Annotated in this window: 30 protein-coding genes (1 of these 30 running past the window's edge); 21 read left to right on the top strand and 9 right to left on the bottom strand. The window is 61.4% G+C overall.

Features of this window, described 5'->3' with window-relative positions; genetic code table 11:
- The 3 genes from ACYP2A_RS08490 to ACYP2A_RS08480 form a co-directional block, all read right to left on the bottom strand.
- On the bottom strand, window positions 1–2,373 hold the 5' portion of the coding sequence (locus ACYP2A_RS08490; RefSeq protein WP_459744375.1) for a TonB-dependent siderophore receptor. It extends 42 nt beyond the left edge of the window; the window shows 2,373 of its 2,415 coding nt (coding positions 1–2,373); the start codon lies at window positions 2,371–2,373; its stop codon lies beyond the left edge, outside the window.
- Window positions 2,374–2,469: 96 nt separating this feature from the next.
- Window positions 2,470–3,447, bottom strand: coding sequence for a FecR domain-containing protein (locus ACYP2A_RS08485; RefSeq protein ID WP_459744374.1), 978 nt, complete (start codon window positions 3,445–3,447; stop codon window positions 2,470–2,472).
- A complete protein-coding gene (locus tag ACYP2A_RS08480; RefSeq protein WP_459744372.1) occupies window positions 3,448–3,963 on the bottom strand; it encodes a sigma-70 family RNA polymerase sigma factor in 516 nt (171 codons plus the stop codon).
- 173 nt (window positions 3,964–4,136) lie between these two features.
- Between ACYP2A_RS08480 and ACYP2A_RS08475 the strand changes: the two genes are divergently transcribed.
- The 8 genes from ACYP2A_RS08475 to ACYP2A_RS08440 all read left to right on the top strand — a co-directional run bounded on the left by ACYP2A_RS08475 (window position 4,137) and on the right by ACYP2A_RS08440 (window position 12,899).
- Window positions 4,137–6,293, top strand: coding sequence for a TonB-dependent receptor (locus tag ACYP2A_RS08475; protein ID WP_459744371.1), 2,157 nt, complete (start codon window positions 4,137–4,139; stop codon window positions 6,291–6,293).
- A 61-nt stretch (window positions 6,294–6,354) separates the two neighbouring features.
- Window positions 6,355–6,957, top strand: a complete 603-nt coding sequence (locus ACYP2A_RS08470; RefSeq protein ID WP_459744369.1) for a TetR/AcrR family transcriptional regulator — start codon at window positions 6,355–6,357, stop codon at window positions 6,955–6,957.
- Window positions 6,958–7,134: 177 nt separating this feature from the next.
- Window positions 7,135–7,818 carry a type 1 glutamine amidotransferase domain-containing protein gene (locus tag ACYP2A_RS08465; RefSeq protein WP_459744368.1) on the top strand — a complete coding sequence of 228 codons (684 nt, stop codon included), beginning with the start codon at window positions 7,135–7,137 and terminating at the stop codon, window positions 7,816–7,818.
- A 44-nt stretch (window positions 7,819–7,862) separates the two neighbouring features.
- Window positions 7,863–9,020 (top strand): alkene reductase, encoded by a 1,158-nt coding sequence (locus ACYP2A_RS08460; protein WP_459744367.1) that lies wholly within the window; start codon window positions 7,863–7,865, stop codon window positions 9,018–9,020.
- Complete coding sequence (locus ACYP2A_RS08455) at window positions 9,017–9,757, top strand: SDR family oxidoreductase (protein WP_459744365.1); 741 nt, start codon at window positions 9,017–9,019, stop codon at window positions 9,755–9,757. The genes ACYP2A_RS08460 and ACYP2A_RS08455 overlap by 4 nt, the downstream gene beginning before the upstream one ends.
- Window positions 9,758–9,887: 130 nt before the next feature.
- Entirely contained in the window at window positions 9,888–10,601 is a 714-nt protein-coding gene (locus ACYP2A_RS08450) for a DUF1330 domain-containing protein (RefSeq protein WP_459744364.1), read from the top strand.
- A gap of 15 nt (window positions 10,602–10,616) precedes the next feature.
- Entirely contained in the window at window positions 10,617–11,534 is a 918-nt protein-coding gene (locus ACYP2A_RS08445; protein WP_459744362.1) for a LysR family transcriptional regulator, read from the top strand.
- Between the two features lie 150 nt (window positions 11,535–11,684).
- Window positions 11,685–12,899, top strand: coding sequence for an aldose 1-epimerase family protein (locus tag ACYP2A_RS08440; protein WP_459744361.1), 1,215 nt, complete (start codon window positions 11,685–11,687; stop codon window positions 12,897–12,899).
- On the opposite strand, the gene ACYP2A_RS08435 is transcribed toward ACYP2A_RS08440, so the two are convergent.
- From ACYP2A_RS08435 to ACYP2A_RS08420, 4 genes are read right to left on the bottom strand one after another with little or no spacing between them, the layout of a single operon-like run.
- Window positions 12,900–14,330 carry a DUF4132 domain-containing protein gene (locus ACYP2A_RS08435; protein WP_459744360.1) on the bottom strand — a complete coding sequence of 477 codons (1,431 nt, stop codon included), beginning with the start codon at window positions 14,328–14,330 and terminating at the stop codon, window positions 12,900–12,902.
- A 30-nt stretch (window positions 14,331–14,360) separates the two neighbouring features.
- A complete protein-coding gene (locus tag ACYP2A_RS08430) occupies window positions 14,361–15,674 on the bottom strand; it encodes a hypothetical protein (protein WP_459744358.1) in 1,314 nt (437 codons plus the stop codon).
- Window positions 15,675–15,704: 30 nt separating this feature from the next.
- Entirely contained in the window at window positions 15,705–16,145 is a 441-nt protein-coding gene (locus ACYP2A_RS08425) for a hypothetical protein (RefSeq protein ID WP_459744356.1), read from the bottom strand.
- 20 nt (window positions 16,146–16,165) lie between these two features.
- Window positions 16,166–18,019, bottom strand: a complete 1,854-nt coding sequence (locus ACYP2A_RS08420) for an ABC transporter ATP-binding protein (RefSeq protein ID WP_459744355.1) — start codon at window positions 18,017–18,019, stop codon at window positions 16,166–16,168.
- A gap of 260 nt (window positions 18,020–18,279) precedes the next feature.
- On the opposite strand from ACYP2A_RS08420, the gene ACYP2A_RS08415 reads away from it, so the two are divergent.
- The 12 genes from ACYP2A_RS08415 to ACYP2A_RS08360 all read left to right on the top strand — a co-directional run bounded on the left by ACYP2A_RS08415 (window position 18,280) and on the right by ACYP2A_RS08360 (window position 50,868).
- Complete coding sequence (locus ACYP2A_RS08415; protein WP_459744354.1) at window positions 18,280–19,041, top strand: efflux RND transporter periplasmic adaptor subunit; 762 nt, start codon at window positions 18,280–18,282, stop codon at window positions 19,039–19,041.
- Complete coding sequence (locus ACYP2A_RS08410; RefSeq protein WP_459744352.1) at window positions 19,042–20,361, top strand: efflux RND transporter periplasmic adaptor subunit; 1,320 nt, start codon at window positions 19,042–19,044, stop codon at window positions 20,359–20,361.
- Window positions 20,358–22,457, top strand: coding sequence for an efflux RND transporter periplasmic adaptor subunit (locus ACYP2A_RS08405; protein WP_459744351.1), 2,100 nt, complete (start codon window positions 20,358–20,360; stop codon window positions 22,455–22,457). The genes ACYP2A_RS08410 and ACYP2A_RS08405 overlap by 4 nt, the downstream gene beginning before the upstream one ends.
- A gap of 119 nt (window positions 22,458–22,576) precedes the next feature.
- The gene (locus tag ACYP2A_RS08400; protein WP_459744349.1) at window positions 22,577–23,077 is read left to right on the top strand and encodes a GNAT family N-acetyltransferase; all 501 of its coding nucleotides are present in this window, start codon (window positions 22,577–22,579) and stop codon (window positions 23,075–23,077) included.
- Entirely contained in the window at window positions 23,074–23,415 is a 342-nt protein-coding gene (locus tag ACYP2A_RS08395) for a DUF6916 family protein (protein WP_459744348.1), read from the top strand. Before ACYP2A_RS08400 ends, ACYP2A_RS08395 begins: the two co-directional genes overlap by 4 nt.
- A 43-nt stretch (window positions 23,416–23,458) precedes the next feature.
- Complete coding sequence (locus ACYP2A_RS08390) at window positions 23,459–24,064, top strand: phage tail protein (protein ID WP_459744346.1); 606 nt, start codon at window positions 23,459–23,461, stop codon at window positions 24,062–24,064.
- A gap of 90 nt (window positions 24,065–24,154) precedes the next feature.
- Entirely contained in the window at window positions 24,155–40,834 is a 16,680-nt protein-coding gene (locus ACYP2A_RS08385) for a DUF4347 domain-containing protein (protein WP_459744345.1), read from the top strand.
- 50 nt (window positions 40,835–40,884) lie between these two features.
- Window positions 40,885–42,360 (top strand): TolC family protein, encoded by a 1,476-nt coding sequence (locus ACYP2A_RS08380; protein ID WP_459744343.1) that lies wholly within the window; start codon window positions 40,885–40,887, stop codon window positions 42,358–42,360.
- A gap of 37 nt (window positions 42,361–42,397) precedes the next feature.
- Window positions 42,398–43,984, top strand: coding sequence for a hypothetical protein (locus ACYP2A_RS08375; RefSeq protein WP_459744342.1), 1,587 nt, complete (start codon window positions 42,398–42,400; stop codon window positions 43,982–43,984).
- 155 nt (window positions 43,985–44,139) lie between these two features.
- On the top strand, window positions 44,140–45,600 hold the full coding sequence (locus ACYP2A_RS08370) for a hypothetical protein (RefSeq protein ID WP_459744341.1): 1,461 nt from the start codon (window positions 44,140–44,142) through the stop codon (window positions 45,598–45,600).
- A 127-nt stretch (window positions 45,601–45,727) separates the two neighbouring features.
- Window positions 45,728–47,368 (top strand): PAS domain-containing sensor histidine kinase, encoded by a 1,641-nt coding sequence (locus tag ACYP2A_RS08365; RefSeq protein WP_459744339.1) that lies wholly within the window; start codon window positions 45,728–45,730, stop codon window positions 47,366–47,368.
- Window positions 47,369–47,571: 203 nt separating this feature from the next.
- Window positions 47,572–50,868 carry a PAS domain S-box protein gene (locus ACYP2A_RS08360; protein ID WP_459744612.1) on the top strand — a complete coding sequence of 1,099 codons (3,297 nt, stop codon included), beginning with the start codon at window positions 47,572–47,574 and terminating at the stop codon, window positions 50,866–50,868.
- Window positions 50,869–50,941: 73 nt separating this feature from the next.
- On the opposite strand, the gene ACYP2A_RS08355 is transcribed toward ACYP2A_RS08360, so the two are convergent.
- Both ACYP2A_RS08355 and ACYP2A_RS08350 read right to left on the bottom strand, forming a co-directional pair.
- On the bottom strand, window positions 50,942–51,307 hold the full coding sequence (locus tag ACYP2A_RS08355; protein ID WP_459744338.1) for a hypothetical protein: 366 nt from the start codon (window positions 51,305–51,307) through the stop codon (window positions 50,942–50,944).
- 261 nt (window positions 51,308–51,568) lie between these two features.
- On the bottom strand, window positions 51,569–51,892 hold the full coding sequence (locus ACYP2A_RS08350; protein ID WP_459744610.1) for a type II toxin-antitoxin system PrlF family antitoxin: 324 nt from the start codon (window positions 51,890–51,892) through the stop codon (window positions 51,569–51,571).
- A gap of 353 nt (window positions 51,893–52,245) precedes the next feature.
- Between ACYP2A_RS08350 and ACYP2A_RS08345 the strand changes: the two genes are divergently transcribed.
- A complete protein-coding gene (locus ACYP2A_RS08345) occupies window positions 52,246–57,387 on the top strand; it encodes a RecQ family ATP-dependent DNA helicase (RefSeq protein ID WP_459744337.1) in 5,142 nt (1,713 codons plus the stop codon).
- Window positions 57,388–57,671: the final 284 nt, after the last annotated feature.

Below are 57,671 nucleotides of genomic sequence, written 5' to 3'. Positions count from 1 at the left end.
GCCTTGCGAGAAGGCGCCATAGGAGGCGACACCCGACCAGTACGCGTGATCAAACACGTTCTGCACGCTGGCGCGAAAGGTAGTGGGTCGTTCATTGATGCGGGTGCTGTAGCGTGCGCCGAGGTCAAAGCGGGTCCAGTCATCGAGTTTCTGGGTGTTGGCCTGGTTGACGTACTGGCTACCGGTATGGATTGCGCCTGCGGTCAGCGTCAGGCCCTCGACGTGCGCGATGTCCCGTTCGGTCCACAGATTGGCTTGCACCTCCGGCACGCCGACCGGTTTATTGCCGCGATTGCCGGCCACGGCGGTTTTTGTCAGCTGCGCATCGAGCACGGTCACGCCACCGAGCAGCCGGGTTCCTGCGGCAATTTCACCGAACAGATTCAGTTCCATCCCGCGATTGCGTTGCTCGCCCTGTACTGAAAAAGCGCCGGAGGTCAGTTCTCCGCTGGGCTTGGTGATTTGAAACAGGGCGAGCGTTGCGGTGAATGTGCTGTAGTCGGCCTTGATCCCGAGTTCGTGCTGGCGAGAAATGTAAGGCGCGAAGATCTCGCCGGCGTTCGATGCGCTAGACGGTGCGATGTCGCCCTTGCTCAGGCCTTCGAGGTAGTTGTAGTAAACCGAGACGTGGTCCCAGGGTTTTATCACCGCGCCCAGCAAGGGGGTGATCCGGCTGTCGTCGTAGGAGGCGGTCACCACGCCAGCTGCATTGTAGTTATCGGAGGTGATGTTCTGTTTGCGAATGCCGAGGGTTAACTGCGCGCGTTCATCCAGTACCGACAGCGTATCGGCCAGCGCCATCCCGGTCAGTTCGCTCTCGGACACTTTGGGCGTGTAGGGCTTGGCAATGGCGGGTCTGGTGCTATTCACCGGATGATAAATATTCGACAGCACCGGTGCGCCGGAAGTGATTCCCCGGGATAACTGATCGCGATAACGACTGACTTGCACGGTTGTGCGGTGACTGATCGGGCCGGTGTCGAAGCGCAGGCGCGCACCGGCGTCGAGGGTGTAGCGCTCGACTTCAAATTTGTAATAGCCGGGAATCGAAGCCGTGTCGCCAGCGGCGTTGAGAAGGGTCGGGGTCTGGTCGGACATCCGCGCCACATCCGACACGCCGCCGCCGGCGTGCGCAAACACGGTCAGCGTCTCGCCCAGGTCATATTCGCCGCTCAGCAGGGCGGACTGGTCACGGGTTTTCGACCAGCCCCACGCCTGGCTCACATTGGTACGGCCGCTGGCCGCCGAGGGAATCGCCACGCCCGAGGCAATCAACACCGGCCGTGAGGCGGCATCGAAGTGTTCTTCCTGGTTGAGCCAGTCGAAGCTGGCGCGCAGGCGTTCGCCCTGATAGTCGAGGGACAGGGCGCCGATGTCGACGTGGCGCGATTGATCGTCGATTGCCGTGTCGCCCAGTTGAGTGCTGCCGTTGAGGCGCACGCCAAACCGGCGTTCCTCACCGAAACGGCGACTGAGGTCGAGGTGACCACCCAACTGCGAGTCCATGGCATAACGGGCGGTGAAGCGGGTCAGGTCTTCATCGAGGGATCGCTTGGGCACCACGTTAATGACACCGCCCACTGCGTTGTTGGGCGACATGCCGTAGAGCAGGGCGCCGGGGCCCTTGACCAGCTCGATGCGCTCGGCGTACTCGGTGAACACGCGATAATTGGGCGCCACGCCGTACACCCCGTCGAACGCCAGTTCACCGAGGTTACCTTCAGCGACCGGAAAACCGCGGACGAAAAACGAGTCGACAATGCCGCCGGCCTGGCCGGTGGAGCGCACCGAGGAGTCGCGCTCCAGCACATCGCCGACGGTGATGGCCTGTTGATCCTTGATCAGCGTCGAGGTGTAGGTGCTGACGCTGAAGGGCGCATCCATCAGATCGGTATTGCCCAGCAGACCAAGGCGCCCGCCATTGGCGACCTGTCCACCGGCATACACCGCAGGCAGGCTGTCGCTGTGCTTGTCAGTGCTGTTGATTGCCGTCTCGTCCAGCAGCACCCGGCGTTGAACCAGGGTGTAGCTGCCGTCGCTGCGCAAAACCATGTCCAGGCCACTGCCCTCCAGCAAGCGGTTGACTGCCGTACGGGTAGAAAAATGCCCGACCAGCGCCGGGCTGGTCAGGCCTTCGGTCAACGAGGGCAGGAACGACAGGGCAATCCCGGCGTCCACGGCAACGCTGGACAGGGTTGCACCGAGCGGTCCTGAAGCAATGTTATAGGCATGGATCGCGACAGCATCCAGTTGCGCCGGCTCTGTGGCCCCGGCAAACGGGCACACGCCACCGATCAGCACAATGCTTAGCGACGCACTGCGAATAACCGCTTTGAACTGACGATCCGGGCACAAATGGCGTGCAGCAGGCATGAATGAAGTGACCTATGTGCGGGACGGTAAAGTTCTTCTCCCTCCAAGCCAGCCGAGACCCGAAAAAGTATCACCGCTGTGGCGATTTTTTTCGGCTCAGGCGGGCGAGAGCATGACCCAGAAGCCATTCAAATGGCCGCTGACGAGAATCGGGTAGGTCTGCGCGAGCATGTTCAAGGTGCGTTGGGTATCGCTGATGGGGTAGGCGCCTGAAATGCGCAGGTCGGCCAGTGCCGGATCGAGGCGCACGAAGCCCCGGTGATAGCGCGTCAGTTCGTCGACGAAGTCGGCCAGGCGCATCTTGTCGGCCATCAACATGCCTTGAGTCCAGGCGCTGGTGTAGCGGTCGGCGGGGGTGACCTGAGCGAAGGAGCCCGAAGAAAAGTCGGTGCGTTGCCCGGCATTGACGATCAGCGGTGATACCTGGCGATTGTCGGCCAGTTCGACCTTCACGGCACCTTCGAGTACCGCGAGGTGGGTACGCTGTTGCCGTTCACGCACGGTAAAGCGTGTGCCCAGCGCCTGCAGGCGGCCCTGGCGGGTGCTGATCAGAAATGGCCGGGGCAGTGGCAAGCTATCCGTCGCGGTCTGCACCAGTATTTCGCCTTCACGCAAGTGAACAAGCCGCTGGCTGGCGTCGAACACTATATCGATGGCGGTATCGGTATTGAGGATGATTGTCGAGCCATCGGCGAGGGCCAGCTCGCGCCGCTGCCCGACAGCGGTGCGCGCATCGGCCGACCATTGTTCGGTTTCTGCCAGTTTCCAGCTGCCCCAACCGGCCGGCAGAATCGCCAGAAGCATCGCCAGCTTGCCCAGCGCCGCACGGCGTTTGGGGCTGCCTGGGCGATCGAGGGCCGACATCGCCAGTGACGGCGGCAGGCCGCCGAGCTTGTTCTGTAGCACCTGCGCCCTGGCCCAGGCACGACTGCGCTCCGGGCTGCTGGTTTTCCAGCGTTCCCACTCGGCACTTTCCTGGTCGTTGAGTTCGCCTTCGCTCAAGCGCATCAGCCAGTCGGCCGCTTCTTCAAGGGCCGTGTGATCGGGTGGCGGCTCACTGTTACGTGTGAGCATTCACTCCACCAGCAACAGGCATTGCACGAAGGCTTGCTTCATGTAGCGTTTGACGGTGATCAGCGATACGCCCAATTGTGTGGCGATATCGTCGTACTTCAGGCCGCTGATCTGCGACAGCAAAAAGGCGCGTCTCACCCGTGGCGGCAGGGCGTCGAGCATTGCATCGATTTCGTGCAGGGTCTCAAGCACCAGGAAGCGCAATTCCGGTGACGGCACCGCTTGGGCAGGCATTTGCGCCAGGGCATCCAGATACGCGCGTTCAAGTGCCTTGCGCTGATACCAGTTGATCAAGATACCTTTGGCCACGCAGCTCAGGTACGCGCGCGGTTGCTCGATGACGGTGACTTGAGAGGCGAGAATGCGGGTGAAGGTGTCCTGCGCCAGGTCTGCCGCATCCATGGCGTTACCCAGTTTTTTTCTCAGCGTTGCATACAGCCAACCGTGATGACCGCTGTACAGGTCTTCGATCGCGCGCAAGTGATTGTTGTTATTGGCAGAGAGGGTTTCGCTCATGGTTGCCGCTTTTGTGCAATTGAGAAGTATTCCCAATGTTAGTGGGCAAACCGGCTGCGATGCAAGTTTCGAGTGCTGGCGCAAAAAATGTGACGGCGGGTGATACTTTTTCGTAGATCGGCTGGCAATAGGGGTGATTACCATTTTCCCTTGTTGAAAAGGATCCTCACCTCATGCCTGTTGTCAGTCGTCCCGGTAATGAGCGCGTTTTAACACTCGCCATTCGTACCGCCCTGATCAATGTTGTCTTGCTCGCCGGCAACGCCAGCGCCGATACGCTGATTCTCGACACCACCAACATCAACGCCGGTTACGACGGCCCGACCACATTGCCGCCAGCGCTTGCCGGCGGCCAGGTAGCGCGCGGAGCCCGGCTGGGGATGATGGGCAACAAGGACGTAATGGATACGCCGTTCAGTGTCACCGGTTACACCGCCAAGACCCTGGCGGACCTGCAGACCGTGACCGTGGCCGATGCACTGGAGCGTGATCCTTCGGTACGCTCCACGGGGCAGACCGGCGGCATCGTCGACTCGTTTTTCATTCGCGGCTTTGCGGTCGGTGAAGGCAACCTGGGTGAACTGGCCTTTGACGGCGTGTACGGCGTGGCGCCCAACTATCGCGTGTTCACCGAGTACGCCGAGCGTGTCGAAGTGCTCAAGGGGCCGGGCGCACTCATGTACGGTCTTTCGCCGAACAGCGGCGTTGGCGGGGTGATCAATATCGTTCCCAAGCGCCCGCTGGACGAAGACCTGACCCGGGTCACCAGCAGTTACGCCTCGGACTCCCAGGTGGGGGCTCATCTGGATCTCAGCCGTCGCTTTGGCCCGGACAATCAGTTTGGCGTGCGCTTCAACGGCAACCTGCAAGGCGGCGATACGGCCGTTGACGATCAACACCGAGATCTTGGCATCGGCGCTATCGCGCTGGATTATCGCGGTGAGCGCTTGCGTTTGAATCTGGACTTCATCAGCCAGAAAGAAAGCTATGAAGGCGCCTCGCGGCCATTCACCATCGCTGCGGGCGTCGAGGTTCCTTCCGCCCCGAACGGGCGCACCAGCCTGCCGCAGAAATGGGGATGGTCGGACACCAAAGAGCAGTCGGCATTGCTGGGTGGCGAATACGACCTGAGCGACACGGTTACGGTATTTGCCCATGCCGGCGGCGGTAAATCGGACGTCAAGCGCATGTCCGATCAGGTGCCGAGAATCCTCAACGAGGCCGGTGACACCAGCAATGTTCCGGGCTACTACAAATTCAATGTCGATCGCTCGACGGCGGATGTCGGTGTCCGTGGCGTGTTCGTGACCGGGCCGATCACGCACACGACCACACTGATGGCGACCCGGTATCAGGATGAACTGTCCCGTGGAATCAACAATGGCAGCGAAATCCGCTCGAACATTTACCACCCGGTCGACGTGCCCAAGCCCTTTATCAGTGCGCCGAAGGTGCTGCGTATTTCCGAGTCGGACCTGTCTGGCGTTGCCTTGACGGACACGTTGTCGATGCTCGATGAGCGCTTGCAGTTGACCCTCGGTGTGCGCCGCCAGGACATCGAGTCGCGCAACTACAATGCCGCAGGGTCGGTCAGTTCGAAATACAGCGACAGTGCCACGACGCCATTGGTCGGCGTCGTGATCAAACCCTGGGAAGACGTTTCGCTGTACTACAACTACGTCGAAGGCTTGAGCAAAGGTGACATCGCACCGGGCACCGCAGCCAACGCCGGTGAGACATTCGCCCCCTACGAATCGAAGCAGCATGAACTGGGCGTCAAATATGAGCACGGTACGTTCATGACCACGCTGGCGTTATTCCAGATCGAGAAACCGAGCGGCGAAATCGGCGCCGGTAACCTGTTCTCGGTGCAGGCCGAACAACGCAACCGGGGTGTCGAATTCAGTCTGTTTGGTGAAGTCGCGCCCGGCACGCGCCTGATGGGCGGCGTTACGCTGCTGGACGGCAAGCTGACCGAGTCGGCGACAGCGGCCAATCGCGGTAACAAGCCGGTGGGCGTGCCGGACGTGCAAGCCAACCTCTGGGCCGAATGGGATACACCCTGGCTTGAAGGCTTCACCCTGACCGGTGGCGCGATTTACACCGACAGCCAATACGTCAACCAGGCCAATACACAGGCGCTGGATGCCTGGACCCGTTTCGACGTCGGCGCGCGTTACGCCACCAGGATCGAGGGCCGACCGACGACATTGCGCGCCACGGTGCAGAATGTCTTTGATCGTGAGTACTGGTCGGGCGTTGCTTCGTATGGTGCATTTTCGCCGGGGTATCCGCGGACGTTGCAACTGTCGGCCACGGTCGACTTTTGATGGCGGCATGAGTGCTTGGCTGCAGTAGACCGATCGACTAGCAAGGTTTAACATCGCGGCCATGAACACTCCCAAAACACGCGAAAGCTCCGACGTCCGCCAGGGAATCCTTGAGGTAGGCCAGCGAATCATGGCTGCCAAGGGTTATTCCGCTGTGGGCCTGAATGAAATTCTGGCCACTGCCGGGGTGCCGAAAGGCTCCTTTTATCATTACTTCGGTTCCAAGGATGCGTTCGGCGAGGCCATGCTCGAAAGCTATTTCGAGGACTATCTGGCCGAGCTTGATCAGGTACTTGCCTTGCCTGGCCTGAGCAGCGCCCAGCGGCTGATGCAGTACTGGGCCAATTGGCAGGCGACGCAGTCGTTCCATGACTGTCAGGGCAAATGCCTGGCGGTCAAGCTGGGCGTGGAAGTGGCCGACCTTTCGGAAGCGATGCGCGCCGTGCTGCAGCGTGGCACGGCCGGCATCATCGATCGTCTGGCGCAGTCGCTGGAGGATGGCGCCGCAGAAGGCTCTTTGACGCTCAAGGGCGAGCCTTACGCCACCGCGCAGAGTCTCTACCAGCTGTGGGTGGGCGCCAGTGTCATGGTGAAGATCACCAAGAGTGTCCAGCCTTTTGAAACAGCCATACTGACTACCCGCCAGATCCTTAGCCTGTCCTGATCAGCCCCGAGCAACGAAAGCAGGGGCAGGTAAAAAATCAAATTTTTACTAGACGACTGGTCTAATCGTCGTTAAGGTAGCCACACATTCAACGCAGCGGCTTTTCAGTTTGCCCATTAACTAGACGACCAGTCTAATCAATCTTTCGCAGCAGCGACCTTACACAGGAAAACCGAAATGAAAGTGCTCATGGTTCTGACTTCGCACGACACCCTTGGCACCACCGGCCGTAAAACCGGTTTTTGGCTTGAAGAGCTGGCAGCGCCTTACTACGCCTTTCTGGACGCCCAGGCCGAGATCGTCCTGGCCTCGCCAAAGGGCGGCCAGCCACCACTGGACCCCAAGAGCAACGAGCCGGACTTTCAGACTGATCTGACCCGGCGTTTCGAAACCGATGCAGTGGCCAGCGCATTGCTCGCCAGCACCGTGCGCCTGGACAGCGTCTCGGCCGCCGACTTCGATGCGGTTTTCTACCCAGGTGGCCACGGCCCGCTGTGGGATCTGGCCGAAGACCCGGTCTCGATTCGGTTGATTGAGTCCTTCCTGGCCGCCGGCAAGCCCGCCGCGCTGGTTTGCCACGCACCGGGCGTGCTGCGCCATGTGAAAAATCCTGACGGCACGCCGTTGGTGCAAGGCAAAAACGTCGCCGGCTTTACCAATACCGAAGAAGAGGCGGTCGGCCTGACCCATGTCGTGCCATTCCTGGTCGAGGACATGCTCAAGGCCAACGGCGGCCTGTATTCCCAAGGCCCTGACTGGTCTTCCCATGTGGTGCGCGACGGCCTGTTGGTCACTGGCCAGAACCCTGGCTCGTCGAGCGAGACCGCGAAGGTGTTGATCGATCTGCTCAACAACGCCTGAGCCTCTGCCGGCCCCACGTTGACTACCACCAAAAGGAATTTTTTATGCAACACCGCTCACTGTTCGAACCCACCTCGCTCGGCCCGTTGACCCTGAAAAACCGTATCGTCATGCCGCCGCTCACGCGCCAGCGCAGTGCCCAGCCCGGCGACGTGCCCACGGCCCTGATGGCCCATTATTACCAGCAACGCGCCAGTGCCGGCCTGATCATCAGCGAAGGCACGCAAATCGAGCCGCGTGGCAAGGGCTATGCCTGGACGCCGGGCATCTACAGCCAGGCGCAGATCGACGGCTGGCGCACGGTGACTGAGGCCGTGCATGCCGAAGGCGGGGTGATCTTTGCCCAGTTGTGGCACGTCGGCCGCGTGTCCCATAACGCCCTGCAACCGGATAACGCCGCTCCCATCGCACCGTCGGCGATTCAAGCGCACAAGGTCAAAGCCTTTATCGAAACCGGCCCAGGCACCGGTACGCTGGTCGATCCCTCCACGCCACGGGAACTGAGCGTCGCCGAGATCAAGGCGCTGGTGGAGCTTTACGCCCAGGCCGCGCGCAATGCCCTGAGCGCAGGCTTCGATGGGGTCGAGATCCACTGTGCCAACGGCTATCTGGTCAACCAGTTCATCTCGGCCCACGCCAACCAGCGCAACGATGAATACGGCGGATCGCTGCACAACCGCCTGCGCTTTCTACGGGAAGTGGTGCAAGCCGTCAGCGCCGTGGTCGGCCCTGACCGCCTCGGCGTGCGCTTCGCGCCGCTGTTCACCAGTACCGACGAAGACCGCGTGTACATCGGCTTTGTCGAAGAGGATCCACACCAGACTTATATCGAAGCCATCAAGGTGCTCGAAGAGGCCGGCATCGCTTACCTGTCGATCGCCGAAGCGGACTGGCCCAATGCGCCGGACCTGCCGCCAGCGTTTCGCCGTGAGGTCAGAAGCACCTTTACCGGCCGGATTATCTATGCGGGGTTGTACACCGCCGACCGCGCAGCAGACCTGATCGACGCAGGTCTTGCCGACTTCGTTGCGTTCGGACGGCCTTTCATTGCCAACCCCGACTTGCCGAAACGCATCGCCAATGGCTGGCCGCTAAACCCCTTGAGCGCAACCGGCCTGTATGGCGGTGACGAAAAAGGCTTCACCGATTATCCGCAGTATTCCCCCGCCAGACTTGAACTTGAAAATGAGGTGTCCGCATGAGCAACGGTATTGAAGGCAAAGTGGTATTGATCACGGGTGGCAGCACCGGCATCGGCGCCGAAGTCGCCCGCTTGCTCGCCGCCCGTGGCGCGAAAGTGGCCGTGGCCGCCCGCCGTGCAGACAAACTGGAGGCGGTGGTGGCCCAGATCACTGCCGAGGCTGGAACGGCCAAGGCCTACACCCTCGATGTCACCGACAAGCACCAGGTCGAGGCGGTGGTCGCGGCGGTAGTGGCCGACTTTGGCAGGCTCGATGTGCTGATCAACAACGCCGGGCTGATGCCGATCCGGCCGATGTCGGAAGTCAACACCGATGAGTGGGACGCCATGATCGACGTCAACCTCAAGGGCACGCTCTACGGTATTGCCGCCGCGCTGCCACGGTTTCTGGCACAAGAGAGCGGGCACATCATCAACTTGAGTTCGGTGGCCGGGGTCAAGGTGTTCGCACCGGGCGGCACCGTGTATTCGGGCACCAAATTCGCCGTCAGCGCCATTTCCGAAGGCTTGCGCCAGGAAGTGGGCGACAAGATTCGCGTGACTTCGATCGCACCGGGCGCGGTGGACAGCGACCTCAAGCACAGCACCTCCGGCACGGCCAAAGACACGGTGCTGGACTTCTATAAGCAGGCGATCCCGGCGGCATCGGTGGCGCGGGCTGTCGCGTTCGCGATCGAGCAGCCCGATGACGTGGATATCAACGAGATCGTATTGCGCCCGACGCATCAGGTGTTTTGATGCCAGGCGATGGCCAGCAGGTCAACCAGAAGCAGGTAGAGCATCAATAACAGTTATCTGATGGGCTCATGAATACTCTTCAGTGGTGCGCTGTAGCATGAGGTCGCGAATAACTATCAGGGAAATATGAATGCGGATTTCAGTGCTGCGCGCCACGCTGGTCATGGGGTGTCTTTGGGCAGGATCAGTGCTTGCCGTAGAGCCGCCAGAAAAGATCGTACGTATTGCGCAACTGGTGATCGATCCGGCGCAACTGGCGGCCTACCACGCTGCAGTCAAAGAAGAGATGGCCGATTCCGTACGTCTTGAACCGGGCGTGCTGGCGATTTATTCGGTGGCGGAAAAGGATCACCCGAACCGTCTGCACTTCTTCGAGATGTATGCCAGCGAGGCGGCGTATCAAAGCCATATTGCATCTGCGCACTTTCAGAAGTACGTGGCCACGACCCGGTCGATGATTGTGTCCAGAGAGCTGATCGAAACCGATCCGGTTCAACTCAGTTCTCAGACCGGTCGAGTGATCGCTTCAGAAGTCCCGGCGGCAACCCGTCCGGCCTATTATGTTGCCGAGTTTGAAATTACCGACCCTGAGGGGATGAAACCTTACAGCGCGCAGGTTGAGTCAACCTTCAAACCCTATGGCGGGCATTTCGTCGTTCGCGGCGGCAAGACGCTTTCGCTTGAAGGGGAGGCGCCAAAGCGTCGACGTGTTGTCATCGAGTTTGCGAGCCTCGAAAAAGCCCAGGCCTGGTACAACTCTGCGCCATACACCGAGTTGAGAAAAATTCGCCAGCGCTCAGCACAGACCGATGTCTATTTGATCGAGGGGGCACCGGCACAATAATCAAGGAGTAGAAACATGCTGCGCGAGAACGCGAACGACCTGCTGGTCTTCATGGCCGTGGCGCGAGAGCGAAGTTTCACCAAAGCGGCTGCACAACTTCGCGTTTCTCAATCTGCGATGAGCCATACCATCAAGGCGTTCGAGGAGCGGTTAGGGCTGAGGCTGCTGACCCGTACCACGCGCAGCGTGACGCTGACCGATACCGGGCAGGCGCTTTACGACAGCATGAGTCCTCATTTCGAGGCGATGGAGGCCAATTTTCAGGCGCTGCTGGGCCTTCGTGAAAAGCCGGCCGGCACTATAAGAATCACCGCCGCCGATTTCAGCTTTCATACGGTGTTATGGCCCGTACTGGAAACGTTTCTGGCCCAGTACCCGGACATCAACGTAGAAGTGAACTGCGACTATCGACTGGTCGACATTGTTGCCGACCGTTATGACGCCGGCGTCCGCTATGGCGACACGGTAGGCGAGGGGATGATCGCTACCCGGATTGCCCCGGATATGCGCATGGCCGTTGTCGCGACGCCGGGCTATTTCGCGGTGCATCCAGTTCCTGGAGAGCCTCATGAGCTTGGTGGCCATAATTGCATCAATATGCGATTCCCTACGCATGGCGGTATCTATACCTGGGAGTTCGAAAAACAAGGGATCACCCGGAACGTTCAGGTCAGTGGGCAACTCGTCGTCAATGGCGTTTATCAGACGCTGGATGCCTGCCGAAGCGGGGCCGGGTTGGGGTACTTGCCGGAAACACTGGTTCAGCAGCACGTCGACAATGGCGACCTGATTCGCGTACTGGAAGACTGGTGCCCGGTGTTTGCCGGTTTTCACCTGTATTACCCCAGTCGCCTGCAATCTTCACCAGCGTTCAGCCTGCTGGTTGATGCATTGCGCTATCCCCGGCGTGCTCAAGGGTTGAAGATTGAATAGAAGGGCCCTGGCCGTTTTTTAGCCTGTTTTTGTCAGAGGGCGCTTGATGTGGGTAGCTACACCTCTACTGCAAATGGCGCTAGACTCGTCATCACGCTGAATCGATTCACCCCGCATCAGCGAACCATAATTCCAAGAAAGGATCCGCCCATGAAACTGCTTCCTGTCACCTGCGCCATTGCCGCCCTTTGCCTCAGTAGTCACGCCCTTGCCTGGGACTTTGTGCTGCTCGACAGCGACAAGCCCGCCAGTAATCTGCGTATCACCAGCGAGCAGCTTGGCGTCAAGGTCGACAAGCCCTTTTCGATCAGCATGCGCACCTTGCACGGCGGCCGTCAGGAAGGCGTGAGCCTGATCGATATCGACAACGGCACGATGAAACTGACGCTGGTGCCGACGCGCGGCATGAACGTGCTCAGTGCTGAAGTCGGCAGTGCGCGGATGGGCTGGGATTCGCCGGTCAAGGAGGTGGTCAACCCGGCGTTCATCGAGCTGAACGGTCGCGGCGGTCTGGGCTGGCTGGAGGGCTTCAACGAGCTGGTGACCCGTTGCGGTTACGAGTGGGTCGGCCATCCGGGCATGGACAACGGCGAGTTGCTGACCTTACATGGCCGCGCGGCGAACATCCCGGCCAGCAAGGTGACGGTGCATATCGACGAAACCCCGCCGTATGCCATTCATGTACGTGGCGAGTTGAAAGAGCAGGCGTTCAAGAAAGTCGACTTCAGCGTGCAAACCGAACTGGTCACCGAACCGGGCGCGGCGCGTTTTGTGCTCAATGACACCTTGACCAACAACGGCGATTACCCGAAAGAATACCAGGCGCTGTACCACAGCAACTTCAGCACGCCGTTTCTGGAGGAGGGCGCCCGCTTTGCGGCAGCGGTCAAGCAGGTGTCGCCCTTCAACGACAAGGCCAAGGCTGACCTGGGTGACTGGCAGACCTATCGCGCGCCGACGCCGGACTACGATGAAACCGTGTACAACGTGGTGCCTTACGGCGATGCCAAAGGCGACACCGTGACTGTGCTGCACAACAAAGCTGGCAGCCTTGGCGTCGCGGTGGGCTTCAATGTCCAGCAATTGCCGGTGTTCTCGCTGTGGAAAAATACCGATACCCGCGGCCAGGGCTATGTCACCGGGCTGGAGCCGGGCACCAGCTTTTCCTACAACCGCCGTTATCAGCGGCCGCTGAACCTGGTGCCGACCATTGGCCCTAAACAACAGCGTCAGTTCAGCATCAGCTACGCCTTGCTGGCCGACAAGCCAGCGGTGGACAAGGCGTTGCAGCAGGTCAAATCGATCCAGGACGGGCGTGCGACAGAAGTGCGGCAGACGCCGTTGGTGGATTTGACCAAGGAGTGATCAGCCCCCGCGCTGTATCTGCTCCAGGATCAGGCTGTCGGTGATATTGATGTCGTCGAGCAACAGAAACATCTTGCTCAGCACCTCGGCCATTTTCTTGTCGGTGTCGGCGAACGGCAGGTAGAACTCCGTAAAGCTGTCGCCGACGGGCACGATGCACAGGTAGTTGCCGGGTTCGATATGGATGGCGGCGCTGCCCAGGTGAATACGGTAGTTGGCACGCTGGCCGGTAATGTGCAGAAAGTGCCCTTCACAGTTGACGTTTTTCAACCCGAGCCCTGCAATCAATTCGCTGACCAGTTCGGTGCGTCGTTGCAGGGTTTCGTTGCTGGTGCTGTAGCCGTCTGCGGCGTGGGCCACGGAGACCAGCAGGTCGGCGTCACGCATGACTTCCGAGAACAGCAGCGGCGGTACGTGCTCAAGCGCGATGGCTTGCTGGTCGCGGTAGAAGGCAATCGTGTCGAAGGTAAAGTGCTCGGTTTCAGAGAGGTAATGGCCGGTATCCAGAAAGTTGAACAGGGCGTAAATGCCGTGCGCTTTGCTCTCGTAATAGATGTCTTCCACGCTTGAGGTCGACCAGTTGCGCACTTGCAGCAAACGGGCCGCGACCTTGGCTTTCAGGCGGTGGCCGGCAAAGCGGTTGGACCACAGGCCGGTGTCGCGCTCGGCCGGTGTTAGCAGGTACAGCTCGCGAAAGACTTGTTTGAATGGCTGCACGCGGCGCTGGCTGACCACCTCTTTTTGCCAGGCCGACAGTTGGCCTGCCGTGAACAGATGATAAGGGTGAGCGATACGCAGAGCCTTTTTTACCCGGTATTGGTTGCCTTCAAGGTCAGTCACCGTCAGCGTGGCGGCATCCAGCCAGCCCAGCGCGGCATCGTCGGCCTGCACGATCAGTTGCTCCAGCAAGAGGCGCACCGCCGGCATGTTCAACAGCGGCTTGAGCTCGTTCAGCGCCAGGGTTTCGCCGCTGCTCATCATCGCTTCCAGGGTGCGGCAGAAACGTGCGATCTGTTCCTTGAGCTGGGTCTGCTGCGCTTTGAGCGCAACGAAGTCGGCGTGTTTGCGAATCGCAGGCGGGGCGGTTTTCAGCGTCTTTCCGGCCTTGCCGATGTGCAACGTGGGCGACAAACCGTCGATCACCAGGGCGATGTCATAGCCCTCGATGCTGACGGCCATCCGGGCGGATTCGGCGATCTCCGATTCCATGGCCCATTCCAGGCGAATTGCCGAAGGGTAACCGGCGACACGCGCCAGGTTTTCCAGCCCGGCCTGTATCGCAGCGTGGGAGTTAGCCTGGCGTTCGGCGCCGTATTTACGCACCTTTTTGTGCAGTTTCTTCAGCGTCAGATAGCGCTGGCGTACGTCTTCCGGCCCGGTGACCGGCAGTACGCCATAGATGCGCATGGCGGCCTGTGCGTGGCGGGTCAATTTCTTTTCCAGGGCGGCTCGGCCGATGCCCTAGTAGGCGTCGAGCAGTACGCGCGTTTCGGGAAATGCCCAGTGTGAGGGTTCAAGCACCGAGAAGTACTCGCGCAGATGCTCCGGATCGGCCTCGGCCAGCGCCTTGTCCAGCAGGTAGCGGTCCACGACACCGACGCTTTCATCCAGCGAATTGGGCAGGTCGGTGCCCCAGCCGGACTGCGGTGCCAAGGCAATGTTCAGGTATTCACGCTGGAAGGCTTGGAGGTCACTCCAGCCGAGTGCGTCGAGTACCACGCGGCTGGCCTGGCCGGTATAAGGCAGTGCGGTCAGCAGGGTATTTCTTGAAAAGCCGGTCAGCGTCGCGAGCAGGGCTGCCGATTGCTGCTTGGGTAACGCCTCAAGCAACAGGAAGCGCTCAAGCACTGCGGCCGTATCGCCGAAGCTGTCGAAGAACTCATCCGGCGTCATGCCCAGTCGTTCGATAACCGCCAGCGCCTTCAGCAGCCAGTGGGTCTGATACACCTCGACCGAGCGGAAGGTGTCGGCCAGCTTCTCGGCGTTATCGGGTAATGCTGCCAGGGCGTCCTCGACATAACGAACGGTGAAGTTCGCCAGTTCAGGGCATACGGCAGCGGGCTCATCATCGGCGTACCGCTCCTGGTCCACATCATCGCTGGCAAGGCCAGATTCGTCTGAATAGAACAGCATGGCGCGGCCCCAGGTATTGGCCGCGCGGACGAATCGAGGGTAATCGAGGCGGCCCGCGCCCAGCAGCCCCAGCGCAATACGCGCGATTTCCTTATGTACGTAAACGTACGAGTCGGCGACCTTTCTTTGCCGGTCATCTGCGGCAGCGTCAGGCTGCACGTGGTTCCAGCTGCCGTCCAGCAACCACTCGGCGAAGGTCTGCCACGCCGCAGTGGGCGGGTAATAGCTCAGGCGATCAATGCAGGCGTTAACGTCAGGGAAGGTCCAGTCCTGGTCGGCACTTTGCAGCATGTGCTGCAATCGCGCGCCAATCTGTTCCAGCGCGTAGGCATCCGGGTGCGCCGTTATCCACGCATCGCACAGTCGATACTGCAGGCCATAGCGCTGTTGGTCGCGGTGGTCTTGCAGATCGTCCCAGAGGGTCGGGAATGCAAAACCATCGGCCAGGGCCTTGGCTCCATCTGCGGGATGCTGCCTGACCCAGTCATCGGCGATGCGCAGCAAATCGATGCCGTCCCAGAAATCGGGCTCGAATTCGTCGTGTCGACTGAGTTCCGGGTAGTCATCCAGCGCGTTATCGCAGAAGGCTCGCAGCGCAGCGAGGCGTGTGGCTTGTTCGGGCACAGGACGGCGTGAGTGCATGACAGTATCCGGGCAAATGAGCGACGAGGATCAACCGCCAACCAGCGGCACCAGGCGGATAAACGCGAGCGTGGAAGGGGGGCTCAAGTCGATGATCTCATCGAGCCTTTGCAACATGACGCCGTTGTGCAGAACGCGAAACGCACGGGTTGCAAAGCCTTTCAGGGCACGCTCGACCTCCGCGTCGACATCCACATCCGGAGCGACGCCTGGCTGCGGCATGACCACCGCGCCTTCACGGGCTTGCTGACGAATGTCGCGCTCGCTCAGGTATTGGCGGTCAAGCACTTCGCGTACCGACAGGTGTTCCAGCCAGTGCTGCACCGACAGCGCGGCGATCTGTTCGGCAACGGTCAGGCGAATGAGTTCGGCGACCGTCAGGGTCGCCGAGGTTGGCGTCAGGCTGACAGGCGGCAGCAAAGGCTCCTGGCGTGCGCCTTTCAGGCAATAGCTATGAACCACGAACTGCATAACACCCCTCACAGGCCGGATTATTCAATCGCCTCGGCCACGCCTTGATCTTCACCCAGAAATCCACCGCTCTGGTGATGCCACAACCGCGCATAAACACCGTTTTTACCGAGCAGTTCGGCGTGGGTGCCTTGTTCGATGATGCGTCCGTCGTCCATGACAATAAGCCTGTCCATGGCGGCAATGGTCGACAGCCGATGAGCGATGGCAATCACCGTCTTGCCCTGCATCATTTCATCGAGGCTTTCCTGAATGGCCACTTCGACTTCCGAGTCGAGTGCGCTGGTGGCTTCGTCCAGCAACAGGATAGGCGCATTCTTGAGCATCACCCGCGCGATCGCGACACGTTGACGCTGGCCGCCCGACAGCTTGATACCGCGCTCGCCCACCAGGGTGTCGTAACCGGAGTGGCCCTGCTTGTCGCTCAGTTGACGGATGAACCCGTCGGCCTGGGCATTGGCGGCGGCGGTGCGGATTTGCTCGTCGGTCGCGTCGGGGCGGCCATAGGCAATGTTGTCGCGAATGGAGCGGTGCAGCAGCGAGGTGTCCTGAGTGACCATGCCGATGGCGCTGCGCAGGCTGTCCTGGGTGACGTGCGCGATGTTTTGTCCGTCGATGCGAATCTCGCCGTTGTCCACATCGTAGAAGCGCAACAGCAGGTTGATAAGTGTCGATTTGCCGGCACCGGAGCGACCCACCAGGCCAATCTTTTCACCCGGGCGAATACTCAGGCTGAGGGCATCGAGCACCTGGCGTTCGCCGTTGTAGTTGAAGCTCACGTTGTCGAAGGTGACCGCGCCACCGGTGGTCACCAGGGTCGTCGCGTTCGGTGCATCCTGGACCTTGGGGCCACGGGTCAGGGTAGCCATACCGTCCTGTACGGTGCCGATGTTCTCGAACAACGAGGTCATCTGCCACATGATCCAGTGCGACATGCCATTGATGCGTAACGCCATGGCAGTAATCGCCGCCACGGCACCGGTGCCGACCTGGCCCTGATGCCACAGCCACAGGGCATAACCGCCTGCGCCCATGATCAGCGCGACCACCAGTGTCTGGTTGACGATCTCGAACTGACTGACCAGGCGCATCTGGCGCAGGCCGGTGAGTTTGAAGTCCTCCATCGCTGCACGCGCGAAGTGCGCCTCGCGTTTGGAGTGGGAAAACAGCTTTACCGTGGTGATGTTGGTGTAGGCATCCGAAACACGCCCGGTCATCGATGAGCGCGCATTGGCCTGTTCCTGCCCGACTTTTCCAAGGCGCGGCACGAAGTAACGCATGGCCAGGCCGAACAACACCACCCAGGCAATGAAGGGCAGCATCAGCCTGAGATCGAAGCCGCCGGCCAGGGCGATGATCGCGATGAAATACACACCGATACCGGGGGCGATCTCGATCAGGGTGAACAGCACTTCGCGCACCGACAAGGCAGTCTGCATCACCTTGGTCGTGACCCTGCCGGAGAACTCATCGGAGAAAAAAGAAAGGCTTTGGCGCAGCATCAGCCGATGGAAATCCCAGCGCAGCCGTAGTGGCAGGTTAATCGCCAATACCTGATGCTGCACCATCGTGCGCAACGCTACCAGGCCAATGCTGGTCAGTAAAATTGCACCGATGCCCCACAGTACGCGGCTTTCCTGAGCGGCCGCTTCGCCGCCGGCCTGCCAGGTCGACAGCAGGTCCACGACCTGCCCAAGGAACGAAAATAGCCAGGCTTCGTAAATCGATACCCCTGCACTGAGCAGCGCGAACGCCAGGATATAACCGCGGGCGCCGCGAGTGCAGGCCCACAGAAATCGCGCCATGCCGTCAGGCGGCGGTGGGACTTCATCAGGCGGGAAGGGGTCGAGCCATTGTTCAAACGCGCGAAGCATGGTGATCTCCAAAACGATCCAGTGCGAAGATTCTGTCATTTAAATGGGTGAGTGGCCCACTATCGAGCGCACGGAAACGCTGATAGCATCCGGCCACTTTGTCGGATGCGATCCCGGCGATGCAGTTTCTGGCTCTGCCCTGGGCATTTTCCGGCGGCACGATTCATGGACGACAATGCTGACCAGCGGTGGTTCAGGTTCTCTGAAAACCTGCCGATATCTCGATTGAATATTTCAGACCTTTTACAGGGACGTAGCGAATGAAGTACGTAGTGTGGTGGGCGGCGTTGGCCCTGTTGAGCGGTACGGCGCAGGCGGCGAGCGAGAGTGACCCGCTGCTTGAGGGTGCTACGTCCACCTCCAGCGAGGTTCGCGGCGTGCTGCGTGCCCGCTATCAGGCGGTACTGGCCAGTGAGTTGTCCGGCCGGGTCACAGACCTGCCTTACGCCGAAGGTCAGTCGTTCAGCAAGGGCGATGTGCTGGTGCGCTTCGATTGCAGTGCCTATCAGGCCCAGGCCAATGCCTCCGGTGCTGCCGTGCGTGCTGCCCGCGAAGAGCTGCGCAACAAGCAGCAACTGGCGGCGCTCAATTCCGTCGGCCGTTTCGAAGTGACACTGGCCGAGGCCCGGCAGGCCCAGGTCCAGGCCGAGTCGCAGGTCTATCAGGTCCAGGTCCAGCGCTGCCAGGTGAAGGCACCGTTCGACGGTCAGGTCGTGGCGCGCCGCGTGCAGGCGCACGAGAGCGTTGCCAGCGGTACGCCGCTGCTGGAAATCGTCGATAACCGCTCGCTCGAAATCCATGTGCTGGTGCCGTCGCGCTGGCTCGGCAGGCTCAAGCCCGATCAGACCTTCAGCTTCGTCCCGGATGAAACCGGCACGCCGATCAATGCCGTGGTCAAGCGCCTGGGGGCGCGTATCGACGAGGGCAGCCAGACGCTACTGCTGATCGGCAGCGTGCCGGCGAACACCAAGGGCCTGCTGGCCGGCATGAGTGGCACGGCGCATTTCGCGGAGTCGCAATGAATGAACGCGCCTGCGCCCGGTCCTCTTGAACAACTGCTTGCCCATTACCTGAAGCTGGAGCGTCAGGCGCGCGCCGCTGCGTCGGTCGAAGTGCTGTCGTTCAGCATGGTCAACGATAGCCAGGCGCTGTTCGGCTTTCGTCACGCGGCCCTGTTGATTACCGGCAAGGTCCGTGCCCTGACCGGCATCAGTGCGGTCGAGCCGAACGCGCCGTTCGTGGTGTTCATCGAACGCATGGCCTCGCGCCTGGCGGCGGGCGAGCGCTTCGCCTTGCCCGGCGTGGTGCCGCCGCAAGACCTGGATCAGGCCAGCCGTGACGACTGGCAGGCGTTGTCGGCCCCGCATGCCTTCTGGTTGCCGTTGAAAAACCGCGAGGACGAAGTGTTCGGTGGCCTGTGGCTGGCCCGTGACACCGCCTGGAATGGCGCCGAGCAGGCCCTGCTGGCGCAACTGGGCGATTGCTACAGTCACGCCTGGCGCGCCTTGCAACCGGGCAAACCGTGGCGCTTGCGCTGGCCGGCGCGGACCCGCTGGGCGATTGCCGCAGCGTTGTTGCTGGTGCTGTTGGTGCCGGTGCGCCAGTCGGTGCTGGCGCCGGCCGAAGTGGTGCCGCGCAACGGTCAGGTGGTGGCGGCGCCGCTGGACGGCGTGGTCGCCGAGTTTCTGGTCAAGCCCAACCAGCCGGTGAAGACCGGGGAGGTGCTGGTGCGCTTCGACGCCACCAGCCTCAAGGCGCAGGCCGATGTAGCCGAGCGTACCCTCGGGGTCGCCGAGGCGGAACTCAAGGCCAACACCCAGCGGGCGTTTTCCGATGCCGATTCCAGTGCCCGGCTCGATCTGCTGGCCGCCCGCGTCGAACAGAAACGCGCCGAACGCGATTACGCCCGTGAGTTGCTGGCACGCAGCGAGGTACGCGCCGAGCGCGACGGCCTCGCGGTGTTCGCCGACGCTCAGCGCTGGACCGGCAAGCCTGTGCGCACTGGCGAGCGCCTGCTGGAAATCGCCGACCCGACCCAGGCCGAACTGCGTATCGAACTGCCGGTGGCTGACGCCATCGGCCTGGAGCAGGGCGCCGAAGTTGCGCTGTTTCTCGACAGCGACCCGCTGAACCGCCACAGCGCCACGCTGGAACGTGCCGCCTACCAGGCGCAGAACACAGCGGCCGGGCAACTGGCGTACCGCCTCGATGCGGCTTTCGAGGCTGCGCCGCCACGTATCGGTTTGCGCGGCACCGCCAAGGTCTTCGGTGACCGTGCACCGCTGGCGCTGTACCTGCTGCGCCGTCCGCTGGCGGCCTTGCGCCAGGCGGTGGGCCTGTGATGCTGCCGGCGCTGCGTGCCGACCTGCAGCTTTCAGCCGGCACGCCGGGGCTGGACGGTTCGCCGCAATGGACGCTCGCCGACCCGCTGCGCGGCAAGTACTTCAAGCTGGGGGCGCCGGCCATGCGTCTGTTGCGCCACTGGGCGCTGGGTGATCCGGGGCGCGTGCTGAAGGCGGCCAATACCGAACCCGGCGCGCCACTGGGGCCGCAAGCGCTGGAGGAACTGCTGCGCTTTTTGCGCGGGCATGACCTGATCAGCGCCAGCGACGCCGAGCAGCGTGCCGGCTACGAGGTCAAGGCGGCCAGCCAGCGCCAGGGGCTGTGGACGCAAGTGCTGCACAAATACCTGTTTTTTCGCATTCCGCTGTGGCGGCCTGACGCGTTCCTCAATCGCACCTGGCCGTGGCTGGAGCGTTTCGGTCCAGACCTGCTGCGTTTTGGTCTGCCGACCGTGTTACTGCTGGGCATCTTTCTGGTGATGCGCGACTGGGAGCGCTTTCTGGCGACCTTTCCGCATTTGCTCAGCCTCGGCGGCATGGCGGCTTTCGCGATTGCCCTGGGTTTTGCCAAACTCTGTCATGAGTTCGGTCATGCCTACATGGCCAAGCGTGCCGGTTGCCGGGTGCCGAGCATGGGCGTGGCGTTCATGGTCTTGCTGCCGATGCTCTACACCGATGTCAGTGATGCCTGGCGCGTACAAGACCGGCGAACCCGGTTATTGATTGGCGCCGGTGGCGTGCTGGCCGAGCTGCTGCTGGCCTGCATGGCCCTGCTGGCATGGTCGCTGTTGCCGGACGGGGCAGGGCGCACGGCGGCGTTCATGCTCGCCAGCGCCACCTGGATCACCACACTGGCGATCAACGTCAACCCACTGATGCGCTTTGACGGCTACTTTCTGCTCAGCGATCTGTGGGGCGTCGACAACCTGCAGAGTCGCGGTTTTGCCCTGGGCCGCTGGCACCTGCGCGAGCGCCTGTTCGGCTATGGCGAGCCGGCACCGGAACGCTGGTCGCCGGCACTGCGCAAGCGCCTGCTGTGCTGGAGCTATGCCGCCTGGATCTGGCGCGCGGTACTGTTCTTTGGTATCGCCCTGGCGGTGTATCACCTGTTCTTCAAGGTGCTCGGCATTTTCCTGATGATGGTCGAGCTGGTTTGGTTCATCGGCCTGCCGATCTGGCGTGAGTGGGGGCACTGGTGGCAACACCGCGACAAGGCGCAGCCACGCAAGGTGCTGTTTCTGGGTCTCGGGCTGCTGGCGTTGCTTGCGGTGCTGGTGGTGCCGTGGCGCAGCGGCGTCGAAGTGCCGGCGATGCTCGAAGCGCAGCGGGTGAGTGCCTTGCATGCACCGACGCCTGCGCGGATTCGCGAGGTACTGGTAAAGGACGGGCAGCCTGTCACGCAGAACCAGGTGCTGGTGACGCTGGAGTCGCCGGACCTTGCGTCGCGCATGAGCATTACCCGGCGCGAGATCGAGATTCTGCAATTGCAACTGCGCCGGCAGTCGAGCCGCAGCGCCACGGCCGTCGACAGCGGCATTCTGGAACAGCGCCTGGCCGAGGCGGTGGCCGAATACCGCGGTCTCACGGCACAGCGCGAGCGCCTGAGCCTGCGCGCGCCGCATGCCGGTGTGGTGCGTGACTTGGCGCAGAATCTGGCGCCGGGCCGTTGGGTCGGTGTGGAGCTGCCACTGGCCCAGGTCGCCGAGGGCGGCTTGCGCTTGCGCGGCTATCTGGCCGAGGCTGATCTGTGGCGGGTAGCGCCAGGCACCAGCGGGCATTTCGTTGCCGATGATGTGCTGCGTGATTCGCTGCCGGTAAGCCTCAAGGATGTGGACGCCAATGGCGTGGCCTTTATCGATCAGGAAGCGCTGGTGTCCGACCAGCACGGACCGATTGCCGTGCGCCGTGACGAAGAGAAAAGGGCGCAGCCGCTGGAGGCGCAATACGGTGTGCGTTTCGAGCTCGAAAGCGCGGCGCCCGAGCACGTTTCACACCCTCAGAGAGGCCTTGTGGTACTGGATGGGGAGGCCATGTCGTTATTGGGATCTGCATGGCGACGACTGGCCGCTTTAGGCGTAAGAGAAAGTGGATTTTAGTCATGCGATTGTCAGACACTTGCGCTAAGCTGCTGGCAATCTGCCGCGCTATCGCATGTGACACTCGTTACAAAGAAAGATTCACCGAATAAAGTCGTTCAAACAGGGAAGTTGCTTTGATGTCGTCGAAGTACGCTGTGACACTCCGTGCCTTGCATTCAGATGATATGGCGTTTATCGAGCGCCTCTTTGCCGGTTCGCGCCTGGCCGAAGTCTCCCGTTGCGGCTGGTCCACCGAGCAGATTGCGGCATTTCTCAGCCAGCAGTTCCACGCCCAGCACACCTATTACCAAGCCCATTATGCCGAGGCCGACTTCTGGATCATCGAGCATGAAGGGCAGCCTATCGGCCGTATTTACCTGTTCTGGGGGCCGAGCATCGTCAACCTTATCGATATCACACTGCTGCCCGAGTATCAGGGGCATGGTATCGGCTCTGCGCTGATCGATGCGCAGTTGCGCCGGGCCGATGAACTCGGATTGCGGATGAACCTGTATGTCGAAGCCTTCAACCCGGCGAAGCGTCTTTATGACCGTCTGGGTTTCATCCAGTGTGGCGACACCGGGGTGTATCTGCAGATGCGCCGCGAACCCATGACCCATTCCAGGAACGTCTCATGACCGACCCGATCATTTCCCTCATCCCCACTCGGGAAGATTTGCACGATGCCGACCCCGAGGGGTTTGCGCTGCAGATCGCGCCTGGCCAGGGTTTGAAAGTCAGCCTGCTGCAGGTCCGTGAGGGGCTACCGATGAGCGCCGGCTACGATTGTTATTCGCTGCTGCTCGCGCTACCCCAAGGGGTAAAGCTGCCACAGGCGGTGTTCAATCTCTTTGGCCCTGGACGCGAGCAACCCTGGGCTTTGCTGATGACGCCTGTCAAACCCGAAGCTGATGGGCGGCATGTGCTTGAAGCCGTTATTCACAGCAGTCGCCAACCCGCTGGCGTTGCGCTGTGACCACAGAATTTCAACCCCGCATGTCTACGTAAGGAAGTGACTGATGTCTGATCAATATCTCGGTGAAATCAGGATGGTGGGCTTCGACTTCGCCCCCTATGGCTGGGCGCAGTGCCAGGGACAGTTGATATCTATTACCCAGAACTCGGCCCTGTTTGCGCTCTTTGGAACCAACTACGGCGGTAATGGGCAGCAAACCTTCGGTGTGCCGGATCTCGTAGGCCGTACCCCGGTCGCTTTTGGTACCAGCGGCAGTGGCGCTCCTTCGTACGTGATCGGACAAAAGGGAGGCAACGCGCAGGTTACCCAAACGACGTTGAACATGCCGGCGCATAACCACCCTCTGGTCAATACCCTGGCGGTACAAGTCGACCCCACCGTGGTGCTCAACGTTGAAGCCAATCTCCAGATTCCAACCCCGGGCGCCTATCTGGCCCTGCCCACGGACAGCAGTGGCGGCGCGATCAACCTCTACCACGCCCCTGACAGCAGCCAAACCACGATTCCCCTGGCGCCGAACGCTGCGAGGCTGAACGGCAGTGTCGTCGAAGGCGTCGTAGGCGGCAGCCAGCCAATCTCGGTTCTCAACCCTTACAGCGCGGTCAACTTCATTGTCGCGATGCAGGGCGTTTACCCAACCCGTCAGTAATAGCGACAACCGGCGGTGCCCTCGGGCACCGCCACTTTTTCGAGCGCATCGCTGGAGCTGGCGATGCGTAGGCACTCCAGGAGGTGCAGCATGAAATTCATCGAACGATTCTCGCGTAAATCCACCCACCAGCCTCAATTGGCCGATGCCGTCGCGTCGCCGCTGTTGGTGGCTCTGGAGCCGCGGATCATGTTCGATGCGTCCGTTGGGGTGGTCGCCCAGGACGCCGCGGCCAACGTCGCCACCGACGCCGCCAGAGACAGCACCTCCTCAGACCAGACCGCGCCTGCGCCAGCCAGTGCCACCAGCAGCGGCGAGCAGAGCGGGCAGCGCCAGGAAGTCGTATTCGTCGATGGCCAGGTAGCCAATGTCGGCGAACTGCTCGAAGGCCTGTCGGGCAACGCCGAGGTAGTGATTCTCGACCCGGACAAGGACGGCCTGCAGCAGATGGCCGACTACCTTCAGGGCCGCGAGGGCCTGGACGCCATTCACCTGCTGTCCCACGGGGCCGACGGCAGCGTGCAGATGGGCAATGTCTGGCTGGCCAGCAATAACCTTGCCGAACACCGCCAGGCACTGGAAAGCATCGGCGCGGCACTCAAGGCCGACGGCGACCTGATGCTGTATGGCTGCAATGTCGTCGAAACCGAAAAGGGCCAGGCCTTCCTTGATGAACTGGCGACTATCACCGGTGCCGACGTCGCCGCTTCCATAGACGACACCGGGGCATCGGCCCTGGGCGGCAACTGGACGCTGGAGCGCAGTGTCGGCTCGATCGAAACCACGGCGCTGGGAGCGCAACTGGAGGGTTACAGCGCCCTGATGGCCGTCAGCTTCAGCGGTGGCGCCGACATGAACGCGCCGGTACTGGCGGCCGGCAACCTGCCCAAAATGGTCATCGGCGACTTCAACAACGACGGGCGTGACGACATTCTGTATCAGACTGGCGCCGCCGGTACTGCATGGAAGTTTGCCATCGGCAATGCCAACGGCACGTTCACCATTGTCGATCAGACCAATGCCCTGTCGCCGTTTCGCAACGTAGCGATGATCGACGCGACCACCACCGGCACCAACTATTACGCCGCCGACTTCGACCGTGACGGTGATATCGATCTGCTGGGCGTGCCGGGCACATCGGGCCAGGCCTTCCTGTACCGCAACGTCAATGGCGTGTTTACTCGTGAAGCCACCACAGGCTTCGGCGGTGCTCAATTCGGTGTGCGCCTGGCGGTCGGCGATTTCGACGGGGACGGTGCTGCCGACATTCTGTACCAGCCAGGCACAGTCGATCCCTCCAATTCCTGGCGCTACGCCAAGAACAATGGCGATGGCACCTTCACCGACGTTCCCCAGAGCGCCTCGCCGTTCGCGGGGTTCACCCTGGCGGCCTACAGCACCTTCAACTACCGGGTGATAGATTTCGACGGTGATGGCGACCTGGACATCATCGCGATGCTCAGCAACAGCACCGGCTCACTGTACCTCAATAATGGCACAGGGGGCTTCAGCCTGGGCTCTACCTCGGGCTTTCCTGCACCGACATTTAGCCCTCGGGCGGTCTGGGGCGATTTCGATGGGGACGGCGACGCCGACATCTTCTGGCAGATTGGCGGCAACGGCACTGACTGGAACTATGGGGAAAACCTCGGCAACGGCAGCTTCAACATCATGACCAGGGCCAACTCACCGTTTGCCGGGCTGACCATGGTCGACTACCCCAGCAACAACTTCCGCATTGGCGACTTTGACGGCGATGGCGATACCGATCTGATCGGTTCTGCCGCAGGCGTAGGTGCCAGCGTGTACTACCAGAGTGGCTCTACGCCCAAACTGGTCAGTGCCACCCCGGCCGACGAGAGCTCAGGCGTCTCGCCAGCCGCCAGCATCGCGCTGACGTTCAGCCAGAGCGTGTCCAGGGGTTCCGGCAACATTTACATCGTGCGCACCAGCGATAACACCGTCATCCAGACCATCGCCGTGGGCAGTTCGCAGGTCTCCGGCTCCGGAACCACCTGGGTCATCGACCCGCTAATGGACTTGGCCCAGGGTACCGCTTACGCAGTGCGCATTGACCCCAAGACCTTTGTCAATGCCGACGGCAAGATCTACAAGGGCATCCTGAACAACACTGCGTTGAACTTCGTCACCTCAAGCAACGCCGCCCCGGTGATCGCCAGCCTCAACGGCGATTCCGGCAACTACACCGAGGGCAGCGCGGGCGTGTTGCTCGATGCCAGCGCCAACGCGACGGTCACCGACACCGACAGCGCCAACTTCAACACTGGCAACGTCACCGTGTCGATCAGCAACGGTGGCGTGTCCAGTGAGGACGTACTGTTGATCCTCAACGAGGGCAGCGGTACCGGGCAGATCGGCGTCAGCGGCAGCAACGTTTCTTTCGAAGGTACTCTGATCGGCACCTACGCTGGCGGTACCCTGGGCAATCCTCTGGTGGTCACCCTTAACAGCTCGGCGACCCCTGCCGCAGTCAGCGGGCTGCTGCACCGCCTGGCGTACAGCAACAGCAATACCGGCGATATCACTGCATCGACGCGCACCGTGCAGGTCACGGTCAGCGATGGCGCTGGCGGCACCAGCACCGCAGCCTCGGTAAGCGTTGCCATTGCCGCAGTGAACGATGCACCGACCCTGACCGCCACCGCGATCAACCCCACCTACACCGAGAATGGCGCGGCGACCGTGCTGTTCAGCGGCACGGCCATCAGCACCGTCGAAGCAGGGCAGAGCATCACCGGGCTGTATGTGCAGGTCACCAACCTGGCCAATGGCAACCTGGAAAAACTGATCATCGACGGCACCGCTGTCACCCTGATCGACCAGACTTCGGTGACCACGTCTACCAATGGCCTGAGCGTGGTGGTGGCTGTCACCGGCACCACCGCCACAGTGACCATCACCCATGCCGGAATATCCACGGCGCTGGCGCAGACCCTCGTCAACGGCATGGCTTACCGTAACGACAGCGAGACCCCGACGGGCGCCTCACGCACCGCCACCCTGACTGGTGTCCGCGATAGCGGCGGTACCAGCAACGGCGGTATCGACACTGCCACGGTCAGCGTGTCCAGCACGGTGACCGTGCTATCGGTCAACGATGCGCCGACCCTCAGCGGCGGCCCTTTTGTGCTGACGTCCGTCAACGAAGACACCACTACCGCAGGCTACGCGGTCAGCACTGTCCTCGGCAGCGTCACCTATGGCGACCTGGATACAAGCGCCCAGGTGGGTATCGCGGTCACCGCTACCAGCGGTCGCGGCACCTGGCAGTTCTCCACCGATGGCAGCATCTGGACCAGCTTCGGCACGGTTTCAAGCAGCAGCGCGCTGTTGCTGACTGCCAGCACCCAGGTCCGCTACATCCCTGATAGTGCCAACAGCGAGAACGTCGGCTTTACCTTCCGTGCCTGGGACCGCACCACCGGTACCGCGTCCACCAACGGTACCCGCAACACGGCCGACACCACCACCAACGGTGGCAGCACTGCGTTCTCCACCGGCACCGCCCAGGCCACGCTGGTCGTAACCACGCTCAACGACGCGCCCGTGATGACCCCGGTCGCGCCGAGCCTGCCGACACTGACCGATACCTCTATCGCCAATACCGGCGCCCTGGTCAGCACCCTCACCGGCGGTATCACCGATGTCGATACCGGTGCAGAGACGGGCATTGTCATCACCGGCCTGACGTCTACCTATGGCACATGGCAGTACTCCACCAACAACGGGACCAGCTGGAACAATGTCGGGGCTGTATCCGTCACTACCGCATTGCTGCTGCGCTCTACCGACCGCGTTCGCTTCATTCCCGACGGCATCCACGGTGAAACCGCGACCGTCACCTACAAGGCCTGGGACCAGACAAACGGCACTGCTGGCTTCCAGGGCTTCAAGATCAACACCGCCACCTCTGGCGGTACCCAGGCCTATTCCACGGCGACCGACACCGCCAGTGTGGTCGTGACCGCGGTCAACGATGCGCCGATCCTCACCGGCACGGGCGGCAGCGTGACCTGGACCGAGGGCAACAACAGCACGTCGATCCCGGTGGTCATCGACAGCGGCCTGACCATCAGCGACGCGGACGGTCCGGGAATCACCTCGGCTACCGTGTTCATCTCGGGCAACTACAGCAACGGCCAGGATTCTCTGGCGCTGGTGTCCAACCCGGCGATCATGGGCAACATCATCGGCTCGTGGGACGCCACCACCGGCACCCTGACCCTGAGCTCCGCCAGCAACCAGGCAAGCCTGGCGCAATTCCAGGCGGCGCTGCGGGCAGTGACTTACACCAACCTGGCGGACGCGCCTTCGACCTTGACCCGCACTGTGCAATTCAAGGTCAGCGACGGCAGCCTGGATTCCTCTGCGTTCAGCCGCACCATTGCCCTTACCGCGGTGGACGACACACCGCTGATCAATGCACCGGCGAGTACTCTGGTGGTCGAAGATGTTGCCTCGGCGATCAGCCAGATCAGCATAAGCGACGTCGATTCAAGCAGTGGCACCCTGACCCTGAGCGTCGGTTCCGGCAGCCTGGCCGCCAACAGTGGTGGCGGTGTGACTGTAGGCGGTACGTCCAGCGCGCTGACCCTGACCGGCACCATCACCGCGATCAACAACTTCATCGCCGGCAGCAACCTGAACTACACCACGGCGGCCGATGCCACCGCCGACGTGACCCTGACCATCAGCGTCGACACCGGCAGCGCGACCACCGCCAGCACCACCATGACCCTCAGCGTCGATCCGGTGAACGATGCCCCGGTAGTTACCGTGCCGGGCAGCATCAGCGCCACCGAGGATGTCGCCAGCGCCATCACCGGGGTCAGTTTCAGCGATGTCGACGCCGGCAGCGGCAATGTGATCGCGACCTTCTCGGTGGCCAGCGGCACCCTCAGCGCTGCCGCAGCCAGTGGCGTTACCATCAGCGGCGATGGCACCGGCACCCTGACCCTGACGGGCACGCTGGCCGATATCAATGCCTTGATCGCCGGCAACAACCTGACCTACCAGACCGCGCAGGATGCCACCGCCAATGTGACCCTGACGGTGAGCATCAACGACGACGGCAATACCGGAGGCGGCGCGCAGACCGACACCAAGACCGTCACCATCAACGTCACGGCGGTAAACGACGCCCCCGTCAATACGGTACCGACCACCCAGACCACGACGCAGGATATCGTCCTGGCATTCAACGATGCCAATGGCAACGCCATCTCGATCAACGATGTGGATGCCGGCAACAGCCTCATGACCGTGACCCTCATCACCACGAACGGTACCGTGTCACTGTCCGGCGCCAGCGGCGTGAGCTTCTTGATCGGCACTGGCGTAGATGACAACACCCTCAGCATTCAGGGCACCCAGACCAATCTGAATGCCGCGCTGCAGAACCTGACTTTCAAGCCGGACAGTGGCTTCCTCGGCACCGCCGGCCTGCTCGTGCGCAGCAACGACCAGGGCAATACCGGCAGCGGCGGGACCAGGCTCGATAACGATAACATCTCAATCAGGGTGGTTCCGGCCAATCCGAGGGTTACCAGCGTTGCCGCGCAGGGCCTGGATCGTACGGTGAAAGTCGGCGACGAAGTGCTGGTCAACATGGTCTTCGACCAGATCGTCAACGTCGATCTCACCGGTGGTACCCCGAGCCTGCTGCTGGAAACCGGCCTGGTCGATCGCAATGCGGTTTACCAGAGCGGGTCGGGCAGCAACACCCTGGTGTTCAAATACACGGTGCTGGCTGGCGACCTCAGCGCTGACCTGGACTTCCAGAGCACCGCAGCGTTGCAACTCAACGGTGCGGTACTGGCCAATGCCACCAGCGACCTGGCGATCCTCACTCTGCCGACTGTGGGCGGTGCGGACTCTCTCGGTGGTCGCAGCAATATCGTGGTCGACGGTGTGGCGCCGGTTGTGGCCAGCGTCAGCGTGCCGCCTGACGGCACCTACATCATCGGCCAGCACCTCGATTTTACGGTCAACTTCAGCGAGAACATGGTGGTCGATACCACCGGTGGCACCCCGCGCATCGCCGTGACCCTCGATACCGGGGGTACCGTGTACGCCGATTACATGTCCGGCTCCGGCAGCAGCGCCCTGGTGTTCCGCCTGACCGCCGCCAGCGGCCAGCTGGACATCAACGGCATCGCACTGGGCGGTTCGATCCAGCCCAACGGCAGCACCCTGCGGGACACCGCCGGCAACGACGCCGTGGTCACCCTGAACAACGTCGCCACTACCGCCAACGTCACTGTCGACGGCGTAGTGCCGACCGTGCTCAGTGTGGCCACACCGGGCGACGGTACCTACAAGGCCGGTGACGTATTGAGCTTCACCGTCAACGCCAGCGAAGCGCTGCGCACTGGCGCGCTGGCGCCACGGCTGGTGCTCGATGTCGGCGGCGTGACCCGCTACGCCACTTATGTCTCCGGCAGCGGCAGCTCGGCGCTGACGTTCCAGTACACGGTGCAGCCCGGCGACAACGACAACAATGGCATCGTGGTCAGCAGCCTCGATTTGCGCAGTGAACCACTGACCGATCTGGCCGGCAACGACCTGAACCTGACGCTGAACAGCGTGGGCAGCACCGCCGGTGTGCTGGTGGACACTGCGGCGCCGAGTGCCAGCGGCATCGTCCGTGTCGGTTCAACGCCGACCAACAGCAGTTCGGTCAGCTTCACCGTGACCTTCAGCGAAAGCGTCAGCGGCGTGGATGCCTCGGACCTCAGCCTGAGCCTGACCGGCACCGCGTCCGGCACTATTGCCAGCGTCACTCAGGTGGATGCCCGGACCTACACCGTGCTGGTCAATGGCATCGGCGGCACCGGCAGTCTGGGCCTGGACCTGAATGCCAGCGGCACTGGCATCGTCGATGCGGCGGGCAACGCAATTACCGGCGGCCTGACCGGCGCGACTTACAGCATCGACCGCGTGGCGCCAAGCGTCACCAGCGTCGGTGTGCCGGCCAACGGCACCTACGTGGCCGGGCAGAACCTGGACTTCACCGTCAACTTCAGTGAAGCCGTGCAGGTGGATACCACAGGCGGCACGGCGCGCATCGCTGTGACCCTCGACACGGGCGGTACCGCTTATGCCAGCTACCTGTCCGGCGCTGGCACCACTGCGCTGGTGTTCCGCCTGACCGTCGCCAGCGGTCAGCTCGACACCGACGGAATCAGCCTTGGCAACAGCATTGAGCTTAACGGCGCCACCCTGCGCGACACGGTAGGCAACGACATCGACACCACCCTCAATGGCCTGGGCAGCACCACGGGTGTGCTGGTCGATGCCGTGGTGCCGGTGGTGGACTCGGTCAGCCCGCCGCTCGACGGCAGCTACAAGGCCGGCGATGTGCTCAGCTTTACCGTCAACACCAGCGAAGGCCTGGTGGTCGATACTTCTACCGGCACGCCACGTCTGGTGCTGACCGTGGGCGGCGCGACCCGCTATGCGAGCTATGTTTCCGGCGCCGCTACCGGCGCGCTGCTGTTCCAGCACACCGTGCAGGCAGGCGACACCGCCGCCAGCGGCCTGGTGGTCGGCAGCACGATCGACCTTAACGGCGGCAGCGTACGCGATCTTGCCGGCAACAACCTTGAACTGAACCTCAACGGCCTGGGCAGCACCGCCGGCGTACTGGTAGACACCACAGCACCCACGGCCAGCGGTATCGTGCGGGTCGATTCGACACCGACCAACAGCAGTTCGGTCAGCTTCACCGTGACCTTCAGCGAAAGCGTCAGCGGCGTGGATGCCTCGGACCTCAGCCTGAGCCTGACCGGCACCGCGTCCGGCACTATTGCCAGCGTCACTCAGGTGGATGCCCGGACCTACACCGTGCTGGTCAATGGCATCGGCGGCACCGGCAGTCTGGGCCTGGACCTGAATGCCACCGGCACTGGCATCGTCGATGCGGCGGGCAACGCAATTACCGGCGGCCTGACTGGCGCGACCTACAGCATCGACCGCGTGGCGCCAAGCGTCACCCGCGTCGATGTACCAGCCAACGGCACTTACGTCGCCGGGCAGGACCTGGACTTCACCGTCAACTTCAGTGAAGCGGTACAGGTGAATACTGCGGGCGGTACGCCGCGTCTCGCCGTGACCCTGGATACTGGCGGCACGGTCTTCGCCGACTATGTGTCCGGCTCCGGCAGCAACGCCCTGGTATTCCGTCTGACCGCCGCCAGCGGCCAGGTGGACAGCAACGGCATCGCCCTGGGCAGTTCGATCCAGCTCAACGGCGGCACCCTGCGCGACAGCGTTGGCAACGACACCGTGCTCACGCTGAACAACGTCGCCAGCACCGCCAACGTCAATGTCGACGGCGTGGTGCCGACCGTGCTCAGCGTGACCACACCGGGCGACGGCAGCTACAAGGCCGGTGACGTGCTGAGCTTCACCGTCAATGCCAGCGAAACCCTGCAGACCGGCGCGCTGGCGCCACGGCTGGTGCTCGATGTCGGTGGCGTGACCCGTTACGCCACTTATGTCTCCGGCAACGGCAGCGCGGCGCTGGTGTTCCAGTACGTGGTGCAGGCCGGTGACAACGACAACAACGGCATCGCGGTCAGCAGCCTCGACCTGCGCGGCGAACAGCTGACCGATCTTGCCGGCAACGACCTGAACCTGACGCTCAATAGCGTCGGTAACACCGCCGGTGTGCTGGTGGATACTGCGGCGCCGAGTGCCAGTGGCATCGTCCGTGTCGATGCAACACCGACCAACAGTGGCGCCGTCAGCTTTACCGTGACCTTCGACGAAAATGTCAGCGGTGTGGATGCCTCGGACCTCACCCTGACCTTGACCGGCACCGCGTCAGGCAGCATTGCCAGCGTTACCCAGGTGGATGGCCGGACCTACACGGTGCTGGTCAATGCCATCGGCGGTAACGGCAGTCTGGGCCTTGACCTGAATGCCAGCGGCACCGGCATCGTCGATGCGGCGGGCAATGCCATTACCGGCGGCCTGACCGGCGCGATCTACACCATCGACCGCGTGGCACCCAGCGTCACCCGCGTCGATGTGCCGGCCAACGGCAGCTATGTCGCCGGGCAGAATCTGGACTTCACCGTAAACCTGGACGAGGCGGCACTGCTCGATACCACAGGCGGCAGCCCGCGCCTGGCAATCACGCTGGACACCGGCGGCACCGTCTATGCGAACTACCTGTCCGGTGCCGGCACCACTGCGCTGGTGTTCCGCCTGACGGTTGCCAGCGGCCAGTTCGACAGCAACGGCATCAGCGTCGGCAACAGCCTTCAGCTTAATGGCGCGACCCTGCGTGACGCGGCCGGCAACGACGTCAACACGACCCTCAATGGCCTGGGCAGCACCACAGGTGTGCTGGTCGATGCCATCGTGCCGGTGGTGAGCTCGGTCGGCCTGCCGGCTGACGGCAGCTACAAGGCCGGCGATGTGCTCAGCTTCACCGTCAACACCAGCGAAGGTGTGCTGGTCGATACCGCCAGCGGTACGCCGCGTCTGGTATTGACCGTGGGCAGTGCGACTCGCTATGCCAGCTATGTCTCCGGCGCCGCCGATGGCGCGCTGGTGTTCGAATACACGGTGCAGGCGGGCGACACCGCCGCCAGCGGCCTGCTGGTCGGCAGCACCCTGGACCTCAATGGCGGCAGCGTACGCGACCCGGCTGGCAACGACCTGACACTGAACCTCACGGGGCTGGGCAGCACCGCGGGTGTACTGGTGGACACCACGGCGCCGGCTGCCAGCGGCATCGTCCGTGTCGATCCGAACCCGACCAACAGTGCAGCGGTCAGCTTCACCGTGACCTTCAGCGAAGACGTCAGCGGTATGGATGCTGCGGACCTCAATCTGCTCTCCACCGGCACCGCGTCCGGCACTATCGCCAGCGTTACCCGGGTGGATGGTCGGACCTACACCGTGCTGGTCAATGCCATCGGCGGCGACGGCAGCCTGCGCCTCGATCTGAATGCCAGCGGCACCGGCATTGTCGACGCCGCCGGCAACGCCATCACCGGCGGCCTGGTCGGCGCCAGCTACACCATCGACCTTGTCGCGCCAAGCGTCACCAGTGTCGATGTGCCGGTCGACGGCACCTATGTCGCCGGGCAGGATCTGGACTTCACCGTCAACTTCAGTGAAGCGGTACTGGTGAATACCGCAGGCGGTACGCCGCGCATTGCCGTGACCCTGAACACCGGCGGTACGGTCTTCGCCGACTATGTGTCCGGCTCCGGCACCAATGCGCTGGTTTTCCGCCTGACGGCTGCCAGCGGTCAGGTAGACAGCGACGGCATCAGCGTCGCTACCAGCATTCAGCTCAATGGCGCCATTGTGCAAGACGCGGTGAGCAACGCGGCCAACCTGACCCTCAATGGTCTGGGCGATACCTCGGGCGTGCTGATCGATGCCGTAGTGCCGGTAGTGGACTCGGTCGACCTGCCGGCCGACGGCAGCTACAAGGCCGGTGATGTGCTGAGCTTTACCGTCAACACCAGCGAAGGCGTGGTGGTCGATACTTCTACCGGCACGCCGCGTCTGGTGCTGACCGTGGGCGGCGCGACCCGCTATGCCAGCTATGTCTCCGGGGCCGCCAGTGGCGCGCTGTTGTTCCAGTACACCGTGCAGGCGGGCGACACCGCCGCCAGCGGCCTGGTGGTCGGCAGCACCCTGGACCTCAACGGCGGCACGGTGCGCGAGTCGGCCGGCAACAATCTGGAACTGAACCTCAATGGCCTGGGCAGCACCGCCGGCGTACTGGTAGACACCACAGCACCCACGGCCAGCGGCATTGTGCGTGTCGATGCAAACCCGACCAACAGCAGTGCAGTCAGCTTTACCGTGACCTTCAGCGAAGACGTCAGCGGCGTGGATGCCTCGGACCTCAGCCTGAGCCTGACCGGCACCGCGTCCGGCAGCATTGCCAGCGTCACCCAGGTGGATGCTCGGACCTACACCGTGCTGGTCAATGGCATCGGCGGTAATGGCAGCCTGGGCCTGGACCTGAACGCCAGTGGCACCGGCATCGTCGACGCGGCGGGCAACGCACTGACCGGCGGCCTGACCGGCGCGACTTACACCATCGACCGCGTGGCGCCGAGTGTCACCCGCGTCGATGTGCCGGCCAACGGCACCTATGTCGCCGGACAGAACCTCGATTTCACCGTCAACTTCAGTGAGAACGTGATAGTCGACACCGCAGGTGGCGTGCCACGCATTGCCGTGACCCTGGACACCGGTGGCACGGTTTACGCCAACTATGTGTCCGGCTCCGGTGGCGGTGCCCTGGTGTTCCGCCTGACTGCCGCCAGCGGCCAGCTGGACAGCAACGGCATCACCCTGGGCAGTTCGATCCAGCTCAACGGCGGTACGTTGCGCGATACCGCTGGCAACGACACCTTGGCCACCCTCAACAACGTCGCCAGCACCGCCAATGTCAATGTCGACGGCGTGGTGCCGACCGTGCTCAGCGTGGCTACGCCAGGCAGCGGCAACTACACGGCCGGCGATGTACTGAGCTTTACCGTCAATGCCAGCGAAGCCCTGCAGACCGGCGCGCTGGCGCCACGGCTGGTGCTCGATGTCGGTGGCGTGACCCGTTACGCCACTTATGTCTCCGGTAACGGCAGCGCGGCGCTGGTGTTCCAGTACGTGGTGCAGGCCGGCGACAACGACAGCAACGGCATTGCGGTCAGCAGCCTCGACCTGCGCGGCGAACCGCTCACCGATCTTGCCGGCAATGACCTGAACCTGACGCTCAACAGCGTCGGCAGTACCGCCGGTGTACTGGTGGATACCGGGGCACCAAGTGCCAGTGGCATCGTCCGTGTCGATACAACACCGACCAACAACGGTGCGGTCAGCTTTACCGTGACCTTCAACGAAGACGTCAGCGGTGTCGATGCCGGCGACTTCAGCCTGGCCCTCACCGGAACTGCCGGTGGCACGATCACCACGGTCACCCAGGTCAACGGTTCTACCTGGACGGTTCTGGTGGATAACCTGAGCGGTGCCGGCAGCCTCGGCTTGAATCTCAATGCCAGCGGTACCGGCATTGTCGACACGGCTGGCAATGCAATTACCGGCGGCCTGACCGGCGCGACTTACACCATCGACAGCGTGGCGCCGAGCGTCACCCGCGTCGATGTGCCGGTCAACGGCAGCTATGTCGCCGGGCAGAACCTGGACTTCACCGTCAACTTCAGCGAAGCGGTGCAGGTGAATACCACCGCCGGCACGCCACGCATCGAAGTGACCCTGGACACCGGCGGTACCGCGTACGCGACCTACCTGTCCGGCGCGGGAACCAATGCGCTGGTGTTCCGCCTGACCGTCACCAGCGGTCAGATCGACAGTGACGGCATCAGCGTCGGCAACAGCATCCAGCTCAACGGCGCCACTGTGCAAGATGCAGTGAACAACGCTGCCAACCTGACCCTCAACGGTCTGGGCGATACCTCGGGTGTACGGGTCGATGCTGTGGTGCCGGTGGTGGACTCGGTCGGCCTGCCGGCTGATGGCAGCTACAAGGCCGGCGATGTATTGAGTTTCACCGTCAACACCAGCGAAGGCGTGGTGGTTGATACCACCAGCGGCACGCCGCGTCTGGTGCTGACCGTAGGCGGCGTGATCCGCTATGCCAGCTATGTCTCCGGCGCCGCCGGTGGCGCACTGCTGTTCCAGTACACCGTGCAGGCGGGCGATACCGCCGCCGGCGGTCTGGTGGTCGGCAGCACGCTGGACCTCAACGGTGGCACGGTGCGCGATCCGGCCGGCAACAATCTGGAACTGAACCTCAATGGCCTGGGCAACGCCGGTAACGTGCTGATCGACACCACGGTGCCGACGGCCAGCGCGCTGGTCGCTTCGCCGAACAGCGACGGTTCGGTCAGTTACACCCTGACGTTCAGCGAGAACGTCAGCGGTGTGGATATCAGCGATTTCAACCTGGTGCTCAGTGGTAATGCGGCGGGCAACATTGCCAGCGTCACCCAGGTGGACGGTCGTACCTACACCGTGCTGGTCAATGGCATCGGCGGCACCGGCAGCCTGCGCCTGGACCTGAACGCCACTGGCACCGGCATCGCCGACGCAGCGGGCAACGCCGTCAGTAGCGGTCTCACGGGTGAAAGCTACACCGTCGATGGGGCGGCGCCGAGCGTCACCACCGTCGATGTGCCGGCAGGTGGCAGCTACAAGGCCGGCGATGTGCTGAGCTTTACCGTTAACACCAGCGAAGGCGTGGTGGTCGATACGTCTACCGGCACACCGCGTCTGGTGCTGACCGTGGGCGGTGTGACCCGTTATGCCAGCTATGTCTCTGGCGCCGCCAATGGCGCGCTGGTGTTCCAGTACACCGTGCAGGCGGGCGACACCGCCGCCAGCGGTCTGGTGGTGGCAAGCACCCTGGACCTCAATGGCGGCAGCGTGCGTGATCCGGCCGGCAACGACCTGGCGCTGGACCTCAATGGACTGGGCAACACCGGCAACGTACTGATCGACACCACGGCGCCGACAGCCGGCAGTCTGCTGCGGGTCGACGCCTCGCCGACCAATAGCGGCTCGGTCAGTTACACCCTGACGTTCAGCGAGAACGTCAGCGGCGTGGATGCCTTGGACCTCAGCCTGTTCTTCACCGGTAGCGCGTCCGGCAGCATCGCCAGCGTCACCCAGGTGGACGGTCGGACCTACACCGTGCTGGTCAACGGCATCGGCGGCACCGGCAGCCTGCGCCTGGACCTGAATGCCAGTGGCACCGGCATCGTCGATGCGGCCGGTAACGCGCTTACCGGCGGCCTGACCGGCGCCAGCTACAGCATCGACCGTGTGCTACCGAGTGTGGTCGACGTCGATGTACCGGCGGGCGGCAGCTACAAGGCCGGCGATGTGCTGAGCTTCACCGTCAACACCAGCGAAGGCGTGGTGGTTGATACGTCCACCGGCACACCGCGTCTGGTGCTGACTGTGGGTGGCGTGACCCGTTATGCCAGCTATGTCTCTGGCGCTACCAGCGGTGCGCTGGTGTTCCAGTACACCGTGCAGGCGGGCGACACTGCCGCCGCCGGTCTGGTGGTCGGCAGCACGCTGGACCTCAATGGCGGCACCGTACGCGATGCGGTCGGCAATAACCTTGTGCTGAACCTCAATGGTCTGGGCAATGTCGGCAACATACTGATCGACAGCACGGCGCCGACCGCCGGCAGCCTGGTACGGGTCGACGCTTCGCCGAACAGCGGTAGCTCGGTCAGCTACACCCTGACGTTCAGCGAGAACGTCAGCGGCGTGGATATCAGCGATTTCAATCTGGTGCTCAGCGGCACCGTCAGCGGCAGCATCGCCGGCATCACTCAAGTGGATGGTCGGACCTATACCGTGCTGGTCAACGGCATCGGCGGCACCGGTAGCCTGCGCCTGGACCTGAATGCCAGTGGCACTGGCATTACCGACGCGGCGGGCAATGCGCTTGCGGGCGGACTGACCGGTGCCAGCTACAGCATCGACCGTGTTGCTCCGAGCGTGGTCGGCGTCACTGTGCCTGCCAACGGCACTTACGTTGCCGGGCAGAACCTGGACTTCACCGTCAACTTCAGTGAAGCGGTGCTGGTGAATACCACTGGCGGCATTCCGCGCATCGAAGTGACGCTGGACACCGGCGGTACCGCGTACGCGACCTACGTGTCGGGTGCCGGTACCAACGCCCTGGTGTTCCGCCTGACCGTTGCCAGCGGCCAGCTGGACGCCACCGGCATCAGTGTCGGCAACAGCATCCAGCTCAATGGCGGTGCCGTCGCAGACAGCATCGGCAACAGTGTTGTTACCGCCCTGAACGGGCTGCCGGACACTTCTCTGGTACGGATCGACGCGATCGTGCCGACCGTCACCACCGTGGGCCTGCCGGCGACAGGCGCCTACAACGCCGGCGACGTGCTGCGCTTCACTGTGAACGTCAGCGAGGCGGTCAACGTCGACACCAGCACCGGCACCCCGCGTGTCGCGCTGAACATCGGCGGCGTGACCCGCTACGCCAGTTATGTGTCCGGCTCCGGTAGCAACGCGCTGGTGTTCGAGTACACCGTGCAGGCAGGCAACAACGCTGCCGGTGGCATCGGCCTGTCAGGCACTCTCGACCTCAACGGCGGTAGAGTACGGGACGTTGCAGGCAATGCGCTGAACCTGGCGCTGAATACCCAGGGCGTGGTCAGCGGTGTGGTGATCGACACCGTGGCGCCGCAGGTCAGCGATATCGTGCGCGTCGACCTGAACCCGACCAACAGCGGATCGGTGCGCTACACCGTGACCTTCGACGAGAGCGTGACCGGTGTCGACAGTGCCGATTTCGCCCTGGTCTTCAGCGGTTCGGCCAGTGGCCGCATCGCCTCGGTAGAGCAGGTCAACGGTCGCACCTACATCATCCTGGTCGATAACCTGAGCGGCGCCGGCAATGTGCGCCTTGACCTGAACAGCAGCGCAACCGGCATCGTCGACGCCGCGGGCAACCCGGTGACCGGCGGCCTGGAAGGCAGCAGCTACAGCATCGATCGCGTGGCGCCGAGCGTCACCGGTATGGATGTCCCTGCCAGTGGCACCTACGTCGCCGGCCAGACCCTGGACTTCACCGTGCGCACCAATGAAGCGGTACTGGTGGACAACGGCGACGGCAATCCGCGACTGGCGATCACTCTGGACAACGGCACGGTGGCTTACGCCAACTACCAGTCGGGCTCCGGCGGCACGGCCCTGGTGTTCCGTCTCAACGTCACCAGCGGCATGGCCGGTAACAGTACCTTCGCCGTTGCGCCGTCCATCGACCTTAATGGCGGCAGCATCCGCGATGCCCGTGGCAACGACGCCAACACCGGTCTGAACAGCATCGGCGACACCAGCGGCATCCTCGTCGATGCCAAGGCACCCTTGCCGACCAGCATCGTGGTGGACGGGCCGGTACGGGTGGGCGACCGTACGCTCAGTTTCACCCTGACCTTCGACGAGGCCGTCAGCGGCGTCGACCTCAGCGACTTCAGCGTGAGCGGTACCGGCAGTGCCAGCGGCACCGTGCAATCGGTGCAGCAGATCGATGCCACCACCTACCGCATCACCGTGGGTAACCTGAGCGGCACGGGCGCGCTGGGCTTGAGCCTGAACGCGCTGAACAGCGGCATCCGCGACCAGGCCGGCAACGACCTGGCACGCAGCCTCACCAGTGCGCTGCAGACCATCCAGTCACAGGATATCGGTGACCTCAACTACCGGCTCAACCCACCCGATACCCTGAGTACGCCACAAACAGTGGTGGTGCAGCCGCAGGTGCCTGGCTTCGTGCCTGCTAACGCGGTGTCGCCACTGGCCCTGCCGGGCTTGTTCGAGGTTCGCACCGTGGGCGGCAATGTGCAGCCTCTGGGCATTATCTTTCTCGGCAACGGCAGCAGCGCACCGAGCTTCATCGCCCAGGTCTTCGGCAGCAGCGGCCTGAGCGACCTCGCTGGCAACCAGAACGGCTTTGGTGGCGGGGAGGGCGGCGTGTTCGGCAGCAGTACCTTCGCCGGCATTTTCAGCCGCGCGATACCGGGTGTCAGCGAGATGAACGTATTCAACGGTTCTCAGTGGAAACAGAGCGACCTCAATCAGGGGCTGCGCGGAATGTTCGGGGCACCGACCCTGGGCCAGCAGCTGCAGCAGATCAACGATGCCGACGAGCGCCATGTACGCGAGTTGGCCATGGCCCTGGCTCAGCCGGCGAAGATCGGGAAGCGGGCATGAAGTACTGCACACAATTACGAAATAAAGCCGTACCAGGGGGCGGCCCAAGGATGAATAAAAGCCAGAAACTGTTCGGTGCCAGCTTGCTGGCGCTGGCCATCAGCGGTTGTGCTGTCACCAGCCAGCCTATCGACCGCAGCGCCAGCGAGGAACGTGCGCGCACCGACCTGGCCACCATGTTCAAGGACCAGGAACCGCTCAACGGTCCGTTGACCGTGCACCAGGCCATGGCCCGCGCGGTGAAGTACAACCTTGAAGCACGCCTGAAAATCATGGAAGAGGCGCTGTCCAAGCGTCAGGTCGACCTGTCCCGCTACGACATGCTGCCGCGCATGGCGCTGGCCGCCGGTTACGCCGGTCGCAACAGCGTCGGCGCTTCCAGCAGCCAGAGCATCGAGACCGGTACCCAGTCCCTCGAACCTTCGACCTCCCAGGATCGCGACCGCGACGTGGCCGACCTGACCATGGTCTGGAACGTGCTGGACTTCGGTGTCAGCTACGTCAGCGCCAAGCAGCAGGCCGACCAGCGCCTGATCCTTGAAGAGCGCCGGCGCAAGGTGATTCACACCATCACCCAAGACGTGCGTTCGGCGTACTGGCGTGCGGTGGCGGCACAACGCCTGCTGAACCAGATCGATGGCCTGATGAGCCGCATCCACCAGGCCCGCGATAATAGCCAGCGCATGGCCACCCAGCGCGTCGGTGATCCGGTGCAGACGCTCAGTTACCAGCGCGCGCTGATCGAAGCCACCCGGCAGCTGGAAGAGCAGCGCCGTGCGCTGTCGCTGGCCAAGACCGAACTGGCGGCGCTGATCAACCTGCCGCTCAATAGCAATTTCACCCTGGCACCGGATGAAGGTTATGTGGTGCCGAAATTCACCGGCGACCTCGCCAGGCTGGAACAGCAGGCCCTGTCGAGCCGTCCGGAACTGCGCGAGCAGGATTACCAGGCGCGCATCAGTGCCGCCGAAACCCGCAAGGCCATGCTGCGCATGCTGCCGGGCCTGGAGTTCTCGCTGGGCGGTCATTACGACAGCAACTCCTTTCTGACCACCCAGAGCTGGGCCGACTACGGGGTCAAGATCACCTGGAACCTGTTCAACGTGCTCTCGGCACCGGCAGCGATCAAGGTGGCCGAGGCCGGCGAAGATGTGGCCGCAGCCCGTCGTCAGGCGATGTCCATGGCGGTGTTGGCACAGTTGTATGTGGCCAACGCCAACTACAACGAGGCCGTGCGTCAGTTTCACACCAGCGAAGAGCTGGCAGGTCTCGACGGCCAGATCGCCGAACAGCTGCGTAACCGCTACCAGACGCAGAACATCGGTGAGCTGGAACTGATTCAGGGTGAGCTGAACAACCTGCAAACCCAGCTCAAGCGCGACCTGTCCTATGCAGAATTGCGCAATGCCTACGCCCAGTTGTACGTCAGTTCCGGCAGCGACCCGCTGCCCGATTCTCTGCCGGACAACAACCTGCAGACCATCGCCACGGCACTGCAGAACAGTGAGGCAAACTGGGGCCGTTGATTGTTTTTTGTATCGCTATCCAGGGAGAAAGGTATCGATGATTGATTCACCACTAGAGTACGGCATCGGCATCAGCGCCAACTCGCTTGCCGGGGAAATCGGGCTCAAGTCGGTGCCTGATACCTTCGGTGGGGTGTGGGACGTGCTGTTGAAGGACCATGGCTACGGGAATTTCTCGCCGGTGGATGCCCTTTTACAGCGCACTCTCGGCCCACTGAACCGGGTCAGCTCAAATATCAGCGGCATCCACCGCCATATCGATCATTACTGCCCCGACATTAGCGCCTACCCGCTGGCCGCTGCAGTCGGCACTATCGAGTCCATCTACCGGGACTACCACGGTTTGCTCGGGATGTTGCAGGCTTCTATTCGCGAGCAGGCGGCGGGCAGTTATCAGGGCGCAGCCGACCGTCTGATCGCGCTGGGTCGTCTCGGTGCATTGGGCAGCCGGGTGGGCAGCGAGATCGGTGCGAATCTGAAAACGCTCCAACGCTTGCTGAACAAGACCGATAGCGGCTTCATCGACCCGTTCTATCAGCAACAGCGCGAGCGCGACTTTGTGTCGTTCTTCTATGCGACCAAGTTCTATTATGCCCGCTTTTATCTGGCGCAGATCAAGGCATTCATGCTGCTGCATCTGGTGGATCGAGACCCGTGCGTCCCCTACAGGCTGACCACTGAACTCAAGGGGTTCGAGGAGGAGCTGCGCAAAGGGGAGTTTCAGATGTTCTGCACCCTGCACCAGCCCGTCAAGGACATGGTCCAGCGGCTGGTGGCCGGGCCGCAGGGGATACAGGGGGGGGTGGCCGTATCCTTGCGCAGTCCTTACGGCAACGGCCTGAAATTTGACCGGGACAACGTATTGCAAGTGTCTCAGGATATTCAGGAGTGGTGGCTTGAACCTGTCGAGCCGCTGGTCTTCAACCCGCACATCGATCACCATTTTCGTCTGCGGCACGCGGCATCTGACAAGTGGCTGTTTCTGGATGGGCCACAGCGCGCGCTGGGCGTCAGGGACGAACACAAGAAGCGGGACAGGCACCACAGGGACGACAAGGCGCTTGCGGGCTGGGCCATTTCTTTCGAGCACGGCCCCATGGCGTTCCGTTTGAAATACCAGGGCCAGCCTGACGACCCCAATAGCGGTAAACATCTGGTGAGCTACGCTGCCGCCAAGCCCGGCGAATACAAGGTCGAGAGTCGATTGTTAAGCAACCCGTTCGACAGGGACCGGCACTTCTACTTCCATTCCCATGAGGTTTCGGTCAAGGAGAAACTGCTGGTCGATGAGTACCTGCGTCCGGGCGATTACCTGCGATCGGCCGAAGATACCTATCGTCTTTATTACCGCCACCAGGGAGCGGTGGAAATGGTCAGAACCCTTGACAACAAAGTGCTCTGGGCGGGTGGAACCCAGGTTGTGCTGACGTCGGGTCGTTTGTTGCTGCAGCCGGACGGTAACTTCGTCGCCTACAACGATGAAGGAATGCCCTACTGGGCGTCCGGCAAGTATTTCAAGGATCAACAGAGCATTTATCGCAATTCAGTGCTGAAACTGCGCCCCGATGGCCGCCTGGAAATCGGCCTGCCGGGCAAGGAAGCTTTCTGGCTCAGCCCCGCCTGAACGCACTGGTTGACCATGGATCTCACGGCCATTACAGGGATTACGCTTCGATGATCAATTCTCCGCTTCATTACGGTATCCGGATTGGCGCCGCAGAACTGGCCGAGGATACCGGCCTTGCGCAGTTGCCCGCCGCTGTCGAAGGCGTCTGGGATGTGCTGTTGCAAGATCACGGCTTCAGTGAGCCTCACCGGGTCAGTGAAATGCTGGAGCGCCGCCTGGCAAAACTGGACAGGGCCCGTTTACGGATCGAGCAGGTCCGCCGTCAGGCCGACCTGTATCGCCTGGATCTCTCGAAGTACCAGATTGCCCCCGCGCTTCATAACATCGAGTCCATCTACCGCGAATACGACAGCCTGATCGCCAGACTGCTCGCGGGTATCAGAGAGCAGGCCGCGGGAGGCTTGCAAGGCGCCGCCGACCGGGTACTGGCGCTGGGACGTCTGGGCTGCCTTGCAAGCCGGATCGTCAGCGAGGTCGGGGCTGATCTCAAAAAGCTCCAGATGCTGCTCAGCAACAACTACCGGCAGTATTTCCTTGAAGATTTTTTCCAGGATCAGTCCCGGCGCGATTTCGTGTCGTTTTTCTACGCCATGAAATTCTCTTATGTCCGCTTCTATCTGGCGCAGGTCAAGGCGCAGTTCCTGTTGCGCATGGTTGACCGTGACCCGTGCACGCCGTTCAGGTTGACCCGGGAGCTGGAGAACTTCCAGACCGAACTGGAAAAACAGCAACGCGAATTCACTCATTGGCTTCCTGAACAGGTCGAGAACCTGCTTCTGGAACTGGCGCAGGAACACCAGGGTATGGCCGGTGGCGCGGCGGTGTCGCTGCATTCCGCGCTCGAAGGCGAGGGCTTCCGGCCTGACGGCAACAAAGGTACCTACATGACCGAGCAACTCCAGGAGTGGCGCCTGGAGCCGATCGAGCCGTTGATTCTCAACCCGCACATTGACCACCGCTTTCGTCTCAAGCACGCCGTATCGGGCCTGATTCTGCAACCGGGTGGCGAGGGTACCCACACAATCAAGGACTGGAAAGAAGCTGACGGCGGATGGAAAGTTACCTGGAACCATAGATTCAAGGTCTTCAACCTGCAGTTCAAGGGACGGGAAAATGACCCCTCCCATGACCTTCGCCTGATTTCTCACTCTGCCCGACAAGGCGCGCCGCGCCGGCTGGATGGCAAGCGGGCGGCGACCCCTTACGATGAAGTCCAGCAATTTCATATCGACGTCTACTCCTCGGCTGTTCGCACGCGCCAGCAATTGCTGGTGGACGAACACCTCACGCCAGACAGCTATTTGAAGTCTGAGGGGGATATTTATCGCCTGTACTACCGCTACGACGGCGCAGTGCAGCTGGTCAGAACCGCTGACAATAAAGTGGTATGGGCGGCAGCGGACCGGGAAAAGGTCAGGGCGGGACGCTTGATGCTGCAACCGGACGGCCATTTCGTTGCATACGATCACGAGGGCCGGGCGTACTGGGCTACGGGCAAGTATTTCAAGGACGAGCAGCAGGTGTACAAAAAGTCGGTACTGAAGGTGCGCAAGGATGGGCGGGTGGCAATCGGGCTGCAAGGCAAGGAGGCGTTCTGGCTCAGCCCGGCTTGAGTCATTCAGCCAGAACTTAACAAGCCTGGGTGAAGTCTCAGCAAGACCTTCCATGATTCAAACGAGCATGCCCATGCACCCGACAGATTCATTCGTAGCCGTACCGCCCATCAGAGGCGGCGGTGAAATGGGCGAACGCTTGCGGGCAACGGATTGGTCGCAAACCCCCTTGGGAGATTACAACGCCTGGCCTCAGTCGCTGCGAGTCGCTTTGTCACTGGTGCTCAACGCCAAAGGCATTGCCGCCTTGTATTGGGGTGAACAGCAATGGCTGCTGTACAACGATGCCTACGGCCTGGCCCTGGGAGAGCGCCATCCGTGGGCGTTCGGCAAACCCATGCCGGATGTGCTCACCGACATTGCACCGATCCTCAGCCCTCAGGTTGCCCGCGTACGGGAGACGGGCGAGGGGTTTGCAATCGAGAATCTGGCAATGGTCATGCGCCGCCATGGCAGAGACGAGGAGACCGTCTGGACTTACAGCTTCTCGCCTATCCAGGGCGAGCAAGGGAATTTTGCCGGCGTGTTACTGCTGGCCACTGAAATGACCCAGCAAGTCATGGCGGACAGGGAAAGAGACAGGGCACAAGCAGAGCGTACGCAGGCTTTCGCGCAGTTATCGGAGTTGAACGCTCGACTCGAAGCCGAAATTACCCAGCGCACTGCAGATCGCAACAGCCTTTGGCTACTGTCTTCGGACATCATGCTGCGGTGCACATTCGACGGTGTCATCACAGCGGTCAATCCTGCCTGGACAGAGGTCCTGGGATGGCAACAGTCCGAACTGCTTGGAACAAGCCTTTTCGAGCTGATTCATCCCGACGACATGGACCATACAAAGAAGGGCGCCAGTGAGTCGGCTACCGGGCATGCGTATTTGCGGTTCGATAATCGTTATCGTCACAAGGACGGTCATTACCGCTGGATTTCCTGGTCGACCAAGCCCGACGCCGAACAGATCAATGCGGTAGGGCGCGATTTCACTGCAGAACATGACGCCGCGATGGCATTGGCCAAGGCTGAAGATGCACTGCATCAGTCCCAGAAGCTCGAAGCTATCGGCCAACTCACGGGGGGCGTGGCTCACGATTTCAATAATCTGCTGACGGTTATCAGATCGTCAGCCGATTTGCTGAAACGCCCCGATCTTTCCCGCGATAGACATGCCCGGTACGTTTCCGTCATTTCTGAAGCGGTCGAGCGGGCTGCCAGGGTGACGTCCCAGCTTCTCGCATTTGCCAGGCGACAAGCACTGACACCTGTGGATTTTGTCGCGGGTGACGGTGTGACGGCGTTGACAGAGCTGATCGCGACCCTGGTGGGCTCTCAGGTCGAGATGGTTATCGATGTGCCGCAAGCCAGACATTTCATCAAGGCCGACCCCAGCCAGTTCGAAACCGCCGTGGTCAACCTGGCCCTCAATGCGCGTGATGCCATGCGAGGCAGTGGCACGCTTACGCTGCGCGTCGAGGCACTGGAGCGGTTGCCGCCCATACGGACACATCCCGCTGTGGAGGCAAGGTATGTTGCCGTCTCGGTCATCGATACCGGCAGCGGCATTGCGGCCGAGCACCTGGAAAAAATCTTTGAGCCGTTTTTTACCACCAAAAGCGTTGGGCACGGTACCGGTCTGGGCCTGTCTCAGGTTTTTGGCTTCGCGAAACAATCAGGCGGCGATATCAGTGTGAAAAGCACCGTTGGTGAAGGCAGTACCTTTACGCTGTTTTTCCCGGAAACGGCACCGCCGTTGGAGCTGCTGAGGCGCTAGCCGTCCTGGCAAGACGTTAAAATTGGGCCATGCCGAGACGGGATGCCCTATATAATCCTTCTTTCACCACATTCATGTTGAACCCGTCCGTGGACAAGAGCCTCTGTGGCAGTCGTTGGGAGATTTGTTTGTCTACAGTTGCGCTAGATCCAGGCGGTGACGAGCGCTTGTCCCGTGTACTGAATGCCAGTGAGCGACTGGTCATGGCAGGGTCGGTGGACGAGGTTGTCGCCGTGCTCCGCGACACGGCACGTGCCACTGTCGGAGCGCAAGGCATCGCGGTCGTCATTGAAAATGACGGGCGCTGTTCTTATGTGGCCGAAGATGCTGTCTCGCCACTCTGGCAAGGCCAGACGTTTGCGGCCGACCACTGCATCTCGGGATGGGTGATGCACCACGGTGAGACCGTCGCCATCGCTGACGTCCGGCTCGATCCGCGCATCCCGCAGGACGCCTATGCGCCAACGTTCGTCCGTAGCCTGGTCATGGTGCCCATAGGCCGGCCTGTACCGGTCGCGGCGCTCGGCGCTTACTGGTCACACGCTAGCCCCCCCGATCACGACACGATCAATTTGCTCGAAAGCCTGGCGCGTCTGGCGACGATTGCCATCGAGAATGCCCGCCTTACCCAGGCACGCAATCGTGCGGCTGCACTGGGGGATGCACAGAACCGCATTCTGAAACTGGCCGTCGAAGAGACCCCCCTCAATGTCGCGCTGGATGCCATCGTCCGCGAGGTCGAAGCGCTGTCCACATCGCGTTTTCTTGGGGCCATCCTGCTGCTGGATGAGGAGGGCCGGGGCCTGGAGTATTGCGCAGCACCTGGCCTGCCGGGCGCCTGCACCGATGCCATCGGGCATGGTCTGCAAGCCTGCTGGTCAATCCCGATCCGTTCGGCCCAGAACACGCTGCTCGGCACGTTTGCCCTGTACCACCCTGAACTGCGCGAGCCGCTGCCGGCGGATATCGAGATCGTCGACTTCGTTGTGCAGACGGTCGGGCTGGTGGTGCACCGTGCCCGGGCGAAGGCTGCGATCCGCATCGGTGAGGCGCGCTACCGCCAGATCATCGAGGGCGCAGAAGACTTCGCGATTATCACCTTCGATGCACAAGGATCGGTGACAAGCTGGAACATCGGTGCCCAACGCATCGTCGGATACCGCGCCGAGGAGGTCGTGGGTCGCAACGGCGACCTCTTCTACACAGACATGGACCAGACCGGGCACGTGTTCCGCAGCGAGCTTGAAACCGCCCGCAATCAGGGTCGGGCCGTCAACGAACGCTGGCACGTACGCAAAAATGGTACGCAGTTCTGGGGCTCCGGGCTGATGATGCCGCTCGCGATGGACCATGGCGGCTTTGTGAAGATCTTCCGCGACAGTACGACCGAGCATCAGGCGCAAGCGGCGCTGCAAGAGAGCGCGGCGCGCCTGCGCTTTTTTGATGAGCTCGACAGCCGGCTTTTCGGCATTCGCCATGCCGAAGATGCAATGCTCGCAGCGACCGGGTTGCTTGGACTGAAACTGAACGTGTCGCGCTGCGCCTATGCGGATGTCGATATCGATCATGACCGGTTCTGGATTCGCAGTGACTACAACGCGCCCGGTATCCAGAGTTCGGTCGGAACCTACAGCCTCGACCTTTTTGGCCCGCGTGCTGCCGCTGACATGCGTGCCGGGCGTGCCTTGATCGTACGCGATGTCAGCGCAGAGTTTGGCCGCGGTGAAGGGCGTGAGACCTTTCAGGCCATCGGCGTCGACGCGATCATCTGCTGCCCGCTGGTAAAGAATGGCCGGCTGACGGCCATGATGGCGGTTCATCAAAACCAGCCGCGTGACTGGTCCCCGTACGAGATCTCGCTGGTCAGGGAAGTCGTCGAGCGTTGCTGGGCGCATGTCGAACGGGTGGGCGCCGAGATGCGTCTGCGCGAGAGCGAAGAGCGGCTGCGCCTGGCTGTCGACCATGCCGATATTGGCTTCTGGGACGTGGATTTCGTTCATGACACGCTGATCTGGCCGTCACAGACCAAGGCGATGTTTGGTATTTCGGCGGATGTACCGGTGACCTTGCACGACTTCTATGGCGGCTTGCATCCAGAGGATCGAGACGCGACGATCAATGCCTTCGCGGCGGCCGTCGACCCGGAGCGCCGCGCACTCTATGAAGTCGACTATCGAACGATTGGCAAGGAAGATGGCGTTGTCCGCTGGGTGGCGGCCAAGGGCCGGGCGGTGTTCGATGCCGCCGATCGTTGCTTGCGCTTCACCGGTACGGCGGTTGATGTGACCCCCCGCAAGGTCGCCGAAGAGGAGCTGCGCGAGCTCAATGCCACACTCGAAGCACGGATCACCCAGGCCATCGCCGAGCGCGAAGAGGTCCAGCAGGCGTTGCGCCAGAGCCAGAAGATGGAGGCCATGGGGCAACTGACCGGCGGCGTAGCCCACGACTTCAACAACCTGCTCACCCCGATCGTCGGCACGCTCGACATGCTGCAACGAAAAGGCGTGGGCGGCGAACGAGAACAGCGCCTGATTTGCGGTGCCGTGCAATCGGCCGATCGCGCCAAGACGCTGGTGCAGCGATTGCTGGCCTTCGCCCGCCGTCAACCGCTGCAGGCGGTTCCGGTCGATGTAGCGAAGCTGGTGAGCGACATGGGCGATCTGGTCGCCAGCACGACCGGTCCGCAAATCAAGGTCGTGGTCGACGCCCCGGAGCATCTGCCGGCGGCGATGGCAGATCCCAACCAGCTCGAAATGGCCCTTCTGAACCTCTCTGTGAACGCGCGCGACGCAATGCTTGAAGGGGGAACGATACGGATATCGGCCAGTGCCGAGCTTATCCGCACCGGTCACCGTTCCAGGCTTCCGGCAGGCGACTATGTCTGCCTGTCTGTCGCAGACACCGGCACGGGTATGGACGCGGCCACGCTCGCCCGGGCGGTGGAACCGTTCTTTTCGACCAAGGGCGTAGGCAAGGGGACCGGGCTCGGCCTCTCGATGGTGCACGGGCTGGCATCCCAGTTGAACGGCGCGCTGACGATCCGCAGCTCGCCCGGTCTGGGGACGAACGTAGAGCTTTGGCTGCCGCGCAGCCTGACAGTGCCGGCAGCGGCCTTGCGCACTGTCGAGGCGGCAGAGCGACAAGGGGCGCACGGAGTCGCGCTGCTGGTCGACGATGAAGAACTGGTACGTGCAAGCACCTCGTACATGCTGGCCGAACTGGGCTACCGGGTGATCGAGGCCGCATCTGGCGAGGAGGCGTTGCAACTGCTCGACACCGGGCAGCCATTCGACCTGCTCGTCACCGACCACCTGATGCCGGGCATGAGCGGAACCGATCTGGCCAGGGTGGTCAGTACTTCCAGGCCGGGTACTGCGATTCTCATTGTCTCTGGCTATGCCGAACGTGAAGGGCTTGACCCGGATCTTCCACGGCTTGCCAAGCCGTTTCGCAAGGACGACCTGGCGGCGAGCCTGTTGCAGCTTGGGGGTGAGTCTTGATAGGGGCCAGAGCAGCTTTGCGTGTTGTCACGCGTGTCTTCGCTGGTCGACACGGACCTGCGACACACCCGAGTCAGGTCTGGCTGCCTTCGCTGCACGCCTCGTTCTGGAGGTAATACGCCGTAGAGTTCTCGACCACCGGCAGCATGCCGCTGAGCGGGCGGGCTGTGTCGAGGCTCTCCAGGCTTTCGCCGGTGCCAAGCAAGGCGACGGTGTGGCTGCTGCAGTTGTAGACATGCCGTGAATACAACACTCCCAGCAAGCCTTCCCGTCGGGTCACTACCACGCGTTGCTGGATATGGCCGGATTTTTCCAGCAAGGCATACCGGGCATAGGGGTCGTGAGGAATGTTGATGGGCGTTTCTGCTGCCTGAGTCAGAGCCGCTTGTGTCACACATGCGGGGATCAATAAGGCCAGCCAGAGTGCTTGAATATTCATCGGTGCTTCCTGCTGATGAGATGGCGCGTCTTGCGAATCCTGAGATTATGGGATCCCAAAAAGCTGGCATAGCGCCATTTATCGGCCTGTGCAGTGCTCTGGCGTAGCCCTCTGAGGGCTGTAGCACATCCTGTTGTGCAACAGCCACTTGGCAACGGTTACTGGCAGGTGTCAGCATCATGACGCTTGCTGTTCTCGGGGTTTGCCGACCAGCGGTGTGCCACTTGCCTTCTTTTTCATCGTATTGGGTGGCGCGCGCATTCAGGCAGATGTGAAGTTGTCCACATATAGCCACTCAGTCGTCGGATTCAAATCGTGGCTTGCGTTGGCGAGCATGCTTTGCGTCAGGTCCTCCGGCAGCTTGGTGAGGTTGCGCCCGCTGCGGATGTCAGCCTCCAGCAAACCCAGGAATGCGCCGATGGCGGGGTCTTCGTGAATGGCTTCCACACGGCTGACCACGACTTCACCTGCGCGCACATCGAATGTGATTTTGCCACCGGTATCCAAGCCCAGTAGCTGGCGAACGGATTTTGGCAGGGTGACCTGGCCTTTTGAAGTCAGCGTGGTGTTGAGTGTTGGCTGGATTTTTAAGCGTTCTATTTGAGTAGGGCCCAGGTGTCATCCGGGTTTTTGGAGCGCTACCGGAATCCTGGCCGTTGAGCGGCTTGGTCGGCTGTCAGGTTCAGCTGGAAAAGCAAGTGCTGTTATCGCCAATGCAGGTTTGACCCAGTTACCGAAACTTCACTGCCCCAGGCTCCTGCCTTGCAAATCATTATCAACGCTGGATATTTACCAGTTGGCGTCGATGCCAACAATCCTGTTTCTCAACACCCTCTATCTATTTGAATATCACCGCGATCTCGTGAAGCTATCCGTGCCGGGCCATTTGCCTTTAAAATGCCACTACGCGAGAAGTTTATTGCAAGGATGCTGTTCAAATGCTTTCACCGGATCAACCCAAAAGCCTTATTTTTGACCTGGAAGTCGTCCCAGGTAAGCTCGATCAAACTGACCGCATCTTCATGGTCGGTGCGATGCGTCCGGATATTGAAGAGGCGCTTGAGCGTAAAGTCGACAAGGACCTCCCTGCAGCCCTCGAGGCCCTTGATCGCCTAGGGCAGGGGGCTGGTTTTGTACTGGGTCATAATGTTATCGGCCATGACTTGCCGATACTGCAAGAGCAAGCCGCGCATCTGGCTTTACACCAATTACCGGTAGTAGACACACTACTCCTGTCGCCTTTGGCTTTTCCGCAAAACCCGTATCATCGGCTGGTCAAAGACTACAAACTCATTCGTGACAGCCTCAATTCACCACTGTCTGATTGCCGTTCAACATTGGCATTGTTCAATGATCAGCGGCGAGCGTTCGAAGATCTGAGTATTAAGCTCCGATCAGAACTGCTCTGCTACCAAGCGCTACTCGCTCCAATACCCAATAGCGACCTGGGGGCGTTCTTCACCTCGATCACCGGTCAGGAGCCTAGCCCCGTCACAGAACTGCGTTACCTGATTCCTGAGCTACTCAGGGAAACTGACCCGGCGTTGACGCGTACTTCCAAGGTTTGCAGTACCCGGTTGAATCAGTTGTTGCAAAGCGATCTCATGGATGACAGCCAGCGTTGGCCACTTGCTTATGCGCTGGCCTGGCTACGCGTCTCGGGCGGCAACTCGGTTCTGGCGCCTTGGGTACGCCACCAATTTCCTGCAACCGGTAAGTTGATTGCCGAATTGCGTGACGTTCCCTGCGGAGAAAACCACTGCGACTATTGCTGTACCACACATGATCCCCGCCACGAGCTCAGGCGTTACTTCGCTCCCATTCAGGATTTTCGGACCGAGCCAGACGGGCGTTCCTTACAGCATGACGTGGTGCTGGCGGGCATGCAGGGCAGGCACGTGCTCGCGATTCTTGCGACAGGGGGCGGAAAATCCTTGTGCTATCAGTTGCCGGCGCTTAACCGCTTTCATCGCAACGGCAGCTTGACGATCATCATTTCGCCGTTGCAGTCGCTGATGAAAGATCAGGTCGACGGGCTACTTGCTCGTAACGTCCAATGCGCTGCAACTTTGAATGGGCTGTTGACCATGCCCGAGCGGGCCGAGGTGCTGGAGAAAATCCAGTTAGGCGATGTGGGAATTCTGCTGGTCTCCCCCGAGCAGTTTCGCAATATGGCTTTTCGCCGCGCGATCTCCCAGCGCCAGGTCGGTGCCTGGATTTTCGACGAGGCGCATTGCTTGTCCAAATGGGGTGCAGATTTTCGCCCGGATTACCTCTATGTCTCGCGTTTCATCAAACAGTTCACGGGTGACGGTCCGCTTGCGGCGATCGGCTGCTTTACGGCTACGGCCAAACCTGATGTGCTTGATGATATCGAGCAGCATTTCAAAGAACAGCTGGGTATCACCTTCAAGCAATTTATTGGTACTCACGAGCGTACCAATCTGCACTTCGAAGTCCTGCCGTGTACTCGGTCAGAGAAACGCCACCATACTCAGGCGTTACTTGAAGAAGAACTAGGCGCCCGCGAGGGGGGCGCGGTGATATTCGTTTCAAGCCGAAAAGGTGCTGAAGAGCTTGCAGACTTTTTGATCGGCCACGGATGGGCTTGCAAGTACTTCCATGCAGGGCTTGAGCCACATGAAAAAAAAGATATTCAGGATGCCTTCAAGGGTGGGGAACTGAAGATTATCGTGGCCACCAACGCTTTTGGCATGGGTGTCGACAAACCCGATATTCGCCTGGTGATACATGCTGATATTCCGGGGTCGCTAGAGAACTACTTACAAGAAGCCGGTCGCGCCGGTCGCGATCAAGGGCAGGCTCGGTGCGTGCTTCTGTATGACGCTCAGGACATCGAAAACCAGTTCGGGATGTGCGAAGGCTCCAAACTGACCCTGCGTGATATCCAGCAAATCCTGCGCAAATTGCGCAAGGAGAGCGACCGACGCAAGGGCAGCAGGCTTGTCATCACGGCCGGTGAGGTACTGATGGATGAGCATGTTGATACTAGCTTTGAAGCCGGAGAGCGCGATGCTGAAACCAAGGTGGTCACGGCAGTGTCCTGGCTTGAGCGAGGGATGTTTTTAAAACGGGAGGAGAACCAAACTCAAATCTTTCCGGCAAGCCTGAAGCTGACCAAGGAGGAGGCCGATAAGCGTCTGGCTACCGCCAGGTTATCGGCCAGGCGGCTCGAAGAGTTCGGGGCCATTCTGAGTTATCTGTACGAGGCGAATGCCGACGAGCGAATCAACACCGACGCCTTGATGGCTCTGACAAGTCTCACGTCCGAAGAAGTCACCGCGACACTGCGGCAGATGGAGGAGTTGGGGCTTTTGGTTAACGACTCTAAGCTGACTTTGTACGTCCGACATGGTGTCGTGTTCCCTTCCACTCAACGTCTGCAAGCCACCTTACAGCTCGAGTCTGCCTTATTCGACCTGCTGCAGGAGCTGGCGCCAGAGGCCGAGAACGGAGAATGGCAGGATCTTAACGTGCCTCTGTTGACCGCGACCCTCAAAACAGCTTCTGGCAACAACGACCTGATACCGCTTCACGTGCTGCGACTGCTGCGCAGCTTGGCCCAGGATCACGATTGCGATAGCCAGCAGCGCAGCAGTTTCGAACTGCGCCAGATCACTCAGGATTTCCTCAAACTGCGCATCCGCGGCGGGCATAACTGGAGAGCTATTCAAGGGCTGGGAGAGCGTCGACGTGCTTTGGCCGCCGTCGTCCTCACGTTTTTAATTGGCAAATTACCGCCGGGCTCACGCAACAAAGATCTGTTGGTGGACACTACGTTCGGCGAACTTATGAGCCTGATTGATCTGGATCTTGAGCTGCGTTCCAGAATCCCGGAGTCGCAGCGTCGCAAGGCAGTTGAGCACGTACTTCTGTACCTGCACAAGCAGGAGGTACTTACGCTGAACCACGGCATGACAGTCATGCGTCGAGCTATGACGATTGAAGTCGAGGGGGAAAAACGCACCGGATTCTTGAAGGATGATTACCAGCGTCTTGATGAGCATTATCGAGAAAAACGTATTCAGGTTCACGTCATGCGCGAGTATGCCGAGGTTGGACTTGGCTCGATGGGAGAGGCTCGGGATCTCGTTCAGCACTATTTCACGCTAGCCAAGCAGGAGTTCATTCGCCGCTACTTCGTAGGCCGTGAGGAGGTACTCAAGCTCGCTACGAGTGAGGAGTCCTGGCGTAGCATTGTCGAGAGGCTTAGTGCGGCCCAACGAGTTATCGTGTCCGATGATGATGATGTGAACCGCTTGATTCTGGCGGGGCCCGGTTCCGGAAAAACGCGTGTGATCGTGCATCGAATCGCTTACCTGTTGCGAGTTCGGCGCGTTCCGGCGCGCTGTATCGTAGCTCTGACGTTCAACCGTCACGCCGCCAATGAAATCAAGCAGCGCCTGATCAAGCTGGTTGGCCCTGATGCCTTTGGGGTCAACGTGATGACGTATCATCGCATGGCGATGCGCTTGACGGGCACTCGCTTCGAGCGAGGTGAGACGCTCGAAGAGGGGCGATTGGCCCAGGTGATGGAAGAAGCTGTTGAGCTGCTTGAAGGCAAGCGTCAGGTCGAAGGCGAAGACGACCTGCGCGAGCAACTGATGCGAGGCTATCGCTACATCCTGGTTGACGAATACCAGGACATTGACGACCTGCAATATCGGCTCGTAAGTGCATTGGCCGGGCGCAAGTCTGAAGAAGAAGGACGTTTGTGCATTTTGGCAGTCGGTGACGATGATCAGAATATCTATGCCTGGCGCGATACCAACAACCGCTACATAGAGCGCTTTCGCGAAGAGTATTCGGCTAAAAAGAACTATCTGGTCGACAACTACCGCTCTAGCGGCAGCATCATTGATGCTGCCAACAGGGTCATTGGTCGCAACCCCGAACGTCTCAAAAAGGACCACCCGATTCAGATCGATACTGTTCGTCGCGCCTTGCCGAAAGGCGGCGACTGGGAAACCCTTGACGTGGAGCGGGCGGGTCGTGTGCTTCGCCTGAGGATAGAAGCCAAGGGCTACGCCCGGGCTAACCTGCAAGCCCAGGCTGCGATGGCGGAACTACAGCGTCTACTCAGTTTGGACAGCGAGGATTGGCAAGGGTGTGCTGTGCTAGCCCGCACCCATCAATATTTGCTACCCATTCAGGCCTGGTGTGAAGCTCACGGCGTTCCATATTGTCTGGCAGCCGACAAAGAAGGTGTCTTACCTCTCACCGCCCAACGTGGCTTTGCGCAGGCTGTTGAAATATTGAGAGGAATCATTGAGCCGCAGAGTGCTTCCGAGACATGGACGTACATAAGTAAGAGGCAGCTTGGGCCAGAATGGTACGACATATTGCTCGTCGCCTTTGATCAGCTCACAGCTGAGTTCGGGCAATGCCCGCTAAGTGTCGATATGCTGATCGATTGGCTCTACGACTATTTCCGGGAGCTGCGTCAGCAACCTAAAAAGGGCCTCTACCTGGGCACTGTCCACTCTGCCAAAGGCTTGGAATTTCGCCACGTAGTCGTGCTTGACGGCGGCTGGTCCATGCAACCTGAAACGCTTAGCGACGAGCGTCGACTCTACTATGTGGGCATGACTCGCGCCGAGCAGACTTTAACCTTGTGTGAATACCCAGAAGGCAATCCTTTTTGCAGCCAACTTACCGAGGAGGTGATGGGGCGAACCTTCCAGGGCGAACACCTTGCAGAGCTGGAGAAACGCTACCTACAGCTATCTTTGAAGGATATTGACCTTGATTATGCGGGGCGTCAAAACCCTGCGGCATCAATACACAAGGTCTTGGCGGCGCTTGAGCCTGGCGACACGCTTTCGTTTCAACCCCATGAAGGCAGGTACCTTATTCAGAATGCCAGCGGTCAGACTGTTGGCCGCACAGCAAAGTCATTCAACCTGTACCTTGAGATTGAGGAATGTGAAGTGGCAGCTGTTCTGGTTCGGCATTCCGATCAGTGTGAAGAGTCCTTCAGAGCTTACCATCGCTCGCAGGAGTGGGAGTTAATCGTGCCGAGAATTGCTGGGCGGGTCTTAACAAATATAGTGGTCTGATGTTTCCGGACACCTCAATAGGTGGGCCAGATGGTAACGACCCTTATCTCGCTCGATCGCTGAGGGCTAGGGTTTGCTCCTGATTTGAGTGCTTGCTGCGGCAGTCAGGTCGTGGCGCCTAATGAAAGAGCTTCCTCTTCAATATGAGGACAACCTTTACCGTAAGCGGATGGCGAACACACCTACCGAACTCCAGCATTAAGGGCGATGGTGTCCGCGTATTTTTAAGCGGACACCATCGCCCTTATCGCCAGGATTTCCATGCGCCAACGAAGCTCTTACCC

The organism is Pseudomonas sp. 3A(2025), assembly GCF_054589175.1.
This window is presented reverse-complemented; position numbering and strand designations above follow the sequence as displayed.

What these genes read in the sequence shown, in the direction of transcription:
- ACYP2A_RS08485 (WP_459744374.1), bottom strand. Translation starts at nt 3,447, where the DNA reads ATGCTCACACGTAACAGTGAGCCGCCACCCGATCACACGGCCCTTGAA.
- ACYP2A_RS08480 (WP_459744372.1), bottom strand. Translation starts at nt 3,963, where the DNA reads ATGAGCGAAACCCTCTCTGCCAATAACAACAATCACTTGCGCGCGATC.
- ACYP2A_RS08475 (WP_459744371.1), top strand. Translation starts at nt 4,137, where the DNA reads ATGCCTGTTGTCAGTCGTCCCGGTAATGAGCGCGTTTTAACACTCGCC.
- ACYP2A_RS08470 (WP_459744369.1), top strand. Translation starts at nt 6,355, where the DNA reads ATGAACACTCCCAAAACACGCGAAAGCTCCGACGTCCGCCAGGGAATC.
- ACYP2A_RS08465 (WP_459744368.1), top strand. Translation starts at nt 7,135, where the DNA reads ATGAAAGTGCTCATGGTTCTGACTTCGCACGACACCCTTGGCACCACC.
- ACYP2A_RS08460 (WP_459744367.1), top strand. Translation starts at nt 7,863, where the DNA reads ATGCAACACCGCTCACTGTTCGAACCCACCTCGCTCGGCCCGTTGACC.
- ACYP2A_RS08455 (WP_459744365.1), top strand. Translation starts at nt 9,017, where the DNA reads ATGAGCAACGGTATTGAAGGCAAAGTGGTATTGATCACGGGTGGCAGC.
- ACYP2A_RS08450 (WP_459744364.1), top strand. Translation starts at nt 9,888, where the DNA reads ATGCGGATTTCAGTGCTGCGCGCCACGCTGGTCATGGGGTGTCTTTGG.
- ACYP2A_RS08445 (WP_459744362.1), top strand. Translation starts at nt 10,617, where the DNA reads ATGCTGCGCGAGAACGCGAACGACCTGCTGGTCTTCATGGCCGTGGCG.
- ACYP2A_RS08440 (WP_459744361.1), top strand. Translation starts at nt 11,685, where the DNA reads ATGAAACTGCTTCCTGTCACCTGCGCCATTGCCGCCCTTTGCCTCAGT.
- ACYP2A_RS08430 (WP_459744358.1), bottom strand. Translation starts at nt 15,674, where the DNA reads ATGCACTCACGCCGTCCTGTGCCCGAACAAGCCACACGCCTCGCTGCG.
- ACYP2A_RS08425 (WP_459744356.1), bottom strand. Translation starts at nt 16,145, where the DNA reads ATGCAGTTCGTGGTTCATAGCTATTGCCTGAAAGGCGCACGCCAGGAG.
- ACYP2A_RS08420 (WP_459744355.1), bottom strand. Translation starts at nt 18,019, where the DNA reads ATGCTTCGCGCGTTTGAACAATGGCTCGACCCCTTCCCGCCTGATGAA.
- ACYP2A_RS08415 (WP_459744354.1), top strand. Translation starts at nt 18,280, where the DNA reads ATGAAGTACGTAGTGTGGTGGGCGGCGTTGGCCCTGTTGAGCGGTACG.
- ACYP2A_RS08410 (WP_459744352.1), top strand. Translation starts at nt 19,042, where the DNA reads ATGAACGCGCCTGCGCCCGGTCCTCTTGAACAACTGCTTGCCCATTAC.
- ACYP2A_RS08400 (WP_459744349.1), top strand. Translation starts at nt 22,577, where the DNA reads ATGTCGTCGAAGTACGCTGTGACACTCCGTGCCTTGCATTCAGATGAT.
- ACYP2A_RS08395 (WP_459744348.1), top strand. Translation starts at nt 23,074, where the DNA reads ATGACCGACCCGATCATTTCCCTCATCCCCACTCGGGAAGATTTGCAC.
- ACYP2A_RS08390 (WP_459744346.1), top strand. Translation starts at nt 23,459, where the DNA reads ATGTCTGATCAATATCTCGGTGAAATCAGGATGGTGGGCTTCGACTTC.
- ACYP2A_RS08385 (WP_459744345.1), top strand. Translation starts at nt 24,155, where the DNA reads ATGAAATTCATCGAACGATTCTCGCGTAAATCCACCCACCAGCCTCAA.
- ACYP2A_RS08380 (WP_459744343.1), top strand. Translation starts at nt 40,885, where the DNA reads ATGAATAAAAGCCAGAAACTGTTCGGTGCCAGCTTGCTGGCGCTGGCC.
- ACYP2A_RS08375 (WP_459744342.1), top strand. Translation starts at nt 42,398, where the DNA reads ATGATTGATTCACCACTAGAGTACGGCATCGGCATCAGCGCCAACTCG.
- ACYP2A_RS08365 (WP_459744339.1), top strand. Translation starts at nt 45,728, where the DNA reads ATGGGCGAACGCTTGCGGGCAACGGATTGGTCGCAAACCCCCTTGGGA.
- ACYP2A_RS08360 (WP_459744612.1), top strand. Translation starts at nt 47,572, where the DNA reads ATGGCAGGGTCGGTGGACGAGGTTGTCGCCGTGCTCCGCGACACGGCA.
- ACYP2A_RS08355 (WP_459744338.1), bottom strand. Translation starts at nt 51,307, where the DNA reads ATGAATATTCAAGCACTCTGGCTGGCCTTATTGATCCCCGCATGTGTG.
- ACYP2A_RS08345 (WP_459744337.1), top strand. Translation starts at nt 52,246, where the DNA reads ATGCTTTCACCGGATCAACCCAAAAGCCTTATTTTTGACCTGGAAGTC.